This window comes from Streptomyces sp. HmicA12, from assembly GCF_000373565.1.
GTDB lineage: Bacteria > Actinomycetota > Actinomycetes > Streptomycetales > Streptomycetaceae > Streptomyces.
Map to the genome: position 1 here is coordinate 113,106 of NZ_KB891803.1, position 56,063 is coordinate 169,168.

Below are 56,063 nucleotides of genomic sequence, written 5' to 3' on the forward strand. Positions count from 1 at the left end.
CGCGTTCAGCCGCACGGCCTGCCGGCCCGAGGCCTCGGAGGCGAGGGTGCCCTGGGTGTGGTCGGGGCCGATCTTCTGGCCGGTGGTGACGGCGGACTCCGCCTCTGCGGAGGTGAAGGGCAGGGTGGCGCCCGCGGCGGCCGCGGCCGGGCTGGGCGTCGGTTGCGCGGACGCCGGGCCGACGACTCCGACGACGGTGCCCACGAGTGCGACCGCGAGGGCGAGGACGTAGGGACTCCGCACGACTCTGGATGACGGAGACATGACATGCCGATTCATCTGCGGTGGGGCCTTCCTTGTGGGGGAGGGGGGTGGGGGAGGGGGGTGCAGTGGTGCCGGTGGCAGCGGTGGCCGTCCCGGGATCCGCTCATGCCACGGCCGCAGGCTGGGCTCACTCAAGCATTACGGCCTTGTGAGCACAAGATGTCGGGCACGCGTCGCAATTAATTGACAGCCTTGCGCAATATTCAGGCGATCGCGCATTGCCGGGCGAGGGGGGCGGGGCGTCCGGAACGGTTGCAGGGGAGGTCTCAGCGGAGTCCGAGCCTCCGCTGACGGGCCGCGCCCTGGGTGTGGGACGGTCCATGGCTGACGGCGAAGGGCCGTCGAGCCATCGTGATGCAGTCGTAATCTTGCAAACTTGGATCGGAATCTTGCGTGGATCTGCGCGCCGTCCTAATGTGACGCACCGAATCAAGGGCAGTGCTTGGGCGTGACCCCCAGAGGAGCCGTAATGAAGCCCCGTAACCTCGCGATCCTTCTGACGACAGGTCTGGCGCTCACCGCCACGGCCTGCGGCGGTGACTCGTCGGACTCCGACGCCGGAGGAAAGGTCAGCATCACCGTGGCCTGTCAGCCGGCGAAGACCGCGCCGAAGCAGCGCCAGGCGTGGAACGACGACGTCGCCGCTTTCGAGAAGGCCCACCCGGACGTGCAGGTCAAGAGCACCGACCAGCAGCCGTGCTTCGACCCGAAGACCTTCGCCGCGAAGCTGGCCGGCGGACAGATGGAGACGGTGTTCATGGTGCCCGTCACCAACTACGCCGACGTGATCTCCAAGCGGCAGGCGAAGGACATCACCGGCGACACCAAGTACGTGAAGAACTTCGGTGACATCAAGCAGGACGTGCGCGACATGGTCACCAAGGACGGCAAGGTCTACGGCGTCCCGAACGTCAGCTACAGCGTCGGACTGGTCTACAACCGGGCCGTGTTCAAGAAGGCCGGACTCGACCCGGACAACCCGCCGAAGACCTGGGACGAGGTCAGGACCGCGGCCAAGAAGATCGCGGGAATCGGCAAGGACTACATCGGATACGGCGAGTACGGCGGCGGCAACACCGGCGGCTGGCACTTCGCGCAGTCCATCTACAGCCGCGGTGGCGAGATGGTCACCGACCACAAGGCGGCCTTCAACAGCCCCGAGGGCAAGGCCGTGCTGCAGACGCTGCACGACATGCGCTGGAAGGACAACAGCACCGGCTCCAAGGTCAACATCGGCTGGGAGTCGCTGATGCAGCAGATGGCGGCCGGCAAGACGGGCATGATGCTCGGCGCCCCGGACGTCGTCACCGACGTCGTCCAGAAGTTCCAGGGCAAGGTCGACGACTACGGCATCACCGCGATACCCGACGGCAAGGCGTCGCTCACCGGCGGCGAGGCGTACATGATCAACCCCAAGGCGAGCGCCGCGCAGACCAAGGCGGGCCTGGAGTGGATCGACTTCCAGTTCAACACCCCGGGCAAGGGCCGCTTCGACTTCGCCCGCGGCAAGGCCAACGGTGAGGCCGTGGGCGTGCCGAACAACGACTACATGGGCGACTCGCCCACCGGCAAGAAGCTCGCCGAGGAGCGCAAGGCGAACGCCAGCCTGCCGGTCGAGTACTACGAGCCGTACGTCGCGAACTCGACCTCGGTCGAGCCCAAGCTGGAGCCGGAGAAGGCGCAGGAGCTGTACGCCGTGCTCGACGTCGCGATGTCCGCGGTGCTGACACGCGAGAACGCCGACATCGACCAGCTCCTCAAGGACGCGGAGTCCAAGGCGAACTCGATTCTGGCCAAGCCCTGACGGCAGACGGTCCCGGGGTGCCGCCCTCAGGTGCGGCACCCCGCGCAGACCTCGCACAGCCGGCCGGAGCAGGGAACGGGAGATCACGATGGAAACACTCACCATGGAGCCGAAGCGGCCGACCGTGCCGCGGCGCCGACCACCGACCAAACGAGGCAGGGCAGCCCGCAGGAACCTGAGCGCCTACGGATTCCTGTGCGCCGCGCTCTTCTGCTTCGCCATGTTCGCGTGGTGGCCGATCGTCAAGGAAGTCCTGCTCAGCTTCCAGCAGACCAACCTCGTCGACGCCCCGACGTGGGTGGGCCTGGACAACTTCCGCACGGTGGTGGACGACCCGGCGTTCGGCCAGGCCTGGCGCAACACCCTCGTCTTCACGCTGCTGGCCCTGCTCTGCGGTTACGTGGTGCCCTTCGCCGTCGCCATCGTGCTCAACGAACTGCGGCACGCCCGGGCCTACCTGCGGTTCGTCGTCTATCTACCCGTGATGCTGCCGCCCATCGTCGCGGTCCTGCTGTTCCGCTGGTTCTACGATCCCGGACCCGGCCTGTTCAACCAGGTCCTCGACTTCCTGCACCTGCCGACCCTGGCCTGGCTCGACTCCACCAGCACCGCACTGATCTCCCTGGTGATCGTCGCCACCTGGATGAACCTGGGATCCGGGGTGCTGATCTACCTGGCGGCCCTGCAGAACATCCCCGGTGACCTCTACGAGGCGGCCGAACTCGACGGCGCCGGCATCTTCAAGCGGATCTGGCACGTCACCATCCCGCAGACCCGGCTGATCCTGCTGCTCATGCTGATGCTGCAGATCGTCGCCACGATGCAGGTGTTCATCGAGCCGTACATGCTCACGGGCGGCGGCCCGGAGAACGCGACGGTCACCGTCGTCTACCTCATGTACCAGTACGCGTTCGTCTACGGCGGCAACTACGGGGCGGGCAGCGCCCTCGGCCTGATGCTCATGGTCGTGCTGCTGGCGGTCGCCGCGGTTCAGCTCCGGCTGACCCGAGAGGAGAAGTAGGTCCATGGTCAACACCACCGCCCGCCCGGACGCGGCGGAACAGACCCCAGCCGAGGAGCAGGCCGCCCGCCGCGGCACGCGGGAGCGGACCAAACGCCGCGGCGCGTGGGCCGAGGGTCACGCCAGGACCATCGTCTCGCCGCTGGAGCTCAAGTCCCGCTGGGGCCGGAAGATCTACTGGACGCTGCTCGTCCTCGTCCTGCTCGGGTTCACCCTGGTCTTCGTCTTCCCGCTGTACTGGATGGTGACCGGCGCGATGAAGTCGGGCGAGGAGATCGCCCAGATGCCGCCCACCCTCTTCCCCAAGCACCCCGACTTCGGCGTCTTCGCCGACGCCTGGGAGCTCTTCGACATCGGGACCCTGCTGAAGAACACGCTGCTCTACGCCGTCGGTGCCTGGCTGTTCGCGCTGGCGGTGGACGTCTGCGCCGCCTACGCGCTGTCCAAGCTCCGGCCGATGTTCGGCAACGTGATCCTGGCCGGCATGCTGGCCACGCTGATGATCCCGCCGATCGTCGTGATGATCCCGGCGTACATCACGGTGACCGACGTGCCGATCTTCGGCTGGCACCTGCTCAACTCGCCCTGGGCCATCTGGTTCCCGGTCGCCGCCAACGGCTTCAACATCTTCCTGCTGAAGCGGTTCTTCGACTCGATCCCGAACGAGATCCTGGAGGCGGCCGAGATCGACGGCGTCCCTCCGTGGCGGGTCCTGGTCTCGATCATCCTGCCGATCTCCCGGCCCATCCTCGGCGTCGTCTCCATCTTCACCGTCGTCATGGTCTTCAAGGACTTCGTCTGGCCGCTGCTCGTGCTGCCCGACAGCGAGAAGATGACGATCAGCGTGGGTCTGTCCCAGACCGCGGGAGCGGTGACGCAGAACCAGATCATGGCCGGACTCGTCATCGCGAGCATCCCGATGATCATCGTGTTCTTCTTCTTCCAGCGCAGCATCATGGCGGGCCTGACCGCCGGAAGCCTCAAGGGCTGACCGCGCATGCCGCGCCCGTACTGAGTACCCCCAAGCACTCCGCCGCCGGTCCGATCCATTCATGCCCCCGCACTGGCCGGCGGCGGAGTCCCACCTGCCCGAAAGGACCTCCCGTGGCAGCTGTTCCCTCGTCCCGCACCGACGGCGACTGGTGGCGCGACGCCGTCATCTACCAGGTGTATCCCCGGAGCTTCGCGGACGGAGACGGCGACGGCGCCGGGGACCTGGCGGGCGTCCGCGCCCACCTGCCGTACCTCGCCGAACTCGGCGTCGACGCCGTGTGGTTCACGCCCTGGTATCTGTCCCCGCTGGTCGACGGCGGTTACGACGTGGCCGACTATCGGACCATCGACCCCGCCTTCGGCACCCTGGAGGAGGCGGAGAAGCTGATCTCGGAGGCCGGCGAGTTCGGCATCCGCGTCATCGTCGACATCGTCCCGAACCACGTGTCCGATCAACACGCCTGGTTCCGGGCCGCGTTGGCGGCCGGCCCCGGCAGCCCCGAGCGGGAGCTGTTCCACTTCCGGCCCGGCCGCGGCGAGCACGGCGAACTCCCGCCGAACGACTGGCCGTCGGAGTTCGCGGGCGCCACCTGGACCCGGGTGCCCGACGGCGAGTGGTACCTCCACCTGTTCACGCCGGAGCAGCCGGACCTCAACTGGGCCCATCCGGCGGTCCGCCAGGAGCACGAGGACGTCCTGCGCTTCTGGTTCGAGCGCGGTGTCGCGGGGGTGCGCATCGACTCGGCGGCGCTGCTGGCCAAGCACCCGGACCTGCCCGACTTCGAGGAGGGCGTCGACCCGCACCCGTACGTCGACCAGGACGAACTCCACGACATCTACCGGTCCTGGCGCGCGATCGCGAACGAGTACGACGGTGTGTTCGTCGGTGAGGTCTGGCTGCCCGACGCCGAGCGGTTCGCCCGCTACCTGCGCCCCGACGAGCTGCACACCGCCTTCAACTTCAACTTCCTCAGCTGCCCCTGGGACGCGGACCGGCTGCGCCGCACCGTCGACGACACCCTCGCCGAGCACGCTCCCGTCCAGGCGCCGGCCACCTGGGTCCTGTGCAACCACGACGTGACCCGCACCGTCACCCGCTACGGCAGCGCGGACACCGGCTTCGACTTCGCGAAGAAGGCCTTCGGGACGCCCGTCGACCTGGGCCTCGGTACTCGCCGGGCCCGCGCCGCGGCGCTCCTCACGCTCGCCCTGCCGGGGTCGGTCTACCTCTACCAGGGCGAGGAACTCGGTCTGCCCGAGGCGGACATCCCGCTGGACCGCATCGAGGACCCCATGCACTTCCGCTCGGGCGGCACCGACCCGGGCCGCGACGGCTGCCGCGTGCCGCTGCCCTGGGTGGCCGACGCCCCGTACTTCGGCTTCGGGTCCGCGGGCGAGCCGTGGCTGCCGCAGCCCGCCGACTGGGCGCGCTACGCGGTGGACCGGCAGGCCGGCGCCCCGGCGTCGATGCTGACGCTCTACCGGACGGCCCTGTCGATCCGCCGTTCCGCCGCCGGGTTCGGTGACGGGCCGATGGCCTGGCTGCCCGCGGAGGACGGCGTCCTGGCCTTCTCCCGTCCGGGCGGTCTGGTGTGCGTGGTCAATTTCCGTGACCGGCCCGCCGAACTGCCGTCGTACGACCGGCTGATCCTGTCGAGCGGGCCCCTCGACGGCCAGGGGCGGCTGCCGGGCGACACCGCGGTGTGGCTGGCGACCTGACGCCTTCCGACGGGCGGCGGAAAATCAACGGCCAGAAGGAGTAAGTTCCTTGCAGGTTCATGAGCTAATCTTGCGTTCATGACACGACGACTTGCTCAAGTTGCCAAGAAAGCAGGAGTCAGCGAGGCGACGGTCAGCCGTGTCCTCAATGAAAGGCCCGGTGTCTCGGAGGCGACGCGGCAGTCGGTGCTCACCGCGCTCGACGTGCTCGGCTACGAACGGCCCACGCAACTGCGGGGGGANCGGGCCCGTCTGGTCGGTCTGGTCCTGCCCGAGCTGCAGAACCCGATCTTCCCCGCGTTCGCGGAGGTGATCGGGGGCGCGCTCGCCCAGCAGGGCCTGACCCCCGTCCTGTGCACCCAGACCAAGAACGGGGTCTCCGAGGCCGACTACATGGAACTTCTGCTGCAGCAGCAGGTCTCCGGTGTGGTGTTCGCCGGCGGGCACTTCGCGCAGGCCGACGCCGACCACGGGCACTACCGGCGGCTCGCGGAGCGGAAGATCCCGGTCGTCTTCATCAACGCGTCGATCACAGGGCTCGACTTCCCCTGTGTGGCCTGCGACGACGCGGTCGCGGTCGAGCAGGCGTGGCGCCACCTCGCCTCGCTCGGGCACGAACGCATCGGCCTGCTCCTCGGGCCCCTGGACCACATGCCCTCGCGGCGGAAGCTGCGCGCCGCCCGGAGCGTCGCGCGGGCCATGGGCATGACGGTGGACGACGCGCTGGTGGAGCGGTCCCTGTTCTCGCTGGAAGGCGGCCAGGCCGCGGCGTCCCGGCTGCTCGACCGTGGGGTCACCGGCGTCGTGTGCGCGAGTGATCCGCTGGCCCTCGGGGCCATCAGGGCGGCCCGCCGGCGGGGTCTGTCCGTCCCCGCCGACCTGTCGGTCGTCGGCTACGACGACTCCGCGTTCATGACCTGCACGGAGCCGCCCCTGTCGACGGTCAGGCAGCCCATCGAGGCGATGGGACGCGCGGCGGTCGAGCTGCTCGTCGCGCAGCTCCAGGGCTCGCGCACCCACCTCGGCGAGCTGCTCTTCGAACCGGAACTCGTCGTGCGCGGCTCGACCGGGCAGCTGACCGCCTCCTCCTGATCCCGGAAGGCCGCTCGGTCAGGAGGCGGATCGCGGCGGCGCCGTCGACCCGCGCACCACCAGCTCGGGCTCGAAGAGCAGCTCTCCGGGCGGCACCGCGCCGCCCTGGATCTGCGCGACGAGCAGTTCGACGGCGGCCCGGCCCATCGCCTCGATGGGCTGGCGCACCGTCGTCAGCGGCGGCTCGGTGCAGTTCATGAACGCCGAATCGTCGTAGCCGACCACCGAGATGTCGCCCGGCACCGAGAGCCCGGCCCGGCGGGCGGCGCGCACCGCGCCCAGGGCGAGGGGATCGCTCGCGCAGATGACGCCGGTGATGCCGCGCGCGAGCAGCCGGGACGCGGCCGCGTGCCCGCCTTCCAACGAGAACATCGCGCGCTCCACCGCGTCCTCGGGCAGCGCGCCGCCCGCGGCCTTCGCGGCGGCGCGTGCCGCCGTGAGCTTGCGCTGGGAGGGCATGTGGTCGTCGGGCCCGAGCACCAGGCCGATGCGTTCGTGCCCGAGCGAGGCGAGGTGGCGCCACGCCTGCTCGACCGCGACCGCGTCGTCGCAGGCCACGCACGGGAAGCCGAGCCGCTCGATGGACGCGTTCACCAATACCACCGGGACGTTGCGCTCGGCCAGGCGCTGATAGTGCCCGTGTTCCGCGTCGGCCTGCGCGAAAAGACCACCGGCGAACACCACACCGGAGACCTGCTGCTGCAGCAACAGCTCCACGTAGTCCGCCTCGGACACCCCGCCCTTCGTCTGGGTGCACAGGACGGGGGTCAGGCCCTGCTGGGCGAGCGCGCCCCCGATCACCTCCGCGAACGCGGGGAAGATCGGGTTCTGCAGCTCGGGCAGGACCAGACCGACCAGACGGGCCCGCTCCCCCCGCAGTTGCGTGGGCCGTTCGTAGCCGAGCACGTCGAGCGCGGTGAGCACCGACTGCCGCGTCGCCTCCGAGACACCGGGTTTGTTGTTGAGCACCCGGCTGACCGTGGCCTCGCTGACTCCGACCTTCTTCGCCACCTGAGCAAGTCTGCGCGTCATGGAACGCAAGATTAGCGCAACATTTGCGGCTCATTTGCGTCGTCGTGGCATCCAGCGGGAGGACCGCCCCCGTGTGCGCCTGCGCCGATCAGGCGGCGCGGACGCACCCGCGGAGTGCCGTGACCGTGGACCGGGGAAGGCATGCCCGCGTGAACGACACGACCGTACGCGACGACCTCGCGGCACCGGAACCCGTGGGCGGCGGCGGACCTGTCCGCGCGTGGACCCTCGAGGACCTGCCCGCACTCACCTTCGACCCTCTCCTCGCCGACGTGCTGCGCGACGATCCGGTGACCCGGGTGCGGATGCCCTTCGGTCAGGAGCAGGACGCCTGGCTCGTCACGCGCTACCAGGACGTACGTCTGGTGACCTCCGATCCACGCTTCAGCCGCTCCGCGCTCGTCGGCCGCGAGGTGAACGGCATGATGGCGCACCGCGTCGCCGCCACCGTCGGCCTCAACTACGCGGACCCGCCGGACCACACACGGCTGCGCAAGGTGATGACGAAGGCCTTCACCGGCCGCACGATGAAGGGCCTGCGCCCCCGCGCCGAGCGCACGGCCGCCGACCTCCTCGACGCGATGGAGGAGATCGGGCCGCCCGCCGACCTCGTGGCGGCGCTGCACGGTCCGTTCCCGCTGACCGTCGTCAGTGACCTGCTGGGGGTGCCGCCCGAGGACCGGGCACGGCTCGCGGACTGGCCGGATGTGATCCTTTCGGCCGGGCCGGGACCGAAGTCCAGCGAGGCCGCCAAGGAACGGATGCGGCAGTACATCGTCGACCTGCTCGCCGAACGGCGGGGGAGCGAGGCGGACGACCTCGCCTCGGTCCTCGCCCGGGCCCGCGACGCCGGGGAGATCACCGACGCGGAGGCGGTCTCGCTCGCCACCGCCGTCCTCGTCAGCGGCGCCCACGCCGTCCGCAACAACAGCGCCAACATGGTCTATACGTTGCTGACGCGGCCGGAACTGGCCGAGCGGCTGCGCGCGGAGCCGGCGCTGCTTCCGCAGGCCGTCGACGAACTCCTGCGTCACATCCCGCACCGCAACGGCGTCGGGCTGCCCCGCATCGCCACCGAGGACATCGAGGTCGGCGGCGTCCTGATCCGCGCGGGGGAGGCTGTCTACGCCTCCTACCTCGCGGCCAACCGGGACCCCGACGCCTTCGAGGACCCCGATGCGCTCCACCTCGACCGCACCGGCACCGCCCATCTCTCCTTCGGGCACGGGCCGCACCACTGCATCGGCGCGATGCTGGCCCGCATGGAGTCCGAGGTGATGCTCGGCGCCCTGCTCACCCGCTACCCGGAGCTGCGGCTCGCGGTCGACCCGGCCGACGTCGAGTGGCTGAGCAAGGGGTTCATCCGAGGACCGAAGGCGCTGCCCGTCAGCTGGTGAGAACCGTCCCCGCCACGAGTTCGAGCACCTTCCGGTCGTCCTCGGCGGACCCCCGCCGCGCCGGATCGCCCGGATACGTGTCGAACAGCACGTGCGTGGCGCCGAGTTCGGCGAGGGTCTCCACGTCCGCCCTGATCCGGTCGAGGCTGCCGTGACCGAGCGGGCGGTCCTCACTGTCGGGGACCGCGCCCACCGCCAGCTGGATCCGCGGCGCGAACCCCGGCGCCGGGCGCCCCGCCCGGTCGGCCTCCTCCGCGAGCCGCGGCAGCTTCGCCCGCAGCCCGGCGAGCGTCGGCATGAACGGGTGCCACGCCTCGCCGAGACCCGCGGCCCGGCGGAGCGCGGCCGGGGAGTCTCCGCCGACCCAGACCGGGACGTGCGGGGAGGTCGCGGGCGCGGGCGCCGTGCGGACGCCCTCGAACTCGACGTACCGGCCCTTGAAGCTGCACGGGTCCTGGGTCCAGGCGGCGCGGATGGCGGCGAGGTACTCGTCCGTGATCGGCCCGCGCTCCTCGAACGGCACGCCCAGCGTGCGGTACTCGGCCGCGGACCAGCCGACGCCGGCGCCGAGGATGAACCCCGCGTCGTTCAGCCGGTCGATGTTCGCGGCGAGCCGCGCCGTCTGCAGCGGATGCCGATAGGGGATGACGGTGATCGTCGTGCCGAGCGTGAGCCCCGGGACGCGGCCCGCGAGATGCGCGGCGAGCACGAACTGGTCGTAGAACGGGGCCGGATAGACCTCGTGCACATCCGGGGTGACCGCGATGTGGTCGGAGATCATCGCGAAGGAGAAGCCGAGGTCACGGGCGTCCGTGGCCTGGCGGACAAGGCTCTCGGGTGTGGTGCCTGAGCCGAAGTTGAGGAGGTTGACGCCGAATCGCATGGCCGGCAGTCAAGTTGATCTTGACGGTGGCCGTCGAGGCCGGGCGATGGATTCAGGCCACGTCAGGCGACCGGGACGGCCTGCCGGACCGGGGCGCGCACGATGCCGCCCGGCAACAGCTCGCCGGTGTCGTCGAAGACGATCGTCCCGTTGCACAGCAGGCTCCAGCCCTGCTCGGGGTGGGCGGCGACGACACGGGCCGCGTCACGGTCGGAGCGGTCGGCGTTCGGGCACGGCGGCTGGTGGGAGCACATCGGAACCTCCTGGGCGGGCTGTGCTGAGGTGTGCGCTGAAGCGCAGACACTCACTGAATACGACTCCCGGTGGGGGGTGTACTCATCGGCGCCCGGGACCCGTTCGGCGCCGCCTCAGTCCTGCGCCAGTTCGAAGATCCCGTAGCCGAACGCGTCCGCCGTGACCGCCGTGCCGTCCGCGGCGAGCCGCACCCCGTCGACCTCGACGGGCCGCGCTCCGGCGAGCCGGGCCGCCGCGCCACCGGATGACCAACTCGCCTCCGCGCGGCCCGGGTTCACGGCCACGAGGAACCGATCTCCTCGTACGTAGACGAACGGATGGCCCTCGCCCAGGACCTGGACCGGTGCCCCGTACCCGAGCGCCACGGTGGACCTGCGCAGCGCGACGAGGCGGCGTACGAGGTGGAGGAGGGAGGTCTCGTCGGCGCGCTGCGCCGCCACCGAGGGGCGGTCGGGCGCCGGGTCGAGCGGCAGGTAGAAGCGGTCCTCTGGAGCGGTCGAGAATCCGGCGCCGGGGCCGTCCTCCCACTGCATGGGGGTGCGTGAGCCCGCCCGGTTGTAGCGCGGGCCGAGAACGCTGCCCTCCTGGTCGGGCAGGCCCGGCACATAGCGCATGCCGATCTCGTCGCCGTAGTAGATCGCCGGGAGCGTCGGCCAGGTGAGCTGGAAGGCGAACGCCGCCGGGAGCTGATCGGCCGTGCGCGGGCCGCAGTTGAGGCGCGAGAAGTCGTGGTTGGCGGTCGGCAGCGCGACGAAACCCGTGTCGCCGAGCGCCGACGCCGCCTGGTGCCAGGCACGCACGAACGGCTGCGGCGAACCGTGCCCCGAGGCGTCGAAGAAGCAGTCCAGGGGGTCCCAGGACTCGTCCGTGGTGCCCGTGCCGTTGCTCCACAGCGAGCGCATCGGCAGTCCGTTGGCCGGACCGCCGAACTGCAGGAAGAAGTCGGCGTGGAACCCCGCCGGGACCGAGACCTCCGGGTCGCCCCACTCCGAGAGCAGCACCGCATCGGGGTGGGCTCGGTCGAGCCACTGGCGAAGCTCCGTCCAGATCGCGGCGGTCTGCCGCTTGCCCGGATCGTCCTTCACCAGCGACGCGGCCATGTCGACGCGGAACCCGGACAGGCCGAGGCGCAGCCAGTGGTCCATGATGTCGCGCAGCGCGGCCCGGTTGGCGCGCGGACCCTCCGCGTCGACCGGCCGGCGCCACGGCTCGGCCGAACTCGGCCGCGCGTAACCGAAGTTGAGGGCGGGCTGCGAGTCGAAGAAGTTCGGCAGATAGCCGCCGGGACGGCTGCCGGGGGAGGCGACGAAGCCGGCGGGGACGCCCTCGGAGGTCCAGATGTAGCGGTCGTCGCCGGGGTCGTCCACGGCGGCGCGGAACCACGGATGCTCGTCGGACGTGTGCCCCGCGACCAGGTCGAGCAGGACGCGGATACCGCGCCGGCCCGCCAGGTCGACCAGCTTGGCCAGGTCGTCCGCGGTGCCGTAGCGCGGCGCGATCGCGAGATAGTCCGCGACGTCGTAACCCGCGTCCCTGAACGGCGACGCGAAGCACGGGTTGATCCACACCGTGTTCACGCCCAGCCAGGCCAGATGGTCCAGGCGCTCGGCGATGCCCGCGAGATCCCCGATCCCGTCCCCGTCCGAGTCGGCGAACGACTGCGGATAGATCTGGTAGAACACTGCCTCGGCGAGCCAGGCCGGGGCGGGACGGAACGGCGCTGCGTCGGGCATGAGGTCGCCAACTCCCTTGATGTCCATGGAAGTCGAGCGTACGAGGGGTGCGGCGGAGCCCGGAAGAGGGCATCGAGGTGTGGGGGCGGCCTCCGGGGCGGGGGCGGCTCAGGTGTGCGGGACGACCGCCACCGGGCTGGTCGAGTGGTGCACCACGGAGTGCGCGGTGCAGCCCAGATGGGTCGAGTCGGCGCGCCGCCCGATCACCGTGAGGCTGGCGCCGGTCGACGCCTTCAGCAGATGGTGGCCCGGCTGTCCGTAGAGCAGTCGCTCGGTCACGGCCACCTCCGGGTACTTCGCCCGCCAGGCCTGCAGCGCGCCCGACAGGGCCAGGCGGCGCAGCGTCTCACGGCGGGCCGCGTCGCCGCCCGGCAGCGTGTCGCCGAGAGTGTCGGCGCGCAGCGGCGGCAGCGCCCAGGCGTGCACGGCGTGCAGCGGGGCCGCACGCAGGGCCGCCGCCTCGAAGGCGTAACTGAGGATCTCGTCGGCGGGCGCGGTCACGTCCAGGCCGACGACCACCGGCCGGAAGGCGCCTTCCGGTGTGTGCTCGTCCTGCGGGAGCGCGCCGGCGCGCACCAGGACGACCGGGCGCGGAGCCCGGGCCGTCACGGCGAGCGAGACCGAGCCGACGAGGAACCCCGTGTACCCGGTGAAGCCGCGCGAACCGAGCACCAGCGCCTCGGAGTCCGTGGCCGCGTCGAGCAGCGCGGCCGCCGGTGGCCGCGGGCTCCTGCGGGCCAGGAACTCCAACGACGGGTGTGTGTAGGAGAGGTGGAGCGCCGTCCGGTCGAGGACGGTGCGGCGCGGCAGGTCGACGTCCGGCGGCAGTGGCGCGAGCCGCTGCCCGCTCTCTGCGTGCACCAGGCGCAGCGGCAGGCCGCGGCGCAGGGCCTCGCGGGCCGCCCAGTCCGCGGCGTCCAGGCTCTCGCGCGAACCGTCGGTCCCGACGCTCAGGACGCGGATGCTGGTCATGACGGAAACCCCTCCAAGGCGGTGACGCGGACGGTGTACTCCGGCGCGAGTTCCACGCAGGGGCGGCGTCAGTCGTGCGAACGCGGCGCGGACGGCGCCCCGATGCCGGAACCGGGTGCGACGGCGGATCGGGTGCTCTCGGACGCTCCCACCGAGTGCGCCCCTGCAGGGAGAGGCGAACCGGCCCTGCCCGGCGGGACGTTCGGCCCCTGTGCCGGGTACGGGCGCCGCGTCAGCGTGGGCGCACGGTGCTCCCGGCGGAAGACGGGCCGGGCGGCGCCGGGGCCCGCGACCGCGGTGATCCGATCCGACAGGTCCCAGGCCGCCCGACAGATCACGCGGAGGCGGCGATGACGACGTGCAGGACCGTACGGCGTGCCCACGGCAACCCGCTGCGTCGCAGGTCGGATGTGATCGAGGCCTGGGCGGCGCTTCTGCTCGGACTGCTCGCCCTGCTGGTCGCTCCCGCGGCGGGCGCGGTGGCCGGCTGGGCCGCGCACGCGGAGGCGGTCCGGCACGCCCGTGAACAGACGGCCGCACGCTATCCGGTGCGGGCCCGACTCCTCGCCGACCTGCCCGAGGTGAGTACTGCCCCGGACACGTCCCCGGGCCGTCTCAGCTACCCGGTCGTGGTGCGCTGGACCGACCCCGCGGGCACCGTCGCCACGGCGGTCGCCCCGGTCCCCGTCGGTCTCGTCCGCGGCGACCGCACCACCGTCTGGCTGGACTCCCGCGGTGACGTCACCACACCACCGTGGGACACCGACGACATCTGGTCCCACACCCTCGCCACCGCCCTGTGCGTCGCTCTGACCACGGCGGGCCTCGCCGCCCTGGCCCGGTACACGCTGCGCGCGGTGCTCGACCGGCGCCGCTTCGCCGCGTGGGACCGCGAGTGGCGGCGGCTGGGGTCGGGCGGCGGTCACCGCGCGGTGTGAGACAGGACCGGAGCGGCTCCGAGAGGGGCCGGAGGCGGGGCGCTGGCGGGCCGTGCGACGGGCGGGATCCGACAGGCCCCGGCCCAGAGCCGTTCGGCCCCTGGTCGGCGGGGGTCCGGCCCCGCATCGTGGTCGTATCGCACGACGGCAGTCCGGAGTGCGGATGAGTCACCGGCCTGGCCGGGCGCCGCCGATCGCCCGGCCCGCGGTGGCCTTTCCGCCGGACGGGACGTGTTCCCTGCCGCCGGTGCGGTGCCGCCGGTGCGGTGCCCCCGGAAGGAGGCAGCCCCATGACGACCACCACGGCCCCGCGCATGAGCCAGACCCTGCCCGAGGTACACCGGGGCCGGCTGATGCGTATCGCCCGTGACGTGGCCTTCCCGCAAGGTGCGCGGCTCTTCGAAGAGGGGTCGCACGCCGACCGGTTCTGGATCGTGCGCAGTGGCAGCGTCCAGCTCGACCCGCGGGTGCCGGGCCGGGGCGCGCCGGTCGTCGAATCGCTGGGGTGTGGTGAACTCGTGGGCTGGTCCTGGCTTTTCCCGTCCCATGTGTGGCAGTGGGGAGCCCAGGCCGAAACCCCGGTGCGCGCCGACGAGTTCGACGCGTTCACCGTCCGCCTGATGTGCGCGTCCGACCCCGGGCTCGGCTGCTTCGTCGCCCAGTGGGTCGGCCAGGCCCTGGCCCACCGCCTGACGTTGTCCCGCGGTCGGCTGCTCGACCTGTACGCCCCCTATGGCTCGGGGGTCGCGCCGTACGGAGAGCCGTACGGAGAGCCGCACGGACAGGGGCGGTCGGCATCGCGGACGACTGTCCCGTAGAGGGCACGATCGGGGCCGTTCGGCCCTGGCGGATCACTCCTCACGGCCTCAGGATCTAGGGACAACGATCCGAGGGGGCCCGTCATGTCGCCGCCACGCACCTTCACCGCGGACCGTCCTGTCCGCATCCTGCTCCTCGACGACCACGAGGTGGTCCGCCGCGGACTGCGAGACCTCCTCGGCGCCGAGCCCGACATGGAGGTCGTCGGGGAGGCGGCCACCGCCGCGCAGGCCCTGGCCCGAGGGCCCGCGCTCCGGCCGGACGTCGCCGTCCTCGACGTCCGGCTGCCCGACGGCGACGGCATCACCGTCTGCCGCGAACTGCGCACCCTGCTGCCCGAGGTGAGCTGTCTGATGCTCACCTCGTTCGACGACGACGACGCGCTGCTCGACGCCATCATGGCGGGCGCGGCCGGCTACGTGCTGAAGCAGATCAAGGGCTCCGACCTGATCTCCGCCGTGCGTACCGTCGCCTCCGGCGAGTCGATGCTCGACCCGGCGACGACGGCCCGCCTGATGCGCAGCCTGCGCGGACCCGAGCACGAACCGTCGGCGAACGGCGGGCCGCCCGAGACACAGGTCGCCGAACTCACCGACAGAGAAAGGGACATCCTCGCCCTCGTCGGCGAGGGCCTCACCAACCGGCAGATCGGACAGCGGCTCTTCCTGTCCGAGAAGACCGTGAAGAACAACATCTCGCGACTGTTGGCCAAGCTGGGGGTGGAACGACGCATCCAGGCCGCCGTGCTCGCGACCCGGTTGCCGCCCCCCAACCGCATCTGACGATCCGTCAACTATGCCTGTCGAGAGGGACTTTCCACTCCAGTCGGGTACCGCCGTCCTCTCGCGGCACGGCGGTGAGCGTGCCACCGCGCCCGTCGGCGCGGGCCGCGAGGTTGGCCAGGCCGCTGCGGTGGGCGTCCGGTTCGGTCGTGATGCCGACGCCGTTGTCGAGGATGCTCAGGGTGACGGTGCCACCCCGGACGATCAGGGCGACCTCGGCCGACGAAGCCCGCGCGTGCCGGGCCACGTTCGTGAGCGCCTCGCCGAGCACGGCCAGCACGTCGTCGGCGACCGGCCGCGGCACGTCCACGTCGACCAGCCCCTCCATCCGCAGCGCCGGAGTGAACCCGAGCACGCGCGCCGCCTCCTCGACGGCCCGGACGACCCGGACCCGAAGGCCCGCCCCCGTCGGTGGGGCGTCGCGCTCGCGCAGGCCGAAGATGGTCGACCGGATGATCTTGATGGTGGTGTCCAGGTCGTCCACGGCCCGCATCAGCCGTTCCGCCGCCTCCGGGTGCTGCACGAACCGCTGGGCGCTCTGCAGCGTCATGCCCGTCGCGAACAGCCGCTGGATCGCCAGGTCGTGCAGGTCGCGGGCGATCCGGTCGCGGTCCTCGAGCAGGCTCATCTGCTCCGCGTCGCGCCGCCGGTCGGACAGCTCCAGAGCGAGCGTGGCCTGTCCGGCGAAACCCGCCAGCGGCGCCAACTCGGCGCTGGAGAAAGGCACGTGCTCCGCCTGCCGGGCCAGCATCAGCACCCCGCGCTCGCGGTCCGTCGTGCCGAGCGGTATGGCCACGGCGGGCCCCAGACCGTCCCACCGGGCGGGCTGGTACGTGATCCGGGGGTCCTTGCGGATGTCTTCGGAGGTGGTCAGCTCGCCCGCGGCGAGAGCGGTCCCGGCGAACGTCCCCTTGCGGGGCACCCTGACGTCGTGGTGCGCGTCGGCGTGCCGGCCCAGGGCGAGCGTCTCGTGCAGTTCGTCGCGGCCGGGGACGACGAGCGCGATCACCCCGAGGTCCGCGCCGGTGATCTCCCGCGCCCGCTCCACCATCAGCCGCAGCACCTGGGTCTCCTCGGTGCCGGACAGCAGGCTGCCGGAGAACTCGGCGCTCAACTGCATCCAGCGCTCCCGCAGTTGGACCTCCTCGTACAGTCGGGCGTTCTCGATCGCGACGCCCGCCGCGGCGCCGAGGGTCTGCAGCACGGCCACGTCCTCGTCGTCGAAGTCGCCGCCGCCGCGCTTCTGCGTCAGATACAGGTTCCCGAACACGGTTTCGCGGACCCGGATCGGCACCCCCACGAACGTGTGCATCGGAGGATGGTGCGGCGGGAACCCGGACGACGCGGGATGCTCGGCCAGTTCGTGCAGCCGCAGTGGCTCGGGGTGCCGGATCAGCTCGCCGAGGAGGCCGTGCCCGGACGGCAGATCACCGATCCGTGCCCGTAGTTCGTCGTCGATGCCGACCGGCAGGAACTGCGAGAGCCCGCGCCGGTCCTCCCCGATCACCCCGACGGCCCCGTACTCGGCGTCGACCAGCACGATGGCGGCCTCCACGATGCGCCGCAGCACCTGGGAGAGATTCAGCTCCTGACCCACCGAGAGCACGGCTTCGAGCAGTCCTTGCAGGCGATTGCGCGTACCGCGGACGGCATCGATCCTGACCTGGAGTTCTTCGAGCAGTTCGTCGAGCCGCAGCCGGGGCAGTGGTCCGGGCCCCTGTGCCTCCGCTACGCCCATGCCACCTCCGCCAGACGTAGAACCCGCGTGCTGTCTCTCACGGTAGCGGCTGTACGCGCCACGACGACCTGCTTCGTCACACCTCGAACCGCGGAACGCCGACGTCCGCCGCGGGCCGCCCGACGGGAGCCACGCCCCTGGTGCGGGAGGCGGCGGGCGGTACGAGACTGCATGTGTGGGCTCCTGGTCGGGAGGCGGTGTGCGGAAGCGCCGTCATGGCACCACCTCACCTCAACCGCCGCTGCATGTACGCACTTCACGGAAATCGTCACACACCGCGCCGGTCTGACTACACTTCCCCGGGTCATACCCCCGCCGGGCACCCCCCCACCTCGTTCCGGCGCCGCTTCGGAAGGCCCCTCATGACCGCCCGTCCGTCCTCGCGCACGCCCCCACCGGACACGGTCGGCGCCCTGGCCGTCAGCGCCCGCAGGCTGACCGCGGGTGGCGACAGGAGCGGCTCCGCCGGGTCCGGAGGCGATCTGCACGGTGTCGTCGACACCCCCTTCGGTACCCGGCTGGTGATCGGCGACGTCATGGGCAAGGGCCGGGAGGGGGCCCGCACCGCCCGAGCGGTGCTGGACGCCTGGCGTCAACTCGCCATGCATCAAAGCTCGTTGGAGGTACTCGCGGTACGCCTTCACTCCCTGGTCGTGCACTCCGCCGAGCCCGACCGTTTCGTCACCGCGGCCCTGCTCACCGTCGCCCCCGACGGTTCGGCCGACCTCGTCTGCTGCGGTCACCCGCCACCCCTGCTGATCCGCGGCGGCGGCGCGGTGCCCGCAGCCGTGCCCGCCCCCGCGCCCCCGCTCGGTCTCCTCGACCTCGCCCAGGGCTGGTGCGCCGCCCAGCCGGTGCCCGCGCGCGCCTGGGACCGGATGCTGCTGCACACGGACGGGGTGAGCGAGGCCAGGGACGGCGACGGCGCCTTCTACCCGCTCGCCGAGCGCGCGACCGAACTGGCGGCCCGCCCGCTCGCCGCGTTCACCGCGGCCCTCGCCGCCGACCTGATGCACCATGCCCGCGGCCGGCTCCAGGACGACGCCACGCTGCTCGCCGTGGAGACGGCGCCCGGACTACCTCGTACGTAATCGCACTCCGGGAACGCTCCGGGCAGGCTGGCCGCACGGCACACCGGCCACCAAGTACCCGCCTCCCGGGGGAGAACCGCGATGCCCTTCTTCGACACCACCACCGACGGCACGCTCCTGCACCACATCGACTACGGCCCCGCCGACGGACCGGTCCTCGTCTTCGTCAACAGCACCTACTTCGGTACGGAGATGTGGGAGCGCCAGATGCTCCCGCTCGCCACCGACGGACACCGCTGCGTGGGCTTCGACCGGCGCGGACACGGCCGCAGCGACGACGTCTGGGGCGGCTTCGACCTGGACACGCTCGCCGACGACCTCGACGCGCTCCTCGTCCACCTCGACCTGCGCGACGTGACGCTGGTCGGACACTCCGTGGGCTGCGCCGAGATCGTCCGGTACCTGACCCGGCACGGCAGCGGGCGCGTCGCCCGGATCGCGCTGGTGTCGGGCGTCGTCCCGGGCTTCGTGCGCACACCGGACCACCCCGACGGACTCGACCCCGAGGTGACACGGGCGGCCGCCGACGCGATCCGCCGCGACCGGCACGCCTTCTTCGCCGACGGCATCGACGGGTTCTTCGGGGTCGGCCTGCCAGGCAACGACATCTCCCGGCCGCTGGCCCGTCACCTCGCCGACCGCTGCGCCGTGGCCACCGCTCGCGCCGCGACGGGTCTCGCCGACCTCATGACGGATCTCGACGTCACCGCGGAACTCAAGGACATCGACGTCCCCGCGCTCGTCGTGCACGGCACCCACGACATGTCCGCCCCGGTGGAGCTGACCGGCCGGCGCACCGCCCGGCTGCTGCCGGGCGCCGACTTCCGGCTCTACGAGAACGGTGCCCATGGTCTGGTCTTCACCCACGCCGACCGGCTGAACGCGGATCTGCGGGAGTTCATGGCAGGGTGACCCCGCGCCACGGCCTCCGGATCCGGTCGCGACAGGTCTCCGTTTAGCAGGTGAAGGCACGGGCAATCGCGCAAGTGTCCGGTTGTATCCCGACCCGAGGAGCCTGTGCCGATGTTGCTGGCCCACCCCGCCCTGCTGGCCGATCTCGTCGGCGAGTACGAGTCCCTCAGCGCTCTGAACGCGAAGGGCGGCGGGCCCGAGGCGCGCCGCCGTCTGGACGACATCGCCTACACGCTGTGTGTCGCCACCGGTACCCGGGACATCGACGTCGCGGTCGTCGCGGCCCGGCACCGGCTGCCCGGTGCCCGGGTCCACGACGACTCGCTCATCGGGGCACCCCGGCCCCGCTCGTCAGGGGTATGACACGACCGTCGACGGCACGGTGTCGGACCCCGAGGTCGCGGCGCCGATGTCGTTGACGACGTGGTCGTACTGGCCCTTGCCGCCCAGCGAGACCACGAGCAGGTCGTGGAACTTCACCCCGGACGTGTTCGGCGCGGCGAAGCCGTGGCCCTGGCGGATCGTCGGGTCCACGTTGTAGAAGCAGTACGAGCCGAGACCCCAGCCCTCGTGCGTGGTGACGGAGTCGCCGACCTTGTACGCGGCGAACCCCTTGGTGTCGCCGTTCTGGATCGCGGCCTGGTTCGGGGCGTCGTACGCCTTCTCGTTCTGGAAGAAGATCGTGCGGCCGCGCTCGCCGAACCACTGCACGTCGTACTTGTTGAAGTGCTCCACGAACAGGCCGGTCATCAGCACGTCGTCGCCGTTGACCACCACGCCGTAGTCGGCGCGGTTGGTGTCCCAGCCCACCCCGTCGCCGTGGTCGGCGCGCCACACCCAGGTGTGGTCGACGATCGTGTGGTTCGCGTTGACCACCAGGCTGGTGGTCGCCTTGCCCGCACCCGCGCCGCCGATCCGCACGAACACGTCCTGCACGGTGATCGGGTCGGCGGAATGGTCGGCGGAGGCCCCGTCCGGACCGACCTCGATCAGGGTCGTCGAGTTGACAGTCCCCGCGTCCACGAGGAACCCGGCCAGCCGCACCCCGCTGACGTCGGCCACCTTCACGGCCGTCGCCCCGCCGTCCGGGATCAGCGTCGCGTACCCGAGCCCGAGCACGACGGTGCCCTCACGCTTGACGTCGATCGGTGCGTCCAGGTGGTAGACCCCGGGCGTGAGAAGGAGGTTGAGGCCCTGCGTCAGCGCGGCGTTGAGCGTCGCGGCGCTGTCCCCGGGTTTGGCGACGTAGAACTGGTCGAGCGACAACGATGTCCCGCGCGGGGTGCCACTGCCCCAGGTCACACCGCGGGCGTTCGTCCGCTTCTCCGGGAGGAACACCTTGTAGCCGGCGCCGTCCAGGTACAGGAACGGCTTCTCGCGCGAGACGGGCGTGGAGTCCAGTGTCGTGTACGGCGGGTTGGGGTAGCTCTGCGCGGGCGCGCCCTCGACACCTGAAAAGACCATGTTCCAGACGGCGTTGAGCCAGCCGCCCACCGACGAGTCACGCGTGTACCACTGCTGCTGCGAGTACGGGCCCACCGAGCCGTCGATCCGGCTGTCGGCGATGTAGCCGCCGCTCGCCCAGCCGTACCCGTCGGGGGAGAGGTTGAGGCCGCCGCGCACATGCATCCGGCGGAACGGGGCCGCCTGTGCCACCGCCCACCGGTTCGTCCCGCTGACGGGCACGAGCGCGAGGTTCTCGGCGCTGCGCCAGAAGTTCTGCGTCGCGTTGCCGTCGAACCAGCCCGCGTCGACCGTCACGTCACCGTTGATGGTGGTGTCGTCGGGGGAGAGGCCGAGGCCGGATATCGAGGTGTAGAAGCCGAGTTGGGCGTTGAGGTCGTTGTACGTGCCGGGCTTGAACAGCAGTTGGTAGCGGCCGCCGCCGAACTGGGCCGACTCCTGCTGCTGGAAGATCTCGTCCAGCTTGGCCTGGATGCCGGGTGTGGACGGATCGAACACGATCACGTTCGGGCCGAGGTCGCCGCCGGCGGCGAGCTTCTCGACCGGTGCGGCCTTCCGGGGGGTGGCGGCGTCCGCCGTGGCCGTGCCGAGCGCGGGCAGCGCCGCCGACGCGGCGACCGCGCCGAGGACGGTGCGGCGGGACAGGGATGGGGGGAACTGGGGCACAGCGGCTCTCCTGGTTCATGAAGTGAACGAGTGGGGGTGTGGGAGCGCTCTCCTGGCGACGCATGCTTCAGGTGTGTGAATCCGACGTCAAGAGTTGTGACCGAAGTTCACGGGAAAGTCGGGGCGCGGTGCCAACAAAACACCCAGAAGCGGCAGTTGGGGTGCGTGCGAGGCAAGGTCGGACTTCAGGAAATGTCAGAAAGGGCTTTCTCTCTGCTGGTTCCTGTGTGGTCCCTGCGGCCCCCGTTGACACACGAGGAAGCACCCCATACGTTCCGCCCCGGAGCGCTCTCCTTCCGGAACTCCGTGCACACACAGTGACCCCGTGACCCCGTGAAGGAGAGACATGCGCCGTCCCCTCCTGCTGCTCGGCACCACCGCGGCCCTGGCCGCCCTGGCCCTCGCCCCGCAAGCCGTCGCCGCACCCCCCACAGCCGCCGCGGCGGCCGCCGACTGGAACACCGATCTGGCGGCCGCCGCGTACGCGGCCAACCCCGCCTCCGTCACCGCGTCCGGAAGCGAGAACGCCGGCACCGCACCCGGCGCCGCCGTCGACGCAAACGCCAACTCCCGCTGGTCCAGCGACTTCTCGGACACCGCGTGGCTGCGCGTCGACCTCGGAGCGACGTTACGCATCGACCGCGTCACCCTCGACTGGGAGGCCGCCTACGGCAAGAGATATGTCCTCGAAGTCTCCAAGAACGGCACCGACTGGGAACCCTTCTACACGGAGGACTCCGGCACCGGTGGCAGCGTCACCGCCCACACCCATCCGCAGGAGGTGACCGGCCGCTACGTCCGGCTCCGCGGCATCGAACGCGCCACCCCGTACGGCTACTCGCTGTATTCCTTCAAGGTCTACGGCGGCGCTCCCGCCCCCGCCTCCACCACCCGAAGCAACCTGGCCCTGCACCATCCCGCGTACAGCAATGTGTACCAACACGCCGGGAACTCACCGGCGTTCGTGACCGACGGTGGCTGGCCCGCCGACCTGAAAGCCGACCAGACCCGCTGGTCCAGCGACTGGAACGCGAACCGCTGGGTCTCCGTCGACCTCGGCGCGGTCTCCACCGTCAGCAGCGTCGACCTGTACTGGGAGGCCGCGTACGCCGTCGACTACGAAGTCCAGGTCTCCGACGACAACAAGTCCTGGCGCACGGTGTACCGCCCGAGCGCCGCCGAGATCGCGGCCCGCCGTGCCGACGTCAAGTCCCCGGGGGACGCGACCGGACGCCACGACACCGTCCAGTTGCCCACCCCGGCCACCGGGCGCTACGTCCGCATGCTCGGCAAGGAACGCCGATCGTTCTACAATCCGGCCCCGGCCACCGCCCAATTCGGCTACTCCCTCTACGAGTTCCAGGTCTGGGGCACGGGAGGCAGCGCGGCGGCCGCGTACCCGAAACTGCCCGGCGAGCAGTCGGGGACGTACCGCACGACGTTCTTCGACGACTTCACCGGCGCCGCTCTCGACCGCTCCAAGTGGCGCGTCGTCAGGACCGGTACGGAGATGGGCCCGGTCAACGGCGAGTCCCAGGCCTACGTCGACTCCATCGACAACATCCGCACGCAGAACGGCAATCTGGTCCTCGCCGCGAAGTACTGCAAGGGCTGCACACAGGCGGGCGGCACCTACGACTTCACCTCGGGCCGCATCGACACGAACACCAAGTTCGACTTCACGTACGGCAAGGTGAGCGCCCGCATGAAGCTGCCGGTCGGTGACGGTTTCTGGCCCGCCTTCTGGATGCTGGGCAGCAACGTCGACGACCCGTCGGTGTCCTGGCCGGCCTCCGGCGAGACCGACATCATGGAGAACATCGGCTACGGCGACTGGACCAGCTCGGCGCTGCACGGCCCCGGCTACTCCGCCGACGGCAACATCGGCGCGCTCCAGCACTATCCCGACGGCGGGCGCGCCGACCAGTGGCACACCTACGCCGTCGAATGGACGCCGACGGGGATGCGCTTCACCGTCGACGACAAGCTGGTGCAGTACACCTCGCGCAGCAAGCTGGAGTCCACGCGCGGGCAATGGGTCTTCGACCACAACCAGTACGTGATCCTGAACCTCGCTCTCGGCGGCGCGTACCCGGCCGGCTGGAACAAGGTCTCCCAGCCGTACTGGGGTCTGCCGCAGTCCAGTGTCGACGCGATCGCGCGGGGCGGCGTCCAGACGGAGGTGGACTGGGTGCGGGTGGAACAGAAGGGCTGAGGCGCCGGGGGCAGCTCTGCCGCAAGGGAGGCCGCGCGAGGAACATGCCTTCAGGCCGCGTAGCTGCCCCGGCCGGTGACTTCCGCGTGCAGCACCTCTTCGGCGCGGGTCGCCGAGGGCTGCCACTGGGTCGTCACCGGCTCCCACACCTCGAGCCCGGCCGGCGCGCCGAGCGTCAGCGCCTGGAAGGCGCGGCCGTCCTGGTCGGGCGAGGCCGCGACCCGCACGGACGTCACGACGCGCGCCTGCTCGGCGGCGTCGTCGGAGTCGGACAGCGAGCGGACCGCCGCGTACACGGTGTCGTGCGCGCCCAGCGTCCGGCCGCCGTGCGGGACCGCGGGCACCGGCAGCGCGGCCCCGTCCAGCTCGCCGTACGTCACGGTCGGGACCCGGTCGACGACACAGTCCTTCGCCGTGTCGTTGCGCACGCTCAGCATCAGCACCCCGTCGGTCGCGTCGGACGGTTCGGCCCGCACCGTCAGGTCTAGCTCGGCGCAGCGCGGCAGGGCGGCAGGAGTGGCGGCCGGGGCGCCGGCGAACGCGACCGGAGCGACCCCGGCGGTCAGTGCGAGGGCGGCCGCCGCTGCGGCGGTGACGTGGCGTACACCCATCGAATACTCCTCAGACCCCTCAGCATCCCGGGGCACCCGGGACTATGTCGCAATACGGACATTCGAGGCTATCGTGCGCGTCCGGGTCCGCGCATGCCCGCGACCCCGGGGGTGCAGTGACCGCAAGTTTGCACGGTGTGCAAGAATCCCGGACGTGACCACCTCCGACCAGCAGCAGGGCGCTCCCGCCGAGGGCCTGCGCGCACGCCGACGCCGCGAGACGCGCGCCGAGCTGCACGCCACGACGCTGCGCCTCGCCCGCGAGCTCGGCTTCGCGCGCGTGACGGTGGAGATGATCAGCAAGGAGGCCGGGGTCTCGCCCCGTACCTTCTTCAACTACTTCCCCAGCAAGGAAGCCGCGCTGTTCGCGCTGCCCGGCACCTTGCCGCCCGCCCTCGCCGACCGCTTCGTCGAGGGGGAGGGGCAGGACACCGACGCCGTTCTGCGCGACCTCGGGGACGTCCTCGCCGACCATCTCCAGGAGGCTGCCCCGGCGCCCCAGGAGCTGGAGGACACCCTGCGCATCGCCGAAGGTGTGCCGTCCGTGCTCGCCACCTTCCTCGCACACCTCGAGGCGGTCGAGCGGGACCTCGCCGACACCGTCGCGCGCCGCACCGGCACCCCGGCCGACGGCCCGGAGGCCGACCTCATCGCCGGGATCGCCATGGCGACCATGCGCAGCGGCCTGAAGCGGTGGTCCGCGCTGAGCGACCACCGTGACGGCCCCGCCGCCCACGTGCGCGAATCCTTCGCCGCGCTGCGCGCCCTGCTCGGGCAGGGCCCCGTGAAGTAGGCGCCCTCCCGTGTGACCGACCTCCCCCGCCGCGGTCACCCACGCACCTCTCCCCGAACCCCGCAGCACCCGCAGGACCCGTACGCGGCAACCGCTCTCCCTACCGCCGCGCGGGCGCAGCCAGACCTGATCCACTCGCACACCACCATCGGAGAAGCACGCAATGACGCACGCCCCCGCACCCGAGGGCATCGACACCGGCCCCGAGCCCGAGGCCGCCGACAACACGGTCAAGCCCGCCAACTTCGGGCTGATCTTCGCCGCGCTGATGCTGACCATGCTGCTCGGCGCGCTCGACCAGACCATCGTCTCGACCGCGCTGCCGACCATCGTCGGCGAGCTCAACGGCATCGAGCACATGGCCTGGATCACCACCGCGTACATCCTCGCCGCCACCATCGGCATGCCCGTCTACGGCAAGCTCGGCGACCTCATGGGCCGCAAGAACATCTTCCTGGCCGGCATAGCCCTGTTCCTGGTCGGCTCGGTGGTCTGCGGACTCGCCCAGAACATGGGCACGCTGATCGCCGGCCGCGCCCTCCAGGGACTCGGCGGCGGTGGCCTCATGATCACCTCGCAGGCGATCATCGCCGACCTGGTGCCGCCGCGTGAGCGTGCCAAGTACATGGCGCCGATGGGCGCCGTCTTCGGTCTGTCGTCCGTCGTCGGTCCGCTGCTCGGCGGCTGGTTCACCGACGAGCACTCCTGGCGCTGGGCGTTCTGGGTCAACCTGCCGCTCGGCGTGCTCGCCTTCTTCGTCGCCGTCGTCGCGATCAAGCTGCCGCGCAAGGCCGTTCAGGTCACCCTGGACTACCTCGGCACCGCGCTGATGGCCGCGGCCGTCACCTGCACCGTGCTGTTCGCCAGCTGGGGCGGCACGCAGTACGAGTGGGGCGACCCGCTGGTCATCGGGCTCGGCATCGGCGCGGTCGTCGCCTGGGTGCTTTTCTTCTTCGCGGAGAAGCGCGCCGACGAGCCGGTCATCCCGCTGCACCTGTTCCGCTCGCCGATCTTCAACGTGGCGACGCTGCTCGGCATGATCGTGATCGGCCTCGGCATGTTCGCGATCGTCGGCTACATGCCCACGTACCTGCAGATGGTCTACGGCAAGTCGGCCACGGAGTCCGGCCTGCTGCTGATCCCCATGGTCGTCGGCATCATGGGCACCGCCCTGCCGTCCGGCGCGATCATGTCCAAGACCGGCAAGTACAAGATCTACCCGATCGTCGGCACCGCCATCATCATGCTCGTCGCCTACCTCATGTCGACGCTCGACGTGTCCGACCCCGTCTGGCTCGTCTGCCTGTACGTCGGTCTCGCGGGCGCCGGCGTCGGTCTGATGATGCAGACGCTGGTCCTCGCCGTGCAGAACGACTTCCCGGGCTCCGAGGTCGGCACCGCCACCTCCGCGAACAACTTCTTCCGGGAGATCGGCGCGACCCTCGGCACCGCCGTCGTCGGCGCCGTGTTCGCCAGCCGCCTCACCGACAAGCTGTCCGCGAGCATCCCCGCCGAGGCCGCCGCCAAGGTCGGCGACAGCGACTCGCTGACCCCGGCGCTGGTGCGCGCGCTCCCCGCGGACCTGCGCGCGACGGTCGTCAACTCCTACCAGGAAGCGCTCGTCCCGATCTTCCTGTACCTGCTCCCCGTCTTCGCGGTCGGCCTGGTCCTCGCCTTCGTCCTGAAGGAGAAGCCCCTCGCCGACAACGACGACTGGCACGCGCAGAACGCCGCTCCCGGCGCCCCTGCCGCCGAGAAGGAGCCGGAACCGGTCGGCTGACCCACCCCCGGCCCGTCGTGCCCCTCGCCGCTCCGTGCGGCGAGGGGCACGCGTGCGTCAGTCCGCGACCAGCCACGTCCCGTCGCGCATCAGGTCCCGCTCCGCGAGCTCGTTCACCTCGCGCCACGCCTGGACGCGGACGGGACGGACCCGGAAGTACAGGTAGGGCGCCGTGCTCTCGCGCGGATCGAAACCGGTCTTCCCGGCGAACGCGTCGCCCAGTTCGGCCGACAGCTCACCGTCCGCGAGCACCTCCGCCGCGCCCTCGATGTGCACGACGTCCCGCGTCTCGCCGAGCCCCAGATGCACCTTGCCGGTCGCCACGAGATTGCGCGCCACCGGGTTCGTCGCCCGCGTCGAGACGAGCAGCACGCCGTCGTGCCACAGGAACGACAGCGGCATCATGTACGGGCTCCCGCCGTCCGGATCGGCCGTCGCGACCCACACGTCGACGTCCCGCTCCAGCCGGGCGAGAGTGTCCTGCTTGCGCTGCTTCGCCGAACGGGCGGGCGCGACCTCGGTCATGACGTCTCCTCGGGATCCTTTGTGTCCACGGCTTCTTTCGGGGCCGACCCACGCGCGACGGGCGCCGCGTAACACCGCACGGACACCCACCGGTCCGGCCCCCACTCCTGTTGACCGGTGCCGAGGAACACCCATCCGAGCCGCTCGTACAGGCCGATGGCCGCCGTGTCGGTGTCGACGACGTCGAGAACGGCCCGCTCGCCGTGCGCGCGGGCATGCTCGGTGGACCGTGCCAGGAGCAGAGCGCCGATGCGGTGGCCACGCGCGACAGGGTCGACGAACAGCCGGCTGACGACACCGACCTGCGTGCCGGGCACCAGCAGCCCGGGAGCGATGTCGCCCCCGTCGGGCCGGACCAGCGCGATGTGCCCGACGACCCGCTCGTCCCACCGCGCGACCCACGCCGTTCCGTACGTGTCCCCGCCGAGCCAACCCGGGGGATCGGCGGGCCAGTCGGTGGGGTAGCCGTCCTCGCGGTGCACGGCGCGCAGCACGGAGACGCACGCCGGGAGGTCGGTGCGGTGGCGCTCGCGGACCAGCGGGCCGTGCGCCGAACCTCGGATCTGCATGGGCTCATCAGATCACGTCCGCCCCTCGCCGGTCACCGGCCGGGCGGCGGACCTGGGCCGTCGCGTATCCTCCGGGCCGTGCGGAAGCTGACCGACCGACTCGACGTGGCCCCGAGCGCCACGGCCCCTGCGCTTGTCCTGCGCCGCTGGAACCTCGCGGACGCCGCCGAACTGATCGCGGTGGCCCGGGACGCGGCGCTGCGCCGGTGGGCCCCTGTGCCGGTGGACGACGAGGCGAGCGCCCGGCGGTGGATCCGGGCGCAGGAGCGTGGCTGGGAGACGGGGGAGCGGCTCGCGTTCGCGGTCACGGAGCCCCGAGTCGGCGACGGGGCAGGGCTGTTGGCCGGCTACGTCGTGCTGAAGCGGGCCGTGCCGGACGCGCCGTCCGCCGAGGTCGGCTACTGGACGGCGGCGCACGCGCGGGGTCGCGCGGTGGCCCCCAGGGCACTGGACGCGCTGACCCGCTGGGCGTTCGACGCCTTCGCCGGGGAAGGGCTTCGACGGCTGGAACTCTTCCACAGCGCGAGCAACGAAGCCTCCTGTCGGGTCGCGCAGAAGAGTGGCTTCGCGTGGGCCCGGGATGTGCCCCCGCTGCCACCGGAGTTCCCCGAGCACGGGCACCTGCACGTACACCCGAGGGGCCCTGCGGCGTCCCGCTGAGGCCCGGCGGTTCAGTCGGCGCACGTACGCGGGAGAGCGCTCTCTCGACAATTTCTCAGCAACCCGAGATGCGCCCTTCCGGCGCGGCACAGGGCTGACCTGCGGCGGCAACTCCGTTACGCATGAGCTGATTTGGCGCACCGTTTAACAAGACGTTCACCGAGTCTTGACGGGCTCGCGTCATGGCCGCAACACTGCGGGACGTGGGAGAGCGCTCTCCGGCCTTTTCCCGCTACCCCCCAACAACCCTGCATCGCAGGAGGTCTCCATGGCCCGAAGAGCAAGAACCCTCTCGGCGGCCTTGATATCCGGCGCCATCGCCCTCACCACGCTCGGTGTGGGAGGCGTCGCCATGAGCGCCAACGCGGCACAGGAGCCGGCGAGCCCGCAGCAGAACACGGCCGCCGTCTCCCACACGGGACACGTGATGGCGGCCTCGACCAAGGCGTCCGGCGACGATGCGGACGGCGACGGCTACATCCCGGCGAACCCGCCGGTCACCGGCGTCCAACCGTCCGACAAGGAGCCGCCGCACGCCTACTTCCACGAGTTCCAGGCGCACTGCACCGTCACGCACACCAGGCCCGACGACCCGATCGTCTACCCCGGGCAGGCGGGCAAGTCCCACGACCACACGTTCATGGGTAACAAGACGACCGACGCCAACAGCACGACCGCCTCGCTCGACAGCGGCTCGACGTCCTGTCTCGCCCCCGGTGACAAGTCCGGCTACTGGATGCCCACCATGCTCAACGGGGACAAGCCGGTGCTCCCGGTCGGCGAGCAGACGATCTACTACAAGGCCGGTGTCACCGACTACACCAGCGTGCGGCCCTTCCCCAAGGGGCTGCGGTTCGTGGTCGGCAGCCCGATGCAGACCGCGCAGGAGTTCCGCAACCACCCCGGCTTCGTCGAGGGATGGGAGTGCGGGACGAGCTACTTCAACGTGGACTTCCCCAAGGACTGCCCCACGACGCCCGACACCCAGGTCAACATCCGCTTCCAGGCGCCCAGTTGCTGGGACGGCCAGTACCTGGACACACCGGACCACAAGAGCCACATGGCCTACCCGGTGGTGAAGGCCGGCACGAACAACAACGTCTGCCCCACCGACCACCCGGTCGCGCTGCCGATGATCGAGTTCAAGATGGCCTTCCCGGTCAACGGTGATCTGTCGCAGCTCAGACTGGCCAGCGGACCCAGCTACTCGTTCCACTACGACTTCTTCAACGCCTGGGACGACCGGACGCTGAAGGCGATGGTGGACCACTGTGTCGTCGGCGGTCTGCAGTGCGACCCGCGCGGCTACGACCAGAACCACCCCGAGAAGGGCGCCGCGCTCAACGAGCACTACGAACTGCCCTGACCGCTGACGCGGTCGTCGCACGACCTCCCCGCAGGAACGGCCTCCCCGGGACGGTCCGGCTCCCTCGGACCGTCCCGGGGAGCGCCGCACAGCGAGCCTTCGCGCCACCCCATCCCCCCGCACCCCCACCCCCGACGGAGAATCGACATGCCCAGACCTCAATCCACCGGACGCCGCCTCGCCGCACCCGTCACGGCCGGCGTCCTCGCGGCCTGCGCGCTCGCGCTGCCCGGCCAGCAGGCCCACGCCGCGGGCAGTGTGGTCAAGGTGACCGGCTCGCAGGGCCACTGGCAGTTGAGCGTCGACGGATCCCCGTACCAGGTGAAGGGCCTCACCTGGGGCCCCGCCGTCGCCGACGCCGACAAGTACATGCCGGACGTCAAGTCCATGGGCGTCAACACGATCCGCACCTGGGGCACCGACGCCAGCAGCAAGCCGCTGCTCGACTCGGCCGCGGCCAACGGCGTCAAGGTGATCGCCGGGTTCTGGCTGCAGCCCGGCGGCGGCCCCGGCAGCGGCGGCTGTGTCAACTACCTGACCGACACCACGTACAAGAACAACATGCTCGCCGAGTTCCCCAAGTGGGTGGAGACCTACAAGGACCACCCCGGCGTCCTGATGTGGAACGTGGGCAACGAGTCGGTCCTCGGGCTCCAGAACTGCTACAGCGGCGACGAGTTGGAGAAGCAGCGGGACGCGTACACCACGTTCGTCAACGACGTCGCCAAGAAGATCCACGCCGTCGACCCGAACCACCCGGTCACCTCCACCGACGCCTGGGTGGGTGCCTGGCCCTACTACAAGAAGAACGCGCCCGACCTCGACCTGTACGCGGTCAACTCCTACAACGCGGTCTGTGACGTCAAGTCCGCGTGGGAGCAGGGTGGTTACACCAAGCCGTACATCGTGACCGAGACCGGCCCGGCCGGTGAGTGGGAGGTCCCGGACGACGCCAACGGCGTGCCCGAGGAGCCGACCGACCAGGCCAAGGCCGCCGGTTACACCAAGGCGTGGCAGTGCATCACCGGGCACCAGGGCGTCGCGCTCGGCGCCACGATGTTCCACTACGGAACCGAGTACGACTTCGGCGGCATCTGGTTCAACCTGCTGCCCGCGGGCGAGAAGCGGCTGTCGTACTACGCCGTCAAGAAGGCGTACGGCGCGAGCACGTCCGGCGACAACACCCCGCCGGTGTTCTCCTCCATGAACATCGAGGGCGGCGCGTCGCAGGTGCCCGCGGGCCGCGACCTCACGATCGCCACGCAGGTCACGGATCCCGACGGGGACCACATCTCGTACGAGGTCCTCGCCAACAGCAATTACATCGACCAGGGCAAGCAGCTGACACCGCTGAAAGCCACCGACTTGGGCTCCGGACGGCTGAAGGTGACCGCGCCCGACAAGCCGGGCGTGTGGAAGATCTACGTCAAGGCCACCGACGGCAAGGGCAACGTCGGCGTCGAGACCCGGTCCGTGCGCGTGGTGCCGCCGCCGGTCAGCGGCACGAACATCGCACAGGGCAAGACCGCCACCGCCTCCTCGCAGCAGACCACCGACTACGGCGACTGCCCGTGCCTCGCGTCCGCCGCCGTCGACGGCAAGAACGACACCCGCTGGGCCAGCGACTGGAGCGACCCGCAGTGGGTCCAGGTCGACCTCGGCTCCGGCCAGTCCTTCAAGCACGTCCAGCTCAACTGGGAGACGTCGTACGCGAAGGCGTACACGATCCAGACCTCCGACGACGGCCAGAACTGGCGGACCGTCCACGAGGTGACCGACGGCAACGGCGGCATCGACGACTTCGACGTCACCGGAACCGGCCGCTACGTACGGGTCAACGGCACCGCCCGCGGCACCGGTTACGGCTATTCGCTCTACGAGTTCGGCGTCTACAACTGATCGGACCGGGCCCCTGCCGAGCGCCGTGCGCGGCAGGGGCCCGGTGCACGTCTCGGGGAGGGGACCCACATGGAGGACGACGAACTCAGGCGTCTCGTCGACAAGTTGAGCCTGGCGCAGAAGGTGCGGCTGCTCACCGGCGCCACCACCTGGCGGACCGCCGCGGAACCCGCGGTCGGGCTGCGCGAGATGGTGATCTCGGACGGCCCGTCCGGGGTGCGCGGCGAGGCGTGGGACGAACGGCGGACCTCCGCCCTGCTGCCCGCGGCCTCGGCCGTCGCCGCGATGTGGGACGACGACCTGACCGAACGGCTCGGCGTACTGCTCGCGCAGGAGGCCCGCGCCAAAGGCGTCCACGTGGTGCTCGGCCCGACCCTCAACCTGCACCGCTCACCGCTGGGCGGCCGGCACTTCGAGTGCTTCTCCGAGGACCCGGAACTGACCGGCCGCACCGGTGCCGCGCTGATCCGCGGCATCCAGTCCCGCGGTGTCGCCGCGACGCCCAAGCACTACGTCGCGAACGACTCCGAGACCGACCGCCTGACCGTCGACGTACGCGTGCCCGAACGAGCCCTGCACGAGGTGTACCTGTCCCCCTTCGAAGCGGCCGTCGAGGCGGGCGCCTGGGCCGTCATGTCCGCCTACAACAGCGTCGACGGAACGACCATGACGGCGAGTGCACTGCTCGCCGACCCGCTGAAGGAACGATGGGGGTTCGACGGCGTCGTGCTGTCGGACTGGGGCGCGGTACGCACCACGGTCCCGTCGGCGCGCGCCGCGCAGGACCTCGCCATGCCGGGCCCCGAGGGCGCCTGGGGCACGGCACTGCTGCGCGCGGTCGAGTCCGGCGACGTGCCCGAGACGGCCGTCGACGACAAGGTCCTGCGCCTGCTGCGCCTTGCCGAACGGGTCGGCGCACTGGGGGAGTCGGCGCCGGTCCGCCGCGAGCGGGACAGCCCCCGCCGCTCGCGCGCCCTGCTGCGCCGGGCCGTCGCCGCGGGGTCCGTGCTGCTCACCAACCGAGGGGTGCTGCCCGTGTCCGCCGACACCGTACGCACCGTCGCGGTGATCGGCGCCCACGCGGCGCGGCCCCGCCTGCAGGGCGGCGGCAGCGCGGGCGTCTTCCCCCTGCACACCGTCACCCCGCTGGACGGCATCCGCAACGCGCTGCGCGGCACCACGAAGGTCACCTGCGCCCCGGGCCCCGCGGCCACCGAGCAGCCCTGGCCGCTGGACGCCGACCGGTGCGCCGACCCGCGCACCGGCGAGCCCGGACTGCTGTTGCGGATGCTCGACCGCGCGGGCCACGAGCTGTACGCCGAACACCGGCTCTCCGGGCGCCTGCTGGAGCCCGCGCTGGTGCCCGGAGCGCACACCGTCGAGCTCAGCGCGCTGCTGCGGCCCGCCGACGGCGGCGAGTGGACCTTCGGCGTCGGCGGCTTCGGGCACCTCGAACTGGTGGTGGACGGCAAGTCGCTGGTGGAGGGGGAGTATCCCAAGGAGACCGACGACCCGGCCGTCGTGCACGTCGGGCCCCCCTGCCGGCACGGCCGGGTCCACCTCGAACCGGGCCGCACGGTGGAGGTGGTGGCCCGCCGCACCCTGGCCCCCGACACCGGCCGCGCCACCCTGCTGACCGCCGCGCCGCCGCCCCCCGACCCGGCGACGGCCCTGGCCGACGCCGTCGAGGCCGCGCGGGCGGCGGACGTCGCCGTCGTCGTGGTCGGCACCACGGAGGGCAGCGAGTCCGAGGGACACGACCGCACCACGCTCGCCCTGCCCGGCCACCAGGACGCGCTGGTGGCCGCCGTCGCCGCCGCGCAGCCCCGCACCGTCGCCGTGGTCAACGCCGGGGGACCGGTCGAACTGCCCTGGCGGGACGAGGTCGGCGCCCTCCTGCTCACCTGGTTCCCCGGACAGGAGGCCGGCGCGGGCCTCGCGGACGTGCTCTTCGGACGGAGCGAGCCGGGCGGACGCCTCCCCACCACCTGGGCCGCGGCCCTGTCCGACGCGCCGGTGACCCGAACGCGTCCTGTCGACGGAGTGCTCGAGTACGGGGAAGGGGTGCACACGGGGCACCGCGCCTGGCTGCGGTCGGGCCGTGAGCCCGCCTACTGGTTCGGCCACGGACTCGGCTACACCACCTGGAGCTACGAGGGCGTCGAGGCGCCCCGGCGAGCGGGGCCCGACGGCTTCACGGTCCGCGTCACGGTACGCAACACCGGTACCCGGCCCGGCAGGGAAGTGGTCCAGGTCTACCTCTCCCGACCGGACTCGGCCGTCGAGCGCCCCGTGCGCTGGTTCGCCGGATACACCGCCGTGCGGGCCGAGCCGGGCGCCCGCGTCACCGTGGACGTGGCCGTGCCCGCGGGAGCACTGCGGTACTGGGCTCCGGACGAGCGGAACTGGCGTACCGAACCGGGGACTTACCAGGTGCGGGCCGGACGGTCGGCGGGAGACGTCCCGCTGTTCGCGGAGGTCGAGGTGGTGGCGATGGACTAGCCCCCGAGTCCGGGAGAGCGCTCCACGAGCCAGCTGGTCGGCGGTTAGGGTGTCGGCCATGAGCAAACACGTGCCGACCTTGGAGGACGTGGCGCGGGAGGCCGGCGTCTCCCGGGCCACGGTCTCCCGGGTCATCAACGGCGTACGCAACGTGGACCCGAGCATCCAGGAAGTGGTCCGCAAGGCCGTCGAGCGGACGGGGTACACCCCCAACCAGGCCGCCCGCTCCCTGGTCACCCGACGGGCGCAGACCATCGCCCTGGTGGTGTCCGGCGCCGGTGACGAGGGCGACGACGAGCAGAACGCCTTCACGGCACGCGTGTTCGCCGACCCGTTCTTCGGGCGCGTGGTGACCGGCGTGGTCGGATTCCTGCGGCCGCGCTCGATGCATCCGGTGCTGATGTTCGCCGACTCCGACGGCGCACGCCGTCAGGTCGTCGACTACGTGCGCCAGGGCAGCGCCGACGGCGCCCTCGTCGTGTCCACGCACGCCGAGGACCCGCTGCCGGCGCAGCTCGCGGCCGAGCGGCTGCCGGCGGTGTGCTTCGCGCGGCCCGCCGTCCCCGCGCCGATCAGCTACGTCGACCTGGCCCACCGGGACGGCGGCCTGCTCGCCGCTCGGCACCTCCTGGAGCGCGGCTGCCGCAGGCCCGCCACGGTCTCCGGGCCGCTCGACGTCCCCGCGGGGCAGGAGCGGCTCGCCGGGTTCCGGGACGGCATGGAGCGCGGCGGTGTCCCGTACGTACCGATAGCGGAGGGCGGATTCACCCTGGCCAGTGGGGTCGCGGCGATGGAGCGGCTGCTCGCCGAACACCCCGACATCGACGGCGTGTTCGCCGCCAACGACCTCATGGCGCAGGGCGTCTGCCGGGTCCTGCGCGAACTGGGCCGACGGGTGCCGCAGGATGTCGCCGTCGTCGGGTTCGACGACTCCAGCGCCGCGATCACCTGTCAGCCCCCGCTGACCACCGTGCGCCAGCCGGTGGAGGAGATGGCCGCGGCCATGGCCGAGCTGCTGCACGAGTTCGTGCAGGGGGAGCGCACGGAGCCCACGGCGCGGATCTTCGACCCCGAGCTGGTGGTGCGCGAGTCCGCGTAGGAGCCTGCCGCTGCCCGCCGTCAGTGCAGCGCCCGGTCCTTCAACGCGCCGTGCCATGCCGGGAGTTCGGCCTCGCGCGGGGGCTCGGGCGGCCGTCCGCCACGCGCGAAGAACGCCGCCAGCGGCAGCGTCGCCGCGCCCACGCTGACCGCGTCGGGCCCGAGCCTGCCCAGTTCGACGGTGACGCGTGAGGCGGGGTAGGACAGCGCGTACGTCGGCAGATGGCGGCGCACCGAGTCCAGGAACCGCTCTCCCAGCTGGAGTCCGGCCCAGCCGCCGACCAGGATGCGCTCCGGCTGGAAGAGGTTCACGAGGTCGGACAGGCCCGCGCCGAGGTACTCGGCCGTCTCCTCGATGATGGCGAGCGCCGTCGGGTCGGGCTCCCGGCCCGGCTCGCGCGGATGCGCGGCGTCCATCATCGCGGCCAGCGCCGTCTCCTCGTCGGCCCCGAGCGGCGGCTCGCCTCCCGCCTCCCGCCAGCGGTCCAGCAGCGCCTCGGCGCCCGCGTACGCCTCCAGACAGCCCAGGGCGCCGCACCGGCAGCGGCGTCCCCGGACCCGTACCGTCAGATGCCCCCACTCGACGGCCCGCACCTGCGCCGCGTCGCCCTGCACCACGCACGCGCCGACACCCGACCCGAAGAGCACCACCACCGCGTTCTGCGTGCCCCGGCCCGCGCCGAACCACATCTCGGCCTGGCCGAGCGTCCGGGCGCCGTTGTCGATGAAGTAGCCCACCTCGGGCGGCAGTTGGCAGGCACGGCGCAGCACGGACTCCAGCGGCACCGCGCTCCATCCGACCGTCTGCCCGTGCACCACCGCGCCGTCGGCGGTGTGCGCGACGATGCCGGGCACGCCGATGCCGACGCCGAGCAGTGCGCCGGGGGCCGCCCGTCCGGCGTCGAGGACCTCGCGCACCGCGGACGCGATGAGCTCGCCGACACCCTCGACAGGATGCCCTTTGAGGTCCAACGGCCGCTCCGCGCGCGCCAGTTCGGCCAGCGACAGGTCGAGCAGCTCCACCCGGATGCGGGTCTCGCCGACATCGACGCCGATCAACTGGCCGTATCCGGGCACGATCCGCAGCAGCGTACGGGGTCTGCCGCCCTCGGACTCGACGCTGCCGGCCTCCTCCACCAGGCCGTCCGCCGCGAGCTCCGCCACGACATTGCTGATGGATCCTGAACTCAGGCCGATCGCCGGGCCCAGCTCGTTCCGGCTCATCGGGCCGTTGAAATACAACTGTTGCAATAGGGCGGCCCGATTCTCCCTTCGCAGGTCGTGCACTGTCCGCCCACCGCGCCGCCCGGCCATGTGACCCCTTCCGGCCTTGTCTGACTCGAAGTTGTTAGCGCCAACCCTCTTGACGGTACCTTCTCGTGCGGTTTAACTCACGTCCTAAATTAAGTCGTGAGGGTCTTCAAGAGTTGAAGTTGGGGACCGGCTCGCCGCAGCCGGCCGCACACCCCCACCTTCTGACCACCTCCTTCCCCTCGGCGACTTTCCTCCGGAAAGGGACACCTGGAGCCATGAGCAGAATCCGAGCCACCGCCATCGGGGCCGTCACCGTGTCGCTCGCCCTCGCCGCGACCGCCTGTGGCGGCGGCTCTTCCACGGGGGGCGGGTCCAACGACTCGCCGAAGACCCTGACGTACTGGGCGTCGAACCAGGGTGCGAGCATCCAGGTCGACAAGAAGGTCCTCCAGCCGGAGCTCGACAAGTTCGAGAAGAAGACCGGCATCAAGGTCAAGCTCGAGGTCGTCCCCTGGTCGGATCTGCTCAACCGGATCATGGCGGCCACCACGTCGGGCCAGGGCCCCGACGTCCTGAACATCGGCAACACCTGGAGCGCCTCGCTGCAGGCGACCGGCGCGCTCCAGCCCTGGGACGCCAAGCAGTTCGACAAGATCGGCGGCAAGGACCGCTTCGTCGAGTCCGCGATCGGCTCGGCCGGCGCCGAGGGCAAGGACCCGGCCGCGGTCCCGCTGTACTCGATGTCGTACGCGCTCTACTACAACAAGAAGATGTTCAAGGACGCGGGGATCACCAAGCCTCCGGCGACCTGGGACGAGCTGGTCGCCGACGGCAAGAAGATATCCAAGGGCGGCAAGTGGGGCCTGGGCGCCGAGGGCTCCAACCTGTCCAACAACATCCACCAGATCTTCGTGATGGCCAAGCAGCGCGGCGCCGACTGGTTCACCGCCGACGGCAAGCCGGACTTCACCTCCGACGGCGCGGTCGCGGCCGTGAAGCAGTACGTCGACATGATGGCCACGTCGAAGATCATCGCTCCCGGTAACGCCGAGTACGCGCAGAACCAGTCCCTGAGCGACTTCTCCAAGAACAAGACCGCCATGATCCTGTGGCAGGCGGCGTCCTCGACGTTCGAGTCGCAGGGCATGAGCGAGGACGACTTCGGCGTGGCGCCCGCGCCCGTCATGTCCGGCACGCCCGGCCCGGGCCAGAACACCAACTCGATGGTGGCGGGCATCAACATCGCCATCTTCAAGAACACCAAGAACCTGGACGGCGCGTCCAAGTTCGTGAAGTTCATGACCAGCGACGAAGAGTCGAAGCTGCTCAACAAGACCTACGGGTCCATCCCGCCGGTCAAGGCCGCCCAGGAGGACGCCGCCTTCGACGGCCCCGCCACCTCGGTCCTGAAGAAGACCCTCGCCACCAGCGCGGCCCCGCTGCCGCAGGTTCCCGACGAGTCCCAGTTCGAGACGGCGGTCGGCACCGCCGTGAAGGAGCTGTTCGCCGACGCCGCCGCAGGCAAGGCGGTCACCACCGAGTCCGTGAAGGCCGCGCTGACCAAGGCGCAGCAGTCGATGCCGAACAAGTGAGCACGGAGACACGGATGACCACGACCGCCACCTCCCCCGCACCGGCGGGGGAGGGGCGGGCCGTCGGCAAGAACTCCCCCGGGGCGGCGAGCGGTCAGGGCCGCCGCCCCGGGCGGATCCGCCGGATCGGCCTGCCCTATCTGCTGCTCCTGCCCGCGCTCGTCCTCGAACTGCTCGTGCACCTCGTGCCCATGGTCATGGGCATCGTCATGAGCTTCCGGGAGCTCACCCAGTTCTTCATCAGGGACTGGACCACCGCTCCCTGGGCCGGCTTCGACAACTTCAAGATCGCCGTCGACTTCGACGCCCCCGTCGGCCAGGCCCTGCTCCACTCCTTCTTCGTCACCTGCCTGTTCACCGTGCTCTCCGTCGGCCTGTGCTGGGCCATCGGCACGGCCGCCGCGGTCTTCATGCAGGAGACGTTCAAGGGCCGCGGCATCCTGCGCGCCCTGTTCCTGATCCCGTACGCGCTGCCCGTCTACGCCGCCGTGATCACCTGGGTCTTCATGTTCCAGCACGACAACGGCCTGGTGAACCACGTCCTGCACGACCAGCTCGGCCTCACCGACAAGCCCTCGTTCTGGCTGATCGGAGACAACAGCTTCTACGCCCTGCTCACCGTCTCCGTGTGGAAGGGCTGGCCGTTCGCCTTCCTCATCGTGATGGCCGGACTGCAGAACATCCCCAAGGAGATGTACGAGGCCGCCGCCCTCGACGGCGCCGGTCTGTGGCAGCAGCTGCGCCGCATCACGCTGCCGTCGCTGCGCCCGGTCAACCAGGTCCTCGTCCTCGTCCTGTTCCTGTGGACGTTCAACGACTTCAACACGCCCTACGTCATGTTCGGCAAGGCGGCGCCCGAGGCGGCGGACATCATCTCGGTGCACATCTATCAATCGTCGTTCGTCACCTGGAACTTCGGCACCGGATCCGCCATGTCCGTCCTCCTGCTGCTGTTCCTGCTCGTCGTGACGGGCGTGTACCTGGCGCTCACCTCACGCGGAAGGAAGACCGCCGATGTCTGACACCCTCGTGGACACCAAGGTGACCACCTCCGCGCGGCACCGCTCGCCGATGGCGGCGCCCCGGTCCTTCCTGTGGACCCGCCGCATCTTCCTGACCCTGCTGACCGGCTTCGTCCTGCTGCCCGTGTTCGTCATGGTCTCCAGCTCGCTCAAGCCGCTCCAGGACGTCCAGGGCGAGTTCCACTGGATCCCGAGCGGGCTGACGATCCGCCCGTACATCGACATCTGGACGACGATCCCGCTCGCCAAGTACTTCGCGAACTCCCTGATCGTGGCAGGTGCCGCGACCGCCTGCTCGGTGATCGTCGCGGTCTTCGCCGCGTACGCGGTCAGCCGCTACCGCTTCAAGGGCAAGCGCGTGTTCACGGTGACCGTGCTGTCGACGCAGATGTTCCCGGGCATCCTCTTCCTGCTGCCCCTCTTCCTCATCTACGTCAACATCGGCAACGCCACCGGCATCGCCCTGTTCGGCTCGCGCGGCGGACTGATCCTCACCTACATGACGTTCACGCTGCCGTTCTCGATCTGGATGCTCATCGGCTACTTCGAGTCCGTGCCGCGCGACCTGGACGAGGCCGCCCTCGTCGACGGCTGCGGCCCGATCGGCGCGCTGTTCCGGATCATCGTGCCGGCCGCGATCCCCGGCATCGTCGCGGTCGCCGTCTACGCGTTCATGACCGCCTGGGGAGAAGTGCTCTTCGCCTCCGTCATGACCAACGAGGACACCCGCACCCTCTCGGTCGGACTCGGCGCGTACGCCAACCTCAACGACGTGTACTGGAACCAGATCATGGCCGCCTCGCTCGTCGTCAGCGTGCCCGTCGTCGCCGGCTTCCTCCTGCTGCAGCGCTATCTCGTCACCGGCCTCACCGCCGGTGCCGTCAAGTGACCAACCCCCCTACTGCACAACGTACTTGTGAAAGGAACCTTGTGTCCGAGCCCCTAGACCTCGCCGCCTTCCCGAACGACTTCCTGTGGGGCACGGCCACCGCCGCGTACCAGATCGAAGGAGCCGTCGCCGAGGACGGCCGCGCGCCCTCGATCTGGGACACGTTCTCGCACACCCCGGGCAAGGTCGACAACGGTGACACCGGTGACGTGGCCTGCGACCACTACCACCGCTGGCGCGAGGACTTCGACCTGATCAAGCGCCTCGGCGCCAACGCCTACCGGTTCTCCGTCGCCTGGCCGCGCATCGTGCCCGGCGGTGACGGCCCGGTCAACGCCAAGGGCCTCGACTTCTACGACCGCCTGACCGACGCGCTGCTCGCCGACGGCATCACGCCGATGGTCACCCTCTACCACTGGGACCTGCCGCAGGCGCTCCAGGACCGCGGCGGCTGGCCGGCGCGCGAGACCGCGCTGGCCTTCGGTGAGTACGCGTCCGTCGTCGCGGAGCGGCTCGGTGACCGCGTGAAGCACTGGACGCCGCTCAACGAGCCGCTGTGCTCGGCGTGGATCGGCCACCTCGAGGGCAAGATGGCGCCGGGCCTGTCCGACCTGAACGCCGCCGTCCCCGCCTCGTACCACCTGCTGCTCGGTCACGGGCTCGCCACGCAGGCCATCCGGGCCGCCGTGCCCGACGCCGAGGTCGGCATCGTCCTCAACCTCGCCCAGGTCGACCCCGCGACGGACCGCCCCGAGGACGTCGCCGCCGCCCGCCGCATGGACGGCCACGCCAACCGCTGGTGGCTCGACCCGGTGCACGGCCGCGGCTTCCCCGAGGACATGAAGGAGGTCTACGGCGTCGAACTCCCCGAGCAGCCGGGCGACCTGGAGACGATCGCCGCGCCGCTGGACTGGCTGGGCCTGAACTACTACTTCCCCTCGGCCATCGCCGATCACCCGGCGGGCCCCGCTCCGTACGCGGACTCCGTGCGCCGCCTCGGCGTGCCGCGCACCGGCATGGACTGGGAGGTCGACGCGAACGGCATCGAGTCGCTGCTGCTGCGCCTCACCGAGGAGTACGGCGCGCGGAAGCTGTACATCACCGAGAACGGCTCCGCGTACCCGGACGTCGTGCGCCCCGACGGCACCGTCGACGACCCCGAGCGCGAGCAGTACCTCGTGGACCACGTCGCCGCGTGCGCCCGCGCCGTGCGCAAGGGCGCCCCGCTCGCCGGGTACTTCGCCTGGTCGCTGCTCGACAACTTCGAGTGGGCGTACGGCTACGACAAGCGGTTCGGCCTGGTGCACGTCGACTACCAGACACAGGTGCGCACCATCAAGGGCAGCGGCCACCGCTACGCGGACATCGTGCGCCGGCACGGGGCGCGGGTGCGGCGCGCCGCCTGAGAACGCCGTCCCGGTGGGGTCGTCCGGAAGCGGCCCCACCGGGACGGTCTCGCCTGTACGGAGGTCAGGCGAGGGAGAGGAACAGCTTCTCCAGCTCCTCCTCGCTGAGGGGAGGCTGTTCACCGTCCGCCGCGTTCATGCAGTCCCGCATGCCGGACGCGATGATCTTGAAGCCGGCCCGGTCCAACGCCCGGGACACGGCGGCCAGTTGGGTCACGACGTCCTTGCAGTCGCGGCCCGCCTCGATCATCGCGATCACTCCGGCGAGCTGGCCCTGGGCGCGGCGCAGACGTTTGAGGACGGCGTCCGTCGCCGCCGGGGTGCCGCTCACGCGCGCAGGGCGGCGCGGGCCGCGTCGAGGGCGTCGGGCGCCGGACGGTTGAAGGGCAGCTTGCCGAGGACGGCCGCCATCCCGCACGTGTTGCTCAGACCGGAGTAGACGAGGCCCGAGGCGACGCCCGCGGCCAGCAGCCGGCCCTTGGGGGCGCGGGTGCCGAGCGCGAGCCCGGTCAGGACCAGCGCGCCCGCGGTGAAACGGACCTGGCGGTCCATCGCCCAGACGGCGCGCCCCTCGCGCGGTGCCGTGTCGACGGGGAGGCCCTCGGCCGACCAGGCCCGCGTGCCGCCCGCGAGGCCGACGGCCTCGACGCCCTCGCCCGCGAGCTTGGCGCAGGCGGCGGCGGAGCGCTGTCCGGCCGCGCACACCACGACGAGGCTGCGCCGCTCGGCCGCGGCCCGCAGGTCGGGCAGGAGCGCGTCGAGACGGTCGGCCGGCACGTTCACCGCGCCGGGCACGTGACCGGACGCGTACTCGCCGGGCGCCCGCACGTCGACGACGAGGGTGCTGTCGGCGGGGCGGGCGTGCAGCTCCGCCGGGGCGAGGGTGGTGCTCATGGTGCTCCTTCGTGAGGTGGGTGCGGTGGTGGGGTGCGTCATGCGGCCCGGCCCGCGGACCAGGTGGCGTATCCGCCGTCGAGGTTGGCGGCGTCGCGGCCGAGCCCGGCGAGCAGGCGCAGCGCGGTGTGACCGCGCAGGCCGACCTGACAGTGCACGACGAGCTCGCCGGCGGGCAGCTCCGCGGCCCGCTCGCGCAGTTCGTCGAGCGGGATGTTCACGGCGCCGGGGATGGCGCCCCGGGCGTGCTCGGCCCGCGTGCGGACGTCGACGAGGGCGGCCCCCGCCTCCCGCGCCGCGGCCAGCTCGTGCCACTGGACGGTGCGGTCGGTCCGGGTGGCCAGGTTCTCCGCGATCATCCCGGCCATGTTGACCGGATCCTTCGCCGAGCCGTACGGCGGGGCGTACGCCAGCTCCAGATCGGCGAGTTCGGGCGCGGTGAGCCCGCCCGCGATGGCGGTCGCGAGCACGTCGACGCGCTTGTCGACGCCGTCCGCGCCGACCGCCTGCGCGCCGAGGATGGTGAGGTCCGTCGGGTCGAACAGGACCTTGAGGGCGATCGGCGAGGCGCCGGGGTAGTAGCCCGCGTGCGAGCCGGGGTGCAGGTGCAGCGCCTGGTACGGGCGGCCCGCCGCACGCAGCCGCTTCTCGTTCCAGCCGGTGGCCGCCGCTGTCAGGCCGAAGACCTGGACGACGGCGGTGCCGGTCGCGGGACGGGCCGACACAGGGCGCCCGGCGATCGCGTCGGCGACCAGCCGTCCGTGCCGGTTGGCCAGGTTCGCCAGCGGCACGAGGGTGCTCTCGCCGCTCAGGGCGTCACGCTTCTCGGCCGCGTCCCCGACCGCGTACACGGCCTCGTCGCTGGTGCGGCCGGTCTCGTCGACGGCGATGCCGCCGCGCGGGCCGATCGCGATGCCCGCGGCGCGGGCCAGCCCGACGTCCGGGCGCACGCCGATCGCCATGAGGACCAGGTCGGCGGGGACGGTCCGTCCGTCGTCCAGGAGGACCTCGTGCGCCCGCACCTCCTTGAGCTGTGTGCCGAGCGCCAGGTCGACGCCGGCCGTACGCAGCTCGGTGGCGAGCGGCGCGGCCATCTCCGGGTCGAGCGGCGGAAGCACCTGCGCGCCGAGCTCCACCAGCGTCACGTCGAGACCGCGGCGACGCAGGTTCTCCGCCGCCTCCACGCCGATGAACCCGGCGCCGACGACGACGGCCGAGCGGACGCCCGCGGCCAGCTCGGCCGCGATCCGGTCGGTGTCCGACACGTCCCGCAGGGTGAACGCCCGCTCCACGCCGGGCAGTTCCGGCACGAACGGCCGGGCGCCCGGGCTGAGCACGAGACGGTCGTACGACTCCGTGTACCGGGCGCCGCTCTCCAGGTCCCGCACCGTCACGGTCCGCGCCGCGGTGTCCACGGCGACGGCCTCGCTGCGCACCCGCACATCGATCCGGAACCGGGCACGGAGCGCCTCGGGTGTCTGGACGAGCAGGGCGTCCCGCTCCTCGATCACGCCGCCCAGGAAGTACGGCAGCCCGCAGTTCGCGTAGCTGACGTGCGCGCCGCGTTCGAGGACGACGATCTCCGCCCGCTCGTCGAGCCGGCGCAACCGCGTCGCCGCGGACATGCCGCCCGCCACGCCTCCGACGATGACGACCTTCACGAGAACCTCCTGGTGCCACTTGCGACTCTATACCCCCGAGGGTATCAAAAATACCCAGGGGGGTATGGGCGGGGCCGGGTGAGGGTGATCACGCACCGACGCGCCGGAAGCCGGACAGAAGGTGTCGGGATTCGCGGGGATGCTCGACGTGTCCGGCCGACGCGGCCGGGCCGACCGAGACGGGAGAGCAGGCCATGACAGACACGGAGCACACTCGGGGCGACGCGGAGCGCGCCTCGTCACTGCGCGGCAAGGTCGCCCTCGTCGCGGGCGCCACCCGGGGCGCGGGCCGCGGGATCGCGGTGGAGCTGGGCGCGGCGGGCGCCACGGTCTACGTCACGGGGCGCAGCACGCGCGAACGGCGCTCGGAGTACGACAGGCCCGAGACCATCGAGGACACCGCCGACCTGGTCACCGCGGCGGGCGGCCACGGCATCGCCGTCCCCACCGACCATCTCGAACCGGAACAGGTGCGCGCCCTGGTCGAGCGCGTCGACGCCGAGCAGGGCCGTCTCGATCTCCTCGTCAATGACATCTGGGGCGGCGAACACCTCTTCGCCTGGGACGCGCCCGTCTGGGAGCACGACCTCGACAAGGGGCTGCGGCTGCACCGACTCGCCGTCGAGACGCACGCCATCACCAGCCACTTCGCGCTGCCCCTGCTGCTGCGCACACCCGGCGGACTGGTCGTCGAGATGACCGACGGCACCGCCGAGTACAACGCGGTGAACTACCGCAACTCCTTCTTCTACGACCTCGCCAAGAGTTCCGTGCTGCGCATGGCGTTCTCCCTCGGCCACGAACTGGGCCCGCGCGGCGCGAGCGCCGTGGCGCTCACCCCCGGCTGGCTGCGCTCGGAGATCATGCTCGACGCCTTCAAGGTCACCGAGGACACCTGGCGCGACGCGCTGACCGCCCAGCCGCACTTCGCCATCTCTGAGACCCCGCGCTACGTCGGCCGTGCCGTCGCCGCGCTCGCCGCCGACCCCGACGTCGCCCGGTTCAACGGCACGTCCCAGTCCAGCGGCGGCCTCGCCCAGGTCTACGGCTACACCGACCTCGACGGCAGCAGGCCGGACGCCTGGCGGTACCTGGTGGAGGTGCAGGACGCGGGCGCACCTGCCGACGTCACCGGGTACCGCTAGGCCGGGCCGCTCCGGAAGGGGTCAGAGATCGTCCGGGTCGTCGATCCGCGCGGGCCAGATCCCGCTGCCGCCACCGCGCCACTCGACGACGTCCGGATCGTCCAGCGGCGCGTCATCGAGACCGGCCCGGCGCAGGAACTCCACCACGTCCGCCAGCGACCTGGCGAGGCCCGCGTCCTCGCCCTTGATGTGGACCCTGCGCCCGCCGGGCTGGGCCGCGTGCACGACAACCGAGGGATATCCGTCAAGCCCGCCTTCGATCTCCATGGGGCCAGCTTCCCCGCCGTGGCGGTGGGCCGCACCTCACGGCCGTGGGAAGATCGGCCCCGTTCCTTCAGGTTTTCCGGCGTGACCGCGTGCGCGGGAAACGCGCATCCGACGCGAAAGGCCCCCTCATGGTCCACGGCATCGTGCCCGGTCTCGTCCTCGGCGACCTCCTCCCGCGCACTTCGACGCGGGAGCCGCACACACGCTGACACCTCCGTCCGTACGTCCGTCCGGTGACCCGGGCGGACGACTCCCGCTCCTCGTCGAAGTGCTCTTCGTGCCCCGCACGTCCCACCACGAGGAGAACACCGGTGACCGTCCTGCACTGGACCGAACCCGACACCGCGTCCGGCCATGAGCGCGTCCTGTCCGCGCGCTGGCGCTCCCTGACCCGGCCCAGGGCGCCCCGCCGCGTCGTCGTCGCCGACGACCGCACCACCGCCCGCGCCGCGTACCGGCTCGCCTGCGAAGGCACCGCCCTGCTGTGGCGCGGTGACCACCACGGCGGGCGGCACCTGCTCGCCGCCCTGGCCCGCCGCGTCGATCGGGCAATGCCGCCGGCCGACACCTTCCACCCGCACCGCAGGAACCAGGCCCACCCGACGTCCCCTCGCGGAGGTATGCACGCGCCGAGAACTCCGGCCTGGACCTGCCCGCCGGCACCCACACCCTCGACGGCCCCCGCGCCCTGCGCTACGTCCGTGCCCGGCACGTCCTTCCGCCGGGCGACCTCGGCCGCGTACGCCGCCAGCAGCGGCTGCTGGTCGGCATGTTGGCCCGGATGTCCGACGCGAAACTCTTCCAGGACCCGGTCGCCACCGCCCGCGCGACCCACGCCTTGCTCTCCAACGTACGCACCGACGGGCACACGGACGCCGGAACACTCCTCACTCTCGCCTGGTCCTTGCGCGAACTCACCCCACGGCAGACGGAGTTCGCGACCGTGCCCATCTCCGACTTCGACCACCGCGTCCCCGACCGGGGCTCCTCGCTCCTCTGGGACGAGCCGCGCGCGGAACGGATGTTCGCCGCGCTGCGCGAGGACCGGCCGCTCACCGCCGAGTTCCCGGCCGACGGACCCGTACCCGTCGGCATGCCGCCGTCCGAGGTGCAGGTGACGGTCGACGACGCGCGGATCGCCGAGGGCCTGCGCGCCAGCGGGTTCGCCGCGACCGCGTCGGCGGCGCCGCACGCGCGCCCGGACGGCCCGACCGTCGTCACGTACGACCCCGAACGCACCCGGTACGCGCCAGCGTTGGCGGCCGCGCTGCCCGGTGCGGTACTGCGTCCCGTGGCCGGATCCGGTCCCGCCTTCCGCGTCGTCGTCGGCAGCGAGGACCGCGGAGTGACGCGGGTCGTCCACGACCGCAGCATGGTGGAGGGCGCCCCGGTGGCGGGGGACCGGCTGCGCTGTCCGCACCCGAAGGGACAGAAGGGCTGAAAATCACCTGTAGTCGGACCAGTTGGGGTTCGCGGAGCGGTCACCCGGCCCGTCGGATTCCGGTTACCGTGCTCTGGTGGTGATCAACGCGCAAGGCAACAACCAGGCACAACCCGCCGAGGTGGGGACGGCGCTGCTGCTCGCGGCGGCCCCCGCCGGGAAGGGATGCCTCATCGACGCGGCCGCCGTGCTGCCCGCGCTCGCCGCGGTGGTGCCGAGCGCGCTCACCGGTACCGCGGCGGCCACCGTCGTCGAACTCGCCGACCCGCTCGACCCGCAGAACGTCCTCACCCGCATACGGACCGCCGCCGCCCTGCCGGGTCCGCTGTACGTGTACGTCACCGGTCAGCTCCACCTCGACGACCGCCAGCGACTGCCGCACCTGGCACTGGCCCGCACGACCCCGTCGACGCTGCGCTACACGGCGCTGCCCTGGCACTGGCTCACCGGCGAACTCGCGCTGCGCCGCGCGCACACCACGACCGTCGTCCTCGACCTGGTCGCCGACGCGGACGCCTGGCAGCACGTGCGCACCGGCGGTGTCGGCCTCGGCCACGGCATCCGCCTCTTCGGCCGCGTCACCCCGCCACCGCCCCGGCGCGCGATCCAGACCCCCGCGTATCTCAGGACGTACGCCGACATCTGGCGCACCGGCGCGCTCCCGCCCCTGCCCCAGCTCCACGAAGCCGCAGCCGCCCGCTCGGGCCCTGCGGACGCGTTGTTCCTTGCGGAGGGGGCCACGCCCGAAGCGCCCGCGCCTCAGGTGCCCGCGCCCGCGGCACCGGCGTATCCAGTGCCCGCGTCTCCGTCGCCCCCGCCCACGGCGCCTGCGGCGGACCCCGTACCGAAGCGCGCCGCCGCTCCGCCTGCCGCTGCTCCGGGCCCCGTGCCGGAGCAGCACACGCGCGCGGCGAGCGCCGTCGCGCCCCTGCCCGCGCACGTCCCGACGGCAACGGCCCCACCCGTCGCTGTCCCCGCACCCACCCCCGCTCCTGAGCCCCCGTCGAGCCCCGCGCCCGGCGGCGCGGCCGATCCGCTGCCCGCGGTGCTCGCCGCCGCGCGAGCCGGGCGGCACGGGGAGGCCGCCGCCCTGGCTGCGAGGTGCGAGGGGGAGGCGGTGCGTGCCTACGGGACCGGGTCGGCGCAGGCCATCCACTGGCTGGAGGTGCGGGCCGATCTGGCGCGGCTCGCCCAGGATCCGGGGCACAGCTGCGAGCTGTGGGCCGCGGCGGCGCGGGCCCGGCTCGCGCGGGGCGAGGCCCCGAGCGACGAGGACGTCCAGTCGGCCGTCGACCGCGCTCACCACCAGTGGGAGCAGCTCGCCGACCCGGCCCGCGCCCGCACCCACGCGGCCGCCCTCACCGCGCTGCGCCACCAGGTCCCGGGCCGTCGCCCCGGCGCGCTGGAGGCGATCCGGCGCCGCCTGGACGCCCTGGGCGCGGCGGCACCGACCGGCTAGGGAAGTGCGGGGAGCCCGGGCTCAACAGTCCCGCCGCACATACCCCTTCGTCCCCGCGGGCCGCACGTCGACGTCGCGCAGCACGATGGACAGGCGGGACCCCAGGGCCCGGCAGGCCCGCTCGAAGTCCGTGCTCCGGTACTCGATCACGAAGACCCGGTCGTCGTACGCCGACGCGTAGTCGCCGCACTCGTCGTAGCGCCCGCACTCCTCGGCGACGGCGAAGTCGAACCCGACGACGGCATGCTTCGGGAGCAGTTCGGTGGTGTTCTTCTGGCCGACCGCGAGTCCCGCCGCATGGGCCCGTTCGGCCAGGAGACGGGCGAAGGCCACCGCGTCCGAGGCGTCGAGCAGCCCGTGCGAACGCGTGTAGGAGTCGAGGTTGTCCGGCTCGACCGCCTGGAACCCGTCCCGCGCGCAGCCGTCGACCCAGCTCCCGACGATCTTCGCCAGGCGCGCCCGCCGGTCCGCCGTCGAGATGTCGAACAGCGCCTCGTCCCAGTCCTCGTCGATCACGAGCTTTCCGCGGCCGTCGCGCAGCAGCAGGTCGGGATCGTCGCGCTGCCACCGGCGCAGCGCGTCCGGCTGGGCCTGGAACGCGTTGACGTAACAGACGTTGTAGAGCCCGCGCGCGGGCTTCGCGCTCCGGTCGCGGGAGACGGCCCGAACCCCGGAGGGCGGCCGGTACGGGCCGCCGATCTGGTAGTCGAAGCCGACGTTCGGCGTCGGCCGTACGACCTTCGGCGCACGGTCGCCGGAGCCGGACGTGGTGGTCGACGAGCAGGCCGTCAGCAGCAGGGCGACGGCGGTGAGAACGAGGCCGACGGCCGACGGGCGAGCGGCACGACGCGGGGACGGGACGAAGATCACCCCTGAACTCTATGAGGCGCCCGGCACTTCCCTGACGGGCAACTCCGTGATCCGTCCGGCCGTGACCCACCTCACGACCCGCTCCGGGGCAGTCGGGAACAACAGGGACCCCCTGCCCGTTGAACCCACCGTGGGCACGGATGGAACAGTGTCCCCGGGCCTCACCTATCGCCCGCAGGGAAGATCGTTCGGCTGAAGCCCTGCGGAGCCCCCCGCCGAGAGGCGACCGCCATCCGTGTCCACCCAGAGCCGCCCCGGCCGTGGTCCCCCGTCACGGTCGGGGCTTCCTGCTGTTCGTACGCGGTCGGTCCGCCCGCGGCCGTTCGCGGGTGATCGATCCGACCGTGATCGATCCATGTCCGATCCGGCCGTCTGCGACTAAAGTGCGGGGGCATGGCGCGTGATCAGGACACCCGGCACCGACTCGTCACGACGTTCCAGCGCAGGGTCGCCAACCCGCTGACGCGAAGACTGCCGGGGCAGATGCTCGTGGAGACCACCGGCCGCGTCTCGGGGCAGCCCCGGCGCACCCCCGTGGGCGGGCGGCGCATCGGCGACACCTTGTGGCTCGTCTCCGAGTTCGGCCTCAAGTCCCAGTACGTGCGCAACATCCAGGCCGACCCGAAGGTGCGCGTCAGGATCCGCGGCCGCTGGTACGACGGCGTCGCCCACCTCCTGCCGCAGGACGACGCCCGGGCCCGGCTGAGGACCCTGCCGTTCTTCAACAGCGCGGCCGTACGCGCCGTGGGCAGCGAACTCCTCACGATCCGCGTCGACTTGGCCTGACCACCTGCCCGATCGCGCACGGCGTGGACATGCCAGTGGTCGCGGGTGGTCTTCGGCCCGGCGCGCACCCTGGCATGATCGGGGGTATGGCAGAACGTGTGATCGCCGCGTGTGACGGCGCGTCCAAAGGAAATCCCGGGCCCGCCGGCTGGGCCTGGGTCGTCGCCGACGGTGACGAGAAGGTCGTCCAGTGGGAGGCCGGCGCGCTCGGCACCGCGACGAACAACGTCGCCGAACTCACCGCCCTGGAAAGGCTGCTGAGCACCATCGCGGCCGATGTCCCGCTGGAGGTCCGGATGGACTCCCAGTACGCGATGAAGGCGGTCACGACGTGGCTGCCGGGCTGGAAGCGCAAGGGCTGGAAGACCGCGTCCGGCAAGCCGGTCGCCAACCAGGAGCTCGTGGCCCGGATCGACGCGCTCCTCGAGGGCCGCAAGGTCGAGTTCAAGTACGTGCCCGCGCACCAGGTCGACGGTGACCCGCTCAACGACCTCGCCGACCGGGCCGCCAGTCAGGCGGCCGTCGTGCAGGAGGCTGCGGGCACCGCCCACGGCTCGCCCCTGCCGCCGCCCTCGGCGCCGTCGTCCAAGGCCAAGGCGCCGTCCCGGTCCGCGGCCCCGAAGAAGCGCGCGGCGGGCTCCGCCGCCTCCGCTTCCTCCTCCGCGTCCTCGCGCACCCTGAAGGCCAAGTTTCCCGGCCGCTGCCGCTGCGGCCGCACCTACGCCGCCGGCGAGCTGATCGCCAAGAACCCCGACGGCTGGGGTCATCCGGAGTGCCGCGAGTCGGCCTGACCGGACGAGGGGTCCGGCCGACGTGGCCGGACCCCCGAACGTCTGTCCTCGAACCCGCCGAACCCGCTAGCCGTTGGACACGTGGACGTAGTCGACGATCAGCTGCTGCGGGAACTGCGTGCTGCCGTCCGGGTCGCCCGGCCAGTAACCGCCCACGGCCAGGTTCAGGATCACGAAGAACGGCTTCTCGAAGACCCACTGATTGCCGCCCACGTCGGCGGGCGTCCGCGTCTGGTAGACGGTGCCGTCCACCGACCACTTGATCTCGTTCGGTGACCAGTCCACCGCGAACGTGTGGAAGTCGTCCGCGAAGGCCTGCCCGCCCGGCAGCGAGTACCCCGCGCCGATTCCGCCCGAACCGGAGTAGCCGGGCCCGTGGATCGTGCCGTGCACCGTGGACGGCTCGAAGCCGACGTTCTCCATGATGTCGATCTCGCCGGAGTTCGGCCAGCCGACCGAGCCGATGTCGTCGCCGAGCATCCAGAACGCGGGCCAGATGCCCTGCCCGCGCGGAATCTTCATCCGTGCCTCGACGTGCCCGTGCGTCGTCGAGAACTTGCCCGACGTGTTCAGGCGTGCCGACGTGTACTCGCAGGTTCCGTACCAGCACTGGTAGTTGGACGGATTCTCCTTGCGGGCCGTGATGACCAGGTGGCCCTGTCCGTCGAGCGCCGCGTTGTTGTTGCCGGCCGTGTAGTACTGCCGTTCGTGGTTGTTGACGTTGTCGCCGGTCTCGATCTGCCACTTCGACCCGTCGACCGCCGAGCCCGCGGGCCCGTCGAAGTCGTCGGAGAAGGTGACAGCCGCCGCTTTCGCGTCGTAGGTGCCCGCGGCGTTGGCGGCGGGGACCAGCCCCGCGCCGAGACACAGGAGTGCGGCCGCGCCCAGGGGGAGCCGGCGACGCAGGAAACTGCGGGAACGGTGCGAACTGCGCATGGAGCATCACGTCACTTCGGGTAGGGGGATCGTGCCTGTCTCGGACACGCCAGAAAGTGAAGACAAGGGAGGTGCGCGTGGTGCGATTCGTTCAAGGGTTGATTTAAGGGGCGGGTGGAAGAGGCGTCAAGAGATTCGTCCGTACCAACTTGCTTTCGCGCACGGCCGGTTGGCGACGCACGCGGACATGGCGAGGCCCCGGCGTCGACGACGTCCGGGGCCTCGGGCGCGGATGAGCAGGAGGTACGCGTCAGCGGTCGCGCAACGCCCTGACGAGTTCGTCCTTGGTCATCCGGGAGCGCCCCTCGATACCGATCTTCTTCGCCTCGCGGTACAGATCGTCCTTCGTGCGGTCCTCGTACGCGCCCGCCTTCCCGCCCTTGCGGCCGGTCGCCGCGCGTGACGAGCGGGCCGCGTCATTGGCGATCCGGGCCGCCTTCTCCTTGCCCGCGCCCTCCCGGCGCAGCGCCTGGTACGTCTTCTCGTCCTTGATCTGCGCTCTGGGCACAGCCACCACCTCCAACGGGGTCGGATCACGAACCGGTCCTTCCTGCCTACCCCGGGTGCGCCGCGGCCGCCACGCGAAGGCCGGGCGCGCCGTACTAGGGTTCTCGGCGATCTCGGAAGCCGATCGGACAGGAGAGTTTGGGTGGCCACGCTGCGTTGTGCCGTGCTCGACGACTATCAGGGCGTCGCGCGTGATCTGGCCGACTGGGAGAGCCTTTCCGGCCGGGTCGACGTCCGCTTCCTCGACCGGTACATCGGTGCGCACGACGCGCTCGTGGCCGAGATCGCCGACTGCGAGATCGTCGTCGTGATGCGTGAACGCACCCCGTTCCCGGCCGAGTTGTTCGCCCGCCTGCCCCGGCTGCGGCTGCTGATCACCTCGGGCCTGCGCAACGCCTCCATCGACCTCGCCGCCGCGGCCGCGCACGGCGTCACCGTCTGCGGCACCCCCAGCAGCTCCGAACCCCCGGCCGAACTCACCTGGGCGCTCCTGCTCGGCCTCGCCCGCGGCATCGTCCCGGAGAACGACAGCCTGCGCGCGGGCGGACCCTGGCAGTCCACGCTCGGCGCCGATCTCCACGGGTGCCGCCTCGGCCTGCTCGGACTCGGCAAGATCGGTACCCGGGTCGCCCGGGTCGGCGCCGCCTTCGGCATGGACGTCACCGCCTGGAGCCAGAACCTCACCGAGGAACGCGCCGCCGAGGCCGGGGCGACCCTCGCCGCATCCAAGGAGGAGCTCCTGGAGACCAGCGACTTCGTCTCCGTGCACCTCGTGCTCGGCGACCGCACGCGCGGCCTGATCGGCGCCGACGAACTGAAGCGGATGCGCCGCACCGCCTACCTGGTCAACACCTCCCGCGCGGCGATCGTCGACCAGGACGCCCTCGTACGGGCGCTGCGCGAGGGATGGATCGCCGGCGCGGGAAGCGACGTCTTCGAGACCGAACCCCTCCCGCTCGACCACCCGCTGCGCACCGCGCCGAACTTCCTCGGCCTGCCGCACCTCGGCTACGTCACCCGCCGCAACTACGAGGGCTACTTCCGGGGCGCGGTCGAGGACATCGAGGCGTACCTGACGGGCAGCCCCGTCCGCACGCTCGGCTGAGTGCCGAGCGCCTTCAGGTACGTACGAACGCCCGCAGCGCGTCGGCCAGTTGAGGGAAATCATCGAGCACGGCACGGGTCGCGAACTCATGGTCCGCGTAGTCGAAACCGGGCGTGACGACCTCCGCGACGAGGCCGTGCCGGGCCTCGCCGACGAGCCGTGACGCCTTCCACCAGCCGCCCGGCACGAGCAGGAAACGCTCGTCGTCCGGGCCGAGCAGGGTCCGTGACAGCGTGCCCCGCTCGTCGACGGTGACGTACTCCAGCGGGCCGCCGTCCACGAGGAAGTGCAGGATGTCGCTGCGGTTGCGGTGCAGGAGGCCGCTCGGCTGCCGCTCGTCGAGCAGGTAGTAGATCGAGCTGGCCGAGGGGCGCGGCCCGTGCGGCGTAGGGATCTCGTGCGGGCTGGTGTAGATCCGCCGGAAGTGGCCGCCCTCGCCGTGCGGTTCGAGGTCCAGCTCGCTCTGCCAGTCGCGCAAGGCGGCTCCTTCCGGAAGACGGTCGTGGATGCCGACCCTACGGGCGCGGTGGCGGCCACGGCACGTCGGCGAGCACGGGCAGCAGGTGTTCCTCCTCGTGGTCGAGATGCGCGATGAGCTCCTTCGTCATGCGCGCGAGTTCCGCACGGAAGGTCACCGGGTCGGCGGTCGTCACGTCGTCGACCAGCGCGACGAGGGCCTTCTGCATACGCGCCACTTCCACGTGCTCGGCGCGCAGCCGCTCGAGGACGTCCGCGAGCTCAGGGTGCCACCGGGCGATCCCGGGAAAGAGATGGCCGTCCTCGCTGACGTGATGGAACTCCAGGGACTGGCAGAACGCCAGACAGTGCTGCCGAATCTGCAGGCCGAGACCCGGCACCGACGTGTCGGTCCCGGCGAGGTGCGCCTCGGTCTCCTCACGGACCCGGCGCAGCTGCTCGCGCAGCCAGACGTGGACCTGGAGCAGCTTCCCGGCGAGCGTGGTCACGGTCGCCGGGGCGTCGGTCGTGGGCCGGTCGAGCACCACGACCGGAAGCGTGCGGGCGGTGGCCGCCTGATGGTCGGCGTATCCGGGGGCGGCGCGGACCACGGCGGCGAAGAGCTCGTCGCGGCGCGCGCCCTGCGCGGGTACCGCCACCGCCTCGAGGGCGTAACCGTCGAGCTCGACCGTCACGACGGGCCGGGCCAGCAGGTTGTGGTACCAGGCCGGGTGCCGGTCGGCGCCCAGGTTCGAGGCCACCACCAGCAGCAGACCGGCGTGCCGGACGCAGCCGAGCGGCACGGTGTGCGGACGGCCCGAGCGGGCGCCCGTGGTGGTGAGGAGCAGCAGGTCGGAAGGGTTTTCGGGCATGCGGAGTCGTCTCTCCAGGCAGGACGGCGCGCGGCCGTGACGATCGAGAAGGGCGAAAGAGGTGGATACGCGGGAGAGCGCGCACGCGCGTCAGCAGATCAAGAGGGCTTCAAGAGCGCCTCAGGTCGCGGCGGTGCGGCTGCGGGGTGTCGCTAGGGGAGAGAACTCATGGCGTCGTCCCGGAGTGAAGGGTGCTCGCCCGGCGTCCGGCCGGCCCACTGCTCTGTGGCCGGGGCCACGCGGCTCCGCGGTCATCGGAACAGATGTGACGCCTCGCTGTCAAAGACGTACCGGCGGTGAATCCCCAACAGGGCGATCATGGACGGCAGTTGGCGTGGCAGACTGCGGGTGGATCACAGCGACAGACAGGACCGCCCTCGCGACGATGGAGCCCCCATGACGGCATCCGCACCCCGCATCGACACCACCCGGGCGCACCCCGCACGGGTCTACGACTGGTTGCTCGGCGGCAAGGACAACTACCCCGTCGACGAGGCCGTCGGGGTGAAACTGCCCGGGCAGGCGCGGGACGCGGCACGGCAGAACCGGGAGTTCATGCACCGGGCCGTCGCCTGGCTCGCGCGGCAAGGCGTCGACCAGTACCTCGACATCGGCTCGGGCATCCCCACCGAACCGAATCTGCACCGGATCGCGCAGCGCGTCGTGCCGTCCGCGCGGGTCGTCTACACCGACAACGACCCTCTCGTGCTGCGGCACGCGCAGGAATTGCTGGCCGGCAGCCCCGAAGGTGCCACCGACTACCTCATGGGCGACGTCCGCGAACCCGAGGTCATCCTCGAACACGCCCGCTCCGTCCTCGACTTCGACCGGCCCGTCGCGCTGTCGCTGATCGCCCTGCTGCACTTCATCACCGACGATCAGGACCCGTACGGCATCGTCGCCCGGCTGGTCGCCGCGCTGCCGTCGGGCAGTCACCTCGTGCTCACCAACGCCTCGTCGGACTGGCGCCCGGACCTGGCCGCGCAGGTCGTCGCCGAGTACGAGCGGGCCGGCATCCGGCTCGCCTTCCGCACCCGCGAGCAGGTCGCCCGGTTCTTCGACGGGCTCGAACTCGTCGCCCCCGGCCTGGTGGCGGTCACCGACTGGTCCCGGGGCG

52 protein-coding genes and 1 pseudogene (2 of these 53 cut by a window edge) are annotated in these 56,063 nt (G+C 71.5%); 32 read left to right on the forward strand and 21 right to left on the reverse strand.

The genetic code is table 11. The features are described 5' to 3' along the window. Positions 1 to 243 carry the beginning of a discoidin domain-containing protein gene (locus B072_RS0112565; protein ID WP_018530300.1) on the reverse strand. Its footprint begins 1,941 nt before the window's first position, so only the first 243 of its 2,184 coding nucleotides appear in the window; it begins with the start codon at positions 241 to 243; its stop codon lies beyond the left edge, outside the window. A gap of 490 nt (positions 244 to 733) precedes the next feature. Between B072_RS0112565 and B072_RS0112570 the strand changes: the two genes are divergently transcribed. The 5 genes from B072_RS0112570 to B072_RS0112590 all read left to right on the forward strand — a co-directional run bounded on the left by B072_RS0112570 (position 734) and on the right by B072_RS0112590 (position 6,893). After that, the gene (locus B072_RS0112570) at positions 734 to 2,068 is read left to right on the forward strand and encodes an ABC transporter substrate-binding protein (RefSeq protein WP_018530301.1); all 1,335 of its coding nucleotides are present in this window, start codon (positions 734 to 736) and stop codon (positions 2,066 to 2,068) included. Between the two features lie 88 nt (positions 2,069 to 2,156). Then, the gene (locus B072_RS0112575; RefSeq protein WP_026245751.1) at positions 2,157 to 3,089 is read left to right on the forward strand and encodes a carbohydrate ABC transporter permease; all 933 of its coding nucleotides are present in this window, start codon (positions 2,157 to 2,159) and stop codon (positions 3,087 to 3,089) included. 4 nt (positions 3,090 to 3,093) lie between these two features. Further along, positions 3,094 to 4,080, forward strand: a complete 987-nt coding sequence (locus B072_RS0112580) for a carbohydrate ABC transporter permease (protein WP_018530303.1) — start codon at positions 3,094 to 3,096, stop codon at positions 4,078 to 4,080. Between the two features lie 113 nt (positions 4,081 to 4,193). Next, positions 4,194 to 5,801 (forward strand): glycoside hydrolase family 13 protein, encoded by a 1,608-nt coding sequence (locus B072_RS0112585; RefSeq protein WP_018530304.1) that lies wholly within the window; start codon positions 4,194 to 4,196, stop codon positions 5,799 to 5,801. A gap of 78 nt (positions 5,802 to 5,879) precedes the next feature. Further along, a complete protein-coding gene (locus B072_RS0112590; RefSeq protein ID WP_026245752.1) occupies positions 5,880 to 6,893 on the forward strand; it encodes a LacI family DNA-binding transcriptional regulator in 1,014 nt (337 codons plus the stop codon). A gap of 18 nt (positions 6,894 to 6,911) precedes the next feature. Here the strand turns inward: B072_RS0112590 and B072_RS0112595 are convergent, their stop codons facing one another. Beyond that, complete coding sequence (locus tag B072_RS0112595; RefSeq protein WP_026245753.1) at positions 6,912 to 7,925, reverse strand: LacI family DNA-binding transcriptional regulator; 1,014 nt, start codon at positions 7,923 to 7,925, stop codon at positions 6,912 to 6,914. Between the two features lie 149 nt (positions 7,926 to 8,074). Here B072_RS0112595 and B072_RS0112600 point away from each other — a divergent pair, with 149 nt between their 5' ends. Beyond that, on the forward strand, positions 8,075 to 9,322 hold the full coding sequence (locus tag B072_RS0112600) for a cytochrome P450 (protein WP_018530307.1): 1,248 nt from the start codon (positions 8,075 to 8,077) through the stop codon (positions 9,320 to 9,322). On the opposite strand, the gene B072_RS0112605 is transcribed toward B072_RS0112600, so the two are convergent. The 4 genes from B072_RS0112605 to B072_RS0112620 all read right to left on the reverse strand — a co-directional run bounded on the left by B072_RS0112605 (position 9,312) and on the right by B072_RS0112620 (position 13,165). Continuing rightward, positions 9,312 to 10,205: a TIGR03619 family F420-dependent LLM class oxidoreductase gene (locus tag B072_RS0112605; protein WP_018530308.1), complete on the reverse strand. Its 894-nt coding sequence runs from the start codon at positions 10,203 to 10,205 to the stop codon at positions 9,312 to 9,314. The genes B072_RS0112600 and B072_RS0112605 overlap by 11 nt on opposite strands. A gap of 62 nt (positions 10,206 to 10,267) precedes the next feature. Further along, positions 10,268 to 10,459 carry a DUF5999 family protein gene (locus tag B072_RS0112610; RefSeq protein ID WP_018530309.1) on the reverse strand — a complete coding sequence of 64 codons (192 nt, stop codon included), beginning with the start codon at positions 10,457 to 10,459 and terminating at the stop codon, positions 10,268 to 10,270. 114 nt (positions 10,460 to 10,573) lie between these two features. After that, positions 10,574 to 12,193, reverse strand: a complete 1,620-nt coding sequence (locus tag B072_RS0112615) for an alpha-amylase family glycosyl hydrolase (protein WP_018530310.1) — start codon at positions 12,191 to 12,193, stop codon at positions 10,574 to 10,576. Between the two features lie 108 nt (positions 12,194 to 12,301). After that, positions 12,302 to 13,165, reverse strand: a complete 864-nt coding sequence (locus tag B072_RS0112620) for a universal stress protein (protein ID WP_018530311.1) — start codon at positions 13,163 to 13,165, stop codon at positions 12,302 to 12,304. Between the two features lie 350 nt (positions 13,166 to 13,515). Here B072_RS0112620 and B072_RS43070 point away from each other — a divergent pair, with 350 nt between their 5' ends. From B072_RS43070 to B072_RS0112635, 3 genes are all read left to right on the forward strand, one after another. After that, positions 13,516 to 14,103 (forward strand): hypothetical protein, encoded by a 588-nt coding sequence (locus B072_RS43070; protein WP_063746442.1) that lies wholly within the window; start codon positions 13,516 to 13,518, stop codon positions 14,101 to 14,103. A gap of 290 nt (positions 14,104 to 14,393) precedes the next feature. Beyond that, entirely contained in the window at positions 14,394 to 14,921 is a 528-nt protein-coding gene (locus tag B072_RS0112630) for a Crp/Fnr family transcriptional regulator (RefSeq protein WP_018530313.1), read from the forward strand. A gap of 84 nt (positions 14,922 to 15,005) precedes the next feature. Then, positions 15,006 to 15,704: a response regulator gene (locus B072_RS0112635; protein WP_018530314.1), complete on the forward strand. Its 699-nt coding sequence runs from the start codon at positions 15,006 to 15,008 to the stop codon at positions 15,702 to 15,704. Between the two features lie 7 nt (positions 15,705 to 15,711). Here B072_RS0112635 and B072_RS0112640 read toward each other — a convergent pair whose 3' ends face one another. Then, positions 15,712 to 17,442 (reverse strand): GAF domain-containing protein, encoded by a 1,731-nt coding sequence (locus B072_RS0112640; RefSeq protein WP_018530315.1) that lies wholly within the window; start codon positions 17,440 to 17,442, stop codon positions 15,712 to 15,714. Positions 17,443 to 17,804: 362 nt separating this feature from the next. On the opposite strand from B072_RS0112640, the gene B072_RS43075 reads away from it, so the two are divergent. From B072_RS43075 to B072_RS0112660, 3 genes are all read left to right on the forward strand, one after another. Beyond that, the gene (locus B072_RS43075; protein ID WP_018530316.1) at positions 17,805 to 18,533 is read left to right on the forward strand and encodes a PP2C family protein-serine/threonine phosphatase; all 729 of its coding nucleotides are present in this window, start codon (positions 17,805 to 17,807) and stop codon (positions 18,531 to 18,533) included. Between the two features lie 81 nt (positions 18,534 to 18,614). Continuing rightward, the gene (locus B072_RS0112655) at positions 18,615 to 19,445 is read left to right on the forward strand and encodes an alpha/beta fold hydrolase (RefSeq protein ID WP_018530317.1); all 831 of its coding nucleotides are present in this window, start codon (positions 18,615 to 18,617) and stop codon (positions 19,443 to 19,445) included. 111 nt (positions 19,446 to 19,556) lie between these two features. Continuing rightward, positions 19,557 to 19,808, forward strand: coding sequence for a DUF5133 domain-containing protein (locus tag B072_RS0112660; RefSeq protein ID WP_018530318.1), 252 nt, complete (start codon positions 19,557 to 19,559; stop codon positions 19,806 to 19,808). On the opposite strand, the gene B072_RS0112665 is transcribed toward B072_RS0112660, so the two are convergent. Beyond that, positions 19,797 to 21,575 (reverse strand): hypothetical protein, encoded by a 1,779-nt coding sequence (locus B072_RS0112665; RefSeq protein ID WP_018530319.1) that lies wholly within the window; start codon positions 21,573 to 21,575, stop codon positions 19,797 to 19,799. The genes B072_RS0112660 and B072_RS0112665 overlap by 12 nt on opposite strands. A gap of 346 nt (positions 21,576 to 21,921) precedes the next feature. Between B072_RS0112665 and B072_RS0112670 the strand changes: the two genes are divergently transcribed. Then, positions 21,922 to 23,790, forward strand: a complete 1,869-nt coding sequence (locus B072_RS0112670) for a discoidin domain-containing protein (RefSeq protein ID WP_018530320.1) — start codon at positions 21,922 to 21,924, stop codon at positions 23,788 to 23,790. Positions 23,791 to 23,840: 50 nt separating this feature from the next. Here the strand turns inward: B072_RS0112670 and B072_RS0112675 are convergent, their stop codons facing one another. After that, complete coding sequence (locus B072_RS0112675) at positions 23,841 to 24,401, reverse strand: DUF4232 domain-containing protein (RefSeq protein ID WP_018530321.1); 561 nt, start codon at positions 24,399 to 24,401, stop codon at positions 23,841 to 23,843. A gap of 154 nt (positions 24,402 to 24,555) precedes the next feature. Between B072_RS0112675 and B072_RS48120 the strand changes: the two genes are divergently transcribed. Continuing rightward, on the forward strand, positions 24,556 to 25,194 hold the full coding sequence (locus B072_RS48120) for a TetR/AcrR family transcriptional regulator (protein ID WP_018530322.1): 639 nt from the start codon (positions 24,556 to 24,558) through the stop codon (positions 25,192 to 25,194). 163 nt (positions 25,195 to 25,357) lie between these two features. Beyond that, complete coding sequence (locus tag B072_RS0112685) at positions 25,358 to 26,974, forward strand: MDR family MFS transporter (RefSeq protein ID WP_018530323.1); 1,617 nt, start codon at positions 25,358 to 25,360, stop codon at positions 26,972 to 26,974. Between the two features lie 57 nt (positions 26,975 to 27,031). On the opposite strand, the gene B072_RS0112690 is transcribed toward B072_RS0112685, so the two are convergent. Both B072_RS0112690 and B072_RS43080 read right to left on the reverse strand, forming a co-directional pair. Then, positions 27,032 to 27,499, reverse strand: a complete 468-nt coding sequence (locus B072_RS0112690) for a pyridoxamine 5'-phosphate oxidase family protein (protein WP_018530324.1) — start codon at positions 27,497 to 27,499, stop codon at positions 27,032 to 27,034. Beyond that, complete coding sequence (locus tag B072_RS43080; RefSeq protein WP_018530325.1) at positions 27,496 to 28,068, reverse strand: GNAT family N-acetyltransferase; 573 nt, start codon at positions 28,066 to 28,068, stop codon at positions 27,496 to 27,498. Before B072_RS43080 ends, B072_RS0112690 begins: the two co-directional genes overlap by 4 nt. A 78-nt stretch (positions 28,069 to 28,146) precedes the next feature. Here B072_RS43080 and B072_RS0112700 point away from each other — a divergent pair, with 78 nt between their 5' ends. From B072_RS0112700 to B072_RS0112720, 5 genes are all read left to right on the forward strand, one after another. Beyond that, complete coding sequence (locus tag B072_RS0112700) at positions 28,147 to 28,728, forward strand: GNAT family N-acetyltransferase (protein ID WP_018530326.1); 582 nt, start codon at positions 28,147 to 28,149, stop codon at positions 28,726 to 28,728. Between the two features lie 268 nt (positions 28,729 to 28,996). After that, positions 28,997 to 30,094 (forward strand): DUF1996 domain-containing protein, encoded by a 1,098-nt coding sequence (locus B072_RS0112705; protein ID WP_026245756.1) that lies wholly within the window; start codon positions 28,997 to 28,999, stop codon positions 30,092 to 30,094. A 147-nt stretch (positions 30,095 to 30,241) separates the two neighbouring features. Continuing rightward, positions 30,242 to 31,993: a discoidin domain-containing protein gene (locus tag B072_RS0112710; protein WP_018530328.1), complete on the forward strand. Its 1,752-nt coding sequence runs from the start codon at positions 30,242 to 30,244 to the stop codon at positions 31,991 to 31,993. 69 nt (positions 31,994 to 32,062) lie between these two features. Next, on the forward strand, positions 32,063 to 34,495 hold the full coding sequence (locus B072_RS0112715; protein ID WP_018530329.1) for a glycoside hydrolase family 3 C-terminal domain-containing protein: 2,433 nt from the start codon (positions 32,063 to 32,065) through the stop codon (positions 34,493 to 34,495). Between the two features lie 58 nt (positions 34,496 to 34,553). After that, positions 34,554 to 35,594 (forward strand): LacI family DNA-binding transcriptional regulator, encoded by a 1,041-nt coding sequence (locus tag B072_RS0112720; RefSeq protein ID WP_026245757.1) that lies wholly within the window; start codon positions 34,554 to 34,556, stop codon positions 35,592 to 35,594. A gap of 20 nt (positions 35,595 to 35,614) precedes the next feature. Here B072_RS0112720 and B072_RS0112725 read toward each other — a convergent pair whose 3' ends face one another. Then, a complete protein-coding gene (locus B072_RS0112725; RefSeq protein WP_026245758.1) occupies positions 35,615 to 36,907 on the reverse strand; it encodes an ROK family transcriptional regulator in 1,293 nt (430 codons plus the stop codon). A 215-nt stretch (positions 36,908 to 37,122) separates the two neighbouring features. On the opposite strand from B072_RS0112725, the gene B072_RS0112730 reads away from it, so the two are divergent. From B072_RS0112730 to B072_RS0112745, 4 genes are read left to right on the forward strand one after another with little or no spacing between them, the layout of a single operon-like run. Continuing rightward, complete coding sequence (locus B072_RS0112730; RefSeq protein WP_018530332.1) at positions 37,123 to 38,439, forward strand: ABC transporter substrate-binding protein; 1,317 nt, start codon at positions 37,123 to 37,125, stop codon at positions 38,437 to 38,439. Between the two features lie 14 nt (positions 38,440 to 38,453). Then, on the forward strand, positions 38,454 to 39,461 hold the full coding sequence (locus B072_RS0112735; protein ID WP_018530333.1) for a carbohydrate ABC transporter permease: 1,008 nt from the start codon (positions 38,454 to 38,456) through the stop codon (positions 39,459 to 39,461). Continuing rightward, the gene (locus tag B072_RS0112740) at positions 39,454 to 40,350 is read left to right on the forward strand and encodes a carbohydrate ABC transporter permease (protein ID WP_018530334.1); all 897 of its coding nucleotides are present in this window, start codon (positions 39,454 to 39,456) and stop codon (positions 40,348 to 40,350) included. The genes B072_RS0112735 and B072_RS0112740 overlap by 8 nt, the downstream gene beginning before the upstream one ends. Before the next feature lie 41 nt (positions 40,351 to 40,391). After that, positions 40,392 to 41,756 (forward strand): GH1 family beta-glucosidase, encoded by a 1,365-nt coding sequence (locus B072_RS0112745; RefSeq protein ID WP_018530335.1) that lies wholly within the window; start codon positions 40,392 to 40,394, stop codon positions 41,754 to 41,756. A gap of 64 nt (positions 41,757 to 41,820) precedes the next feature. Here B072_RS0112745 and B072_RS0112750 read toward each other — a convergent pair whose 3' ends face one another. The 3 genes from B072_RS0112750 to B072_RS0112760 are packed head-to-tail and all read right to left on the reverse strand — an operon-like array spanning position 41,821 to position 44,311. Next, positions 41,821 to 42,087, reverse strand: a complete 267-nt coding sequence (locus tag B072_RS0112750) for a metal-sensitive transcriptional regulator (RefSeq protein ID WP_018530336.1) — start codon at positions 42,085 to 42,087, stop codon at positions 41,821 to 41,823. Further along, positions 42,084 to 42,650 carry a rhodanese-like domain-containing protein gene (locus tag B072_RS0112755; RefSeq protein ID WP_018530337.1) on the reverse strand — a complete coding sequence of 189 codons (567 nt, stop codon included), beginning with the start codon at positions 42,648 to 42,650 and terminating at the stop codon, positions 42,084 to 42,086. The genes B072_RS0112750 and B072_RS0112755 overlap by 4 nt, the downstream gene beginning before the upstream one ends. Before the next feature lie 38 nt (positions 42,651 to 42,688). Next, positions 42,689 to 44,311, reverse strand: a complete 1,623-nt coding sequence (locus B072_RS0112760; RefSeq protein WP_018530338.1) for an FAD-dependent oxidoreductase — start codon at positions 44,309 to 44,311, stop codon at positions 42,689 to 42,691. A 194-nt stretch (positions 44,312 to 44,505) separates the two neighbouring features. On the opposite strand from B072_RS0112760, the gene B072_RS0112765 reads away from it, so the two are divergent. After that, a complete protein-coding gene (locus B072_RS0112765; protein WP_018530339.1) occupies positions 44,506 to 45,456 on the forward strand; it encodes an SDR family oxidoreductase in 951 nt (316 codons plus the stop codon). 21 nt (positions 45,457 to 45,477) lie between these two features. On the opposite strand, the gene B072_RS0112770 is transcribed toward B072_RS0112765, so the two are convergent. Beyond that, positions 45,478 to 45,723, reverse strand: a complete 246-nt coding sequence (locus B072_RS0112770; protein ID WP_018530340.1) for a hypothetical protein — start codon at positions 45,721 to 45,723, stop codon at positions 45,478 to 45,480. Positions 45,724 to 46,363: 640 nt separating this feature from the next. Between B072_RS0112770 and B072_RS49950 the strand changes: the two are divergent. The 3 genes and pseudogenes from B072_RS49950 to B072_RS0112785 all read left to right on the forward strand — a co-directional run. Further along, positions 46,364 to 46,498 (forward strand): annotated as a pseudogene (locus B072_RS49950) (LCP family protein); the annotation flags it as partial. Between the two features lie 6 nt (positions 46,499 to 46,504). Beyond that, a complete protein-coding gene (locus B072_RS43085) occupies positions 46,505 to 47,164 on the forward strand; it encodes a LytR C-terminal domain-containing protein (RefSeq protein ID WP_018530341.1) in 660 nt (219 codons plus the stop codon). Between the two features lie 76 nt (positions 47,165 to 47,240). Then, positions 47,241 to 48,623 (forward strand): hypothetical protein, encoded by a 1,383-nt coding sequence (locus B072_RS0112785; protein WP_018530342.1) that lies wholly within the window; start codon positions 47,241 to 47,243, stop codon positions 48,621 to 48,623. A gap of 21 nt (positions 48,624 to 48,644) precedes the next feature. Here B072_RS0112785 and B072_RS0112790 read toward each other — a convergent pair whose 3' ends face one another. After that, positions 48,645 to 49,493, reverse strand: a complete 849-nt coding sequence (locus tag B072_RS0112790; RefSeq protein ID WP_018530343.1) for an endo alpha-1,4 polygalactosaminidase — start codon at positions 49,491 to 49,493, stop codon at positions 48,645 to 48,647. Between the two features lie 393 nt (positions 49,494 to 49,886). Here B072_RS0112790 and B072_RS0112795 point away from each other — a divergent pair, with 393 nt between their 5' ends. Together B072_RS0112795 and B072_RS0112800 are read left to right on the forward strand one after the other, a co-directional pair. After that, a complete protein-coding gene (locus B072_RS0112795) occupies positions 49,887 to 50,279 on the forward strand; it encodes a nitroreductase/quinone reductase family protein (RefSeq protein WP_018530344.1) in 393 nt (130 codons plus the stop codon). Between the two features lie 74 nt (positions 50,280 to 50,353). After that, positions 50,354 to 51,070, forward strand: coding sequence for a ribonuclease H family protein (locus tag B072_RS0112800; RefSeq protein WP_026245762.1), 717 nt, complete (start codon positions 50,354 to 50,356; stop codon positions 51,068 to 51,070). A gap of 66 nt (positions 51,071 to 51,136) precedes the next feature. On the opposite strand, the gene B072_RS0112805 is transcribed toward B072_RS0112800, so the two are convergent. Both B072_RS0112805 and B072_RS0112810 read right to left on the reverse strand, forming a co-directional pair. Further along, positions 51,137 to 52,006: a glycoside hydrolase family 16 protein gene (locus tag B072_RS0112805; RefSeq protein WP_018530346.1), complete on the reverse strand. Its 870-nt coding sequence runs from the start codon at positions 52,004 to 52,006 to the stop codon at positions 51,137 to 51,139. Positions 52,007 to 52,256: 250 nt separating this feature from the next. Continuing rightward, positions 52,257 to 52,514, reverse strand: coding sequence for a DUF7218 family protein (locus B072_RS0112810; protein ID WP_018530347.1), 258 nt, complete (start codon positions 52,512 to 52,514; stop codon positions 52,257 to 52,259). A gap of 141 nt (positions 52,515 to 52,655) precedes the next feature. Between B072_RS0112810 and B072_RS0112815 the strand changes: the two genes are divergently transcribed. Continuing rightward, a complete protein-coding gene (locus B072_RS0112815) occupies positions 52,656 to 53,618 on the forward strand; it encodes a D-2-hydroxyacid dehydrogenase family protein (RefSeq protein ID WP_234018844.1) in 963 nt (320 codons plus the stop codon). 13 nt (positions 53,619 to 53,631) lie between these two features. On the opposite strand, the gene B072_RS0112820 is transcribed toward B072_RS0112815, so the two are convergent. Both B072_RS0112820 and B072_RS0112825 read right to left on the reverse strand, forming a co-directional pair. Beyond that, positions 53,632 to 54,096: a cupin domain-containing protein gene (locus B072_RS0112820; protein WP_018530349.1), complete on the reverse strand. Its 465-nt coding sequence runs from the start codon at positions 54,094 to 54,096 to the stop codon at positions 53,632 to 53,634. A 37-nt stretch (positions 54,097 to 54,133) separates the two neighbouring features. Further along, positions 54,134 to 54,946, reverse strand: coding sequence for a nitroreductase/quinone reductase family protein (locus tag B072_RS0112825; RefSeq protein ID WP_018530350.1), 813 nt, complete (start codon positions 54,944 to 54,946; stop codon positions 54,134 to 54,136). Between the two features lie 396 nt (positions 54,947 to 55,342). On the opposite strand from B072_RS0112825, the gene B072_RS0112830 reads away from it, so the two are divergent. Beyond that, positions 55,343 to 56,063: the 5' portion of an SAM-dependent methyltransferase gene (locus tag B072_RS0112830; protein WP_018530351.1), read on the forward strand. The gene runs 59 nt beyond the window's last position; 721 of the gene's 780 nt are visible here — the first part of the coding sequence; it begins with the start codon at positions 55,343 to 55,345; its stop codon lies beyond the right edge, outside the window.

Excerpts from the sequence above, each read along its gene's own strand:
- B072_RS0112570 (WP_018530301.1), top strand. The coding sequence starts at position 734 with ATGAAGCCCCGTAACCTCGCGATCCTTCTGACGACAGGTCTGGCGCTC.
- B072_RS0112575 (WP_026245751.1), top strand. The coding sequence starts at position 2,157 with ATGGAAACACTCACCATGGAGCCGAAGCGGCCGACCGTGCCGCGGCGC.
- B072_RS0112580 (WP_018530303.1), top strand. The coding sequence starts at position 3,094 with ATGGTCAACACCACCGCCCGCCCGGACGCGGCGGAACAGACCCCAGCC.
- B072_RS0112595 (WP_026245753.1), bottom strand. The coding sequence starts at position 7,925 with ATGACGCGCAGACTTGCTCAGGTGGCGAAGAAGGTCGGAGTCAGCGAG.
- B072_RS0112605 (WP_018530308.1), bottom strand. The coding sequence starts at position 10,205 with ATGCGATTCGGCGTCAACCTCCTCAACTTCGGCTCAGGCACCACACCC.
- B072_RS0112610 (WP_018530309.1), bottom strand. The coding sequence starts at position 10,459 with ATGTGCTCCCACCAGCCGCCGTGCCCGAACGCCGACCGCTCCGACCGT.
- B072_RS0112615 (WP_018530310.1), bottom strand. The coding sequence starts at position 12,193 with ATGCCCGACGCAGCGCCGTTCCGTCCCGCCCCGGCCTGGCTCGCCGAG.
- B072_RS0112620 (WP_018530311.1), bottom strand. The coding sequence starts at position 13,165 with ATGACCAGCATCCGCGTCCTGAGCGTCGGGACCGACGGTTCGCGCGAG.
- B072_RS43070 (WP_063746442.1), top strand. The coding sequence starts at position 13,516 with ATGACGACGTGCAGGACCGTACGGCGTGCCCACGGCAACCCGCTGCGT.
- B072_RS0112630 (WP_018530313.1), top strand. The coding sequence starts at position 14,394 with ATGACGACCACCACGGCCCCGCGCATGAGCCAGACCCTGCCCGAGGTA.
- B072_RS0112635 (WP_018530314.1), top strand. The coding sequence starts at position 15,006 with ATGTCGCCGCCACGCACCTTCACCGCGGACCGTCCTGTCCGCATCCTG.
- B072_RS0112640 (WP_018530315.1), bottom strand. The coding sequence starts at position 17,442 with ATGGGCGTAGCGGAGGCACAGGGGCCCGGACCACTGCCCCGGCTGCGG.
- B072_RS43075 (WP_018530316.1), top strand. The coding sequence starts at position 17,805 with ATGACCGCCCGTCCGTCCTCGCGCACGCCCCCACCGGACACGGTCGGC.
- B072_RS0112655 (WP_018530317.1), top strand. The coding sequence starts at position 18,615 with ATGCCCTTCTTCGACACCACCACCGACGGCACGCTCCTGCACCACATC.
- B072_RS0112660 (WP_018530318.1), top strand. The coding sequence starts at position 19,557 with ATGTTGCTGGCCCACCCCGCCCTGCTGGCCGATCTCGTCGGCGAGTAC.
- B072_RS0112670 (WP_018530320.1), top strand. The coding sequence starts at position 21,922 with ATGCGCCGTCCCCTCCTGCTGCTCGGCACCACCGCGGCCCTGGCCGCC.
- B072_RS0112675 (WP_018530321.1), bottom strand. The coding sequence starts at position 24,401 with ATGGGTGTACGCCACGTCACCGCCGCAGCGGCGGCCGCCCTCGCACTG.
- B072_RS0112685 (WP_018530323.1), top strand. The coding sequence starts at position 25,358 with ATGACGCACGCCCCCGCACCCGAGGGCATCGACACCGGCCCCGAGCCC.
- B072_RS0112690 (WP_018530324.1), bottom strand. The coding sequence starts at position 27,499 with ATGACCGAGGTCGCGCCCGCCCGTTCGGCGAAGCAGCGCAAGCAGGAC.
- B072_RS43080 (WP_018530325.1), bottom strand. The coding sequence starts at position 28,068 with ATGCAGATCCGAGGTTCGGCGCACGGCCCGCTGGTCCGCGAGCGCCAC.
- B072_RS0112705 (WP_026245756.1), top strand. The coding sequence starts at position 28,997 with ATGGCCCGAAGAGCAAGAACCCTCTCGGCGGCCTTGATATCCGGCGCC.
- B072_RS0112710 (WP_018530328.1), top strand. The coding sequence starts at position 30,242 with ATGCCCAGACCTCAATCCACCGGACGCCGCCTCGCCGCACCCGTCACG.
- B072_RS0112715 (WP_018530329.1), top strand. The coding sequence starts at position 32,063 with ATGGAGGACGACGAACTCAGGCGTCTCGTCGACAAGTTGAGCCTGGCG.
- B072_RS0112720 (WP_026245757.1), top strand. The coding sequence starts at position 34,554 with ATGAGCAAACACGTGCCGACCTTGGAGGACGTGGCGCGGGAGGCCGGC.
- B072_RS0112725 (WP_026245758.1), bottom strand. The coding sequence starts at position 36,907 with ATGGCCGGGCGGCGCGGTGGGCGGACAGTGCACGACCTGCGAAGGGAG.
- B072_RS0112730 (WP_018530332.1), top strand. The coding sequence starts at position 37,123 with ATGAGCAGAATCCGAGCCACCGCCATCGGGGCCGTCACCGTGTCGCTC.
- B072_RS0112735 (WP_018530333.1), top strand. The coding sequence starts at position 38,454 with ATGACCACGACCGCCACCTCCCCCGCACCGGCGGGGGAGGGGCGGGCC.
- B072_RS0112740 (WP_018530334.1), top strand. The coding sequence starts at position 39,454 with ATGTCTGACACCCTCGTGGACACCAAGGTGACCACCTCCGCGCGGCAC.
- B072_RS0112755 (WP_018530337.1), bottom strand. The coding sequence starts at position 42,650 with ATGAGCACCACCCTCGCCCCGGCGGAGCTGCACGCCCGCCCCGCCGAC.
- B072_RS0112765 (WP_018530339.1), top strand. The coding sequence starts at position 44,506 with ATGACAGACACGGAGCACACTCGGGGCGACGCGGAGCGCGCCTCGTCA.
- B072_RS0112770 (WP_018530340.1), bottom strand. The coding sequence starts at position 45,723 with ATGGAGATCGAAGGCGGGCTTGACGGATATCCCTCGGTTGTCGTGCAC.
- B072_RS43085 (WP_018530341.1), top strand. The coding sequence starts at position 46,505 with ATGTCCGACGCGAAACTCTTCCAGGACCCGGTCGCCACCGCCCGCGCG.
- B072_RS0112795 (WP_018530344.1), top strand. The coding sequence starts at position 49,887 with ATGGCGCGTGATCAGGACACCCGGCACCGACTCGTCACGACGTTCCAG.
- B072_RS0112800 (WP_026245762.1), top strand. The coding sequence starts at position 50,354 with ATGATCGGGGGTATGGCAGAACGTGTGATCGCCGCGTGTGACGGCGCG.
- B072_RS0112805 (WP_018530346.1), bottom strand. The coding sequence starts at position 52,006 with ATGCGCAGTTCGCACCGTTCCCGCAGTTTCCTGCGTCGCCGGCTCCCC.
- B072_RS0112825 (WP_018530350.1), bottom strand. The coding sequence starts at position 54,946 with ATGCCCGAAAACCCTTCCGACCTGCTGCTCCTCACCACCACGGGCGCC.